Annotated in this window: 57 protein-coding genes and 1 pseudogene (1 of these 58 only partly in view); 34 read left to right on the top strand and 24 right to left on the bottom strand. The window is 75.2% G+C overall.

Going from position 1 to position 56,199, the window contains the following annotated elements; translation table 11 throughout:
• From ACFPK1_RS20775 to ACFPK1_RS20795, 5 genes and pseudogenes are all read left to right on the top strand, one after another.
• Positions 1-654: hypothetical protein (locus ACFPK1_RS20775; protein ID WP_378022851.1), on the top strand; the 654-nt coding region annotated here is incomplete at its 5' end.
• Between the two features lie 12 nt (positions 655-666).
• Entirely contained in the window at positions 667-1,062 is a 396-nt protein-coding gene (locus tag ACFPK1_RS20780) for an FHA domain-containing protein (RefSeq protein WP_378022852.1), read from the top strand.
• 2 nt (positions 1,063-1,064) lie between these two features.
• On the top strand, positions 1,065-1,481 hold the full coding sequence (locus ACFPK1_RS20785) for a hypothetical protein (protein ID WP_378022853.1): 417 nt from the start codon (positions 1,065-1,067) through the stop codon (positions 1,479-1,481).
• Positions 1,482-1,520: 39 nt separating this feature from the next.
• Positions 1,521-2,063: pseudogene (locus ACFPK1_RS20790) on the top strand (DUF222 domain-containing protein); the annotation flags it as partial.
• A gap of 146 nt (positions 2,064-2,209) precedes the next feature.
• On the top strand, positions 2,210-2,806 hold the full coding sequence (locus ACFPK1_RS20795) for a hypothetical protein (protein ID WP_378023052.1): 597 nt from the start codon (positions 2,210-2,212) through the stop codon (positions 2,804-2,806).
• A gap of 62 nt (positions 2,807-2,868) precedes the next feature.
• On the opposite strand, the gene ACFPK1_RS20800 is transcribed toward ACFPK1_RS20795, so the two are convergent.
• Together ACFPK1_RS20800 and ACFPK1_RS20805 are read right to left on the bottom strand one after the other, a co-directional pair.
• Positions 2,869-4,182, bottom strand: coding sequence for a hypothetical protein (locus ACFPK1_RS20800; RefSeq protein WP_378022854.1), 1,314 nt, complete (start codon positions 4,180-4,182; stop codon positions 2,869-2,871).
• Between the two features lie 133 nt (positions 4,183-4,315).
• Positions 4,316-4,711 (bottom strand): hypothetical protein, encoded by a 396-nt coding sequence (locus ACFPK1_RS20805; protein WP_378022855.1) that lies wholly within the window; start codon positions 4,709-4,711, stop codon positions 4,316-4,318.
• A 264-nt stretch (positions 4,712-4,975) separates the two neighbouring features.
• Here ACFPK1_RS20805 and ACFPK1_RS20810 point away from each other — a divergent pair, with 264 nt between their 5' ends.
• Both ACFPK1_RS20810 and ACFPK1_RS20815 read left to right on the top strand, forming a co-directional pair.
• Entirely contained in the window at positions 4,976-5,602 is a 627-nt protein-coding gene (locus ACFPK1_RS20810) for a hypothetical protein (protein ID WP_378022856.1), read from the top strand.
• Positions 5,599-7,809, top strand: coding sequence for a bifunctional polysaccharide deacetylase/glycosyltransferase family 2 protein (locus ACFPK1_RS20815; RefSeq protein ID WP_378022857.1), 2,211 nt, complete (start codon positions 5,599-5,601; stop codon positions 7,807-7,809). The genes ACFPK1_RS20810 and ACFPK1_RS20815 overlap by 4 nt, the downstream gene beginning before the upstream one ends.
• Positions 7,810-8,234: 425 nt before the next feature.
• On the opposite strand, the gene ACFPK1_RS20820 is transcribed toward ACFPK1_RS20815, so the two are convergent.
• Positions 8,235-9,059 (bottom strand): chitosanase, encoded by an 825-nt coding sequence (locus ACFPK1_RS20820; protein ID WP_378022858.1) that lies wholly within the window; start codon positions 9,057-9,059, stop codon positions 8,235-8,237.
• Positions 9,060-9,240: 181 nt separating this feature from the next.
• On the opposite strand from ACFPK1_RS20820, the gene ACFPK1_RS20825 reads away from it, so the two are divergent.
• Positions 9,241-10,302: a hypothetical protein gene (locus tag ACFPK1_RS20825; RefSeq protein ID WP_378022859.1), complete on the top strand. Its 1,062-nt coding sequence runs from the start codon at positions 9,241-9,243 to the stop codon at positions 10,300-10,302.
• Here the strand turns inward: ACFPK1_RS20825 and ACFPK1_RS20830 are convergent.
• The 3 genes from ACFPK1_RS20830 to ACFPK1_RS20840 form a co-directional block, all read right to left on the bottom strand.
• Positions 10,275-10,721 carry a hypothetical protein gene (locus ACFPK1_RS20830; protein WP_378022860.1) on the bottom strand — a complete coding sequence of 149 codons (447 nt, stop codon included), beginning with the start codon at positions 10,719-10,721 and terminating at the stop codon, positions 10,275-10,277. The two genes, ACFPK1_RS20825 and ACFPK1_RS20830, sit on opposite strands and share 28 nt — an antisense overlap.
• A gap of 212 nt (positions 10,722-10,933) precedes the next feature.
• Complete coding sequence (locus ACFPK1_RS20835) at positions 10,934-11,338, bottom strand: VOC family protein (RefSeq protein WP_378022861.1); 405 nt, start codon at positions 11,336-11,338, stop codon at positions 10,934-10,936.
• A 70-nt stretch (positions 11,339-11,408) separates the two neighbouring features.
• Positions 11,409-14,171 (bottom strand): LuxR C-terminal-related transcriptional regulator, encoded by a 2,763-nt coding sequence (locus ACFPK1_RS20840; RefSeq protein ID WP_378022862.1) that lies wholly within the window; start codon positions 14,169-14,171, stop codon positions 11,409-11,411.
• Between the two features lie 304 nt (positions 14,172-14,475).
• Between ACFPK1_RS20840 and ACFPK1_RS20845 the strand changes: the two genes are divergently transcribed.
• On the top strand, positions 14,476-14,736 hold the full coding sequence (locus tag ACFPK1_RS20845) for a hypothetical protein (protein ID WP_378022863.1): 261 nt from the start codon (positions 14,476-14,478) through the stop codon (positions 14,734-14,736).
• Between the two features lies 1 nt (position 14,737).
• Here ACFPK1_RS20845 and ACFPK1_RS20850 read toward each other — a convergent pair whose 3' ends face one another.
• Entirely contained in the window at positions 14,738-15,487 is a 750-nt protein-coding gene (locus ACFPK1_RS20850) for a sulfite exporter TauE/SafE family protein (protein ID WP_378022864.1), read from the bottom strand.
• Between the two features lie 100 nt (positions 15,488-15,587).
• On the opposite strand from ACFPK1_RS20850, the gene ACFPK1_RS20855 reads away from it, so the two are divergent.
• The 5 genes from ACFPK1_RS20855 (at position 15,588) to ACFPK1_RS20875 (ending at position 18,717) form a co-directional block, all read left to right on the top strand.
• Complete coding sequence (locus ACFPK1_RS20855; RefSeq protein WP_378022865.1) at positions 15,588-16,616, top strand: alpha/beta fold hydrolase; 1,029 nt, start codon at positions 15,588-15,590, stop codon at positions 16,614-16,616.
• Between the two features lie 58 nt (positions 16,617-16,674).
• Positions 16,675-17,184 (top strand): hypothetical protein, encoded by a 510-nt coding sequence (locus tag ACFPK1_RS20860; protein WP_378022866.1) that lies wholly within the window; start codon positions 16,675-16,677, stop codon positions 17,182-17,184.
• A 38-nt stretch (positions 17,185-17,222) separates the two neighbouring features.
• On the top strand, positions 17,223-17,564 hold the full coding sequence (locus ACFPK1_RS20865; protein ID WP_378022867.1) for a hypothetical protein: 342 nt from the start codon (positions 17,223-17,225) through the stop codon (positions 17,562-17,564).
• A gap of 41 nt (positions 17,565-17,605) precedes the next feature.
• Positions 17,606-18,415, top strand: a complete 810-nt coding sequence (locus ACFPK1_RS20870) for a class I SAM-dependent methyltransferase (RefSeq protein ID WP_378022868.1) — start codon at positions 17,606-17,608, stop codon at positions 18,413-18,415.
• Between the two features lie 170 nt (positions 18,416-18,585).
• Positions 18,586-18,717 carry a hypothetical protein gene (locus ACFPK1_RS20875; RefSeq protein ID WP_378022869.1) on the top strand — a complete coding sequence of 44 codons (132 nt, stop codon included), beginning with the start codon at positions 18,586-18,588 and terminating at the stop codon, positions 18,715-18,717.
• A 15-nt stretch (positions 18,718-18,732) separates the two neighbouring features.
• Here the strand turns inward: ACFPK1_RS20875 and ACFPK1_RS20880 are convergent, their stop codons facing one another.
• The gene (locus ACFPK1_RS20880) at positions 18,733-19,878 is read right to left on the bottom strand and encodes a hypothetical protein (protein WP_378022870.1); all 1,146 of its coding nucleotides are present in this window, start codon (positions 19,876-19,878) and stop codon (positions 18,733-18,735) included.
• Between the two features lie 134 nt (positions 19,879-20,012).
• A complete protein-coding gene (locus tag ACFPK1_RS20885; protein ID WP_378022871.1) occupies positions 20,013-20,834 on the bottom strand; it encodes a FadR/GntR family transcriptional regulator in 822 nt (273 codons plus the stop codon).
• 249 nt (positions 20,835-21,083) lie between these two features.
• Between ACFPK1_RS20885 and ACFPK1_RS20890 the strand changes: the two genes are divergently transcribed.
• Positions 21,084-21,440 carry a hypothetical protein gene (locus ACFPK1_RS20890; RefSeq protein WP_378022872.1) on the top strand — a complete coding sequence of 119 codons (357 nt, stop codon included), beginning with the start codon at positions 21,084-21,086 and terminating at the stop codon, positions 21,438-21,440.
• Positions 21,434-21,604, top strand: a complete 171-nt coding sequence (locus ACFPK1_RS20895) for a hypothetical protein (protein WP_378022873.1) — start codon at positions 21,434-21,436, stop codon at positions 21,602-21,604. Before ACFPK1_RS20890 ends, ACFPK1_RS20895 begins: the two co-directional genes overlap by 7 nt.
• 57 nt (positions 21,605-21,661) lie before the next feature.
• Here ACFPK1_RS20895 and ACFPK1_RS20900 read toward each other — a convergent pair whose 3' ends face one another.
• Complete coding sequence (locus ACFPK1_RS20900; protein WP_378022874.1) at positions 21,662-22,741, bottom strand: hypothetical protein; 1,080 nt, start codon at positions 22,739-22,741, stop codon at positions 21,662-21,664.
• Positions 22,742-23,046: 305 nt separating this feature from the next.
• Here ACFPK1_RS20900 and ACFPK1_RS20905 point away from each other — a divergent pair, with 305 nt between their 5' ends.
• The 4 genes from ACFPK1_RS20905 to ACFPK1_RS20920 all read left to right on the top strand — a co-directional run bounded on the left by ACFPK1_RS20905 (position 23,047) and on the right by ACFPK1_RS20920 (position 26,066).
• A complete protein-coding gene (locus ACFPK1_RS20905; RefSeq protein ID WP_378022875.1) occupies positions 23,047-23,811 on the top strand; it encodes a dihydrodipicolinate synthase family protein in 765 nt (254 codons plus the stop codon).
• Positions 23,812-23,886: 75 nt separating this feature from the next.
• Positions 23,887-24,741, top strand: a complete 855-nt coding sequence (locus ACFPK1_RS20910) for an oxidoreductase (RefSeq protein ID WP_378022876.1) — start codon at positions 23,887-23,889, stop codon at positions 24,739-24,741.
• A 252-nt stretch (positions 24,742-24,993) separates the two neighbouring features.
• Entirely contained in the window at positions 24,994-25,431 is a 438-nt protein-coding gene (locus ACFPK1_RS20915) for a hypothetical protein (protein WP_378022877.1), read from the top strand.
• A gap of 77 nt (positions 25,432-25,508) precedes the next feature.
• Entirely contained in the window at positions 25,509-26,066 is a 558-nt protein-coding gene (locus ACFPK1_RS20920) for a bifunctional nuclease family protein (protein WP_378022878.1), read from the top strand.
• A gap of 102 nt (positions 26,067-26,168) precedes the next feature.
• Here the strand turns inward: ACFPK1_RS20920 and ACFPK1_RS20925 are convergent, their stop codons facing one another.
• Positions 26,169-26,594, bottom strand: a complete 426-nt coding sequence (locus tag ACFPK1_RS20925; RefSeq protein WP_378022879.1) for a hypothetical protein — start codon at positions 26,592-26,594, stop codon at positions 26,169-26,171.
• Positions 26,595-26,913: 319 nt separating this feature from the next.
• Between ACFPK1_RS20925 and ACFPK1_RS20930 the strand changes: the two genes are divergently transcribed.
• Positions 26,914-28,164, top strand: coding sequence for a hypothetical protein (locus ACFPK1_RS20930; RefSeq protein WP_378022880.1), 1,251 nt, complete (start codon positions 26,914-26,916; stop codon positions 28,162-28,164).
• Positions 28,165-28,170: 6 nt separating this feature from the next.
• On the opposite strand, the gene ACFPK1_RS20935 is transcribed toward ACFPK1_RS20930, so the two are convergent.
• Entirely contained in the window at positions 28,171-29,592 is a 1,422-nt protein-coding gene (locus ACFPK1_RS20935; protein ID WP_378022881.1) for an MFS transporter, read from the bottom strand.
• Positions 29,589-30,035 carry a MarR family winged helix-turn-helix transcriptional regulator gene (locus ACFPK1_RS20940; protein WP_378022882.1) on the bottom strand — a complete coding sequence of 149 codons (447 nt, stop codon included), beginning with the start codon at positions 30,033-30,035 and terminating at the stop codon, positions 29,589-29,591. The genes ACFPK1_RS20935 and ACFPK1_RS20940 overlap by 4 nt, the downstream gene beginning before the upstream one ends.
• 58 nt (positions 30,036-30,093) lie before the next feature.
• Here ACFPK1_RS20940 and ACFPK1_RS20945 point away from each other — a divergent pair, with 58 nt between their 5' ends.
• The 10 genes from ACFPK1_RS20945 to ACFPK1_RS20990 all read left to right on the top strand — a co-directional run bounded on the left by ACFPK1_RS20945 (position 30,094) and on the right by ACFPK1_RS20990 (position 41,451).
• Complete coding sequence (locus ACFPK1_RS20945; RefSeq protein ID WP_378022883.1) at positions 30,094-31,284, top strand: CaiB/BaiF CoA transferase family protein; 1,191 nt, start codon at positions 30,094-30,096, stop codon at positions 31,282-31,284.
• A 71-nt stretch (positions 31,285-31,355) separates the two neighbouring features.
• Entirely contained in the window at positions 31,356-32,636 is a 1,281-nt protein-coding gene (locus tag ACFPK1_RS20950; RefSeq protein ID WP_378022884.1) for an acyl-CoA dehydrogenase family protein, read from the top strand.
• Between the two features lie 114 nt (positions 32,637-32,750).
• On the top strand, positions 32,751-33,782 hold the full coding sequence (locus ACFPK1_RS20955; RefSeq protein ID WP_378022885.1) for an LLM class flavin-dependent oxidoreductase: 1,032 nt from the start codon (positions 32,751-32,753) through the stop codon (positions 33,780-33,782).
• On the top strand, positions 33,779-35,383 hold the full coding sequence (locus ACFPK1_RS20960; protein WP_378022886.1) for a long-chain-fatty-acid--CoA ligase: 1,605 nt from the start codon (positions 33,779-33,781) through the stop codon (positions 35,381-35,383). The genes ACFPK1_RS20955 and ACFPK1_RS20960 overlap by 4 nt, the downstream gene beginning before the upstream one ends.
• A gap of 87 nt (positions 35,384-35,470) precedes the next feature.
• A complete protein-coding gene (locus ACFPK1_RS20965; RefSeq protein ID WP_378022887.1) occupies positions 35,471-36,280 on the top strand; it encodes an alpha/beta fold hydrolase in 810 nt (269 codons plus the stop codon).
• Positions 36,277-36,999, top strand: coding sequence for an SDR family NAD(P)-dependent oxidoreductase (locus ACFPK1_RS20970; RefSeq protein ID WP_378022888.1), 723 nt, complete (start codon positions 36,277-36,279; stop codon positions 36,997-36,999). The genes ACFPK1_RS20965 and ACFPK1_RS20970 overlap by 4 nt, the downstream gene beginning before the upstream one ends.
• Before the next feature lie 79 nt (positions 37,000-37,078).
• A complete protein-coding gene (locus tag ACFPK1_RS20975) occupies positions 37,079-37,504 on the top strand; it encodes a nuclear transport factor 2 family protein (protein ID WP_378022889.1) in 426 nt (141 codons plus the stop codon).
• A 36-nt stretch (positions 37,505-37,540) separates the two neighbouring features.
• A complete protein-coding gene (locus ACFPK1_RS20980) occupies positions 37,541-38,626 on the top strand; it encodes an LLM class flavin-dependent oxidoreductase (RefSeq protein WP_378022890.1) in 1,086 nt (361 codons plus the stop codon).
• Between the two features lie 93 nt (positions 38,627-38,719).
• Positions 38,720-40,570 carry a GAF domain-containing protein gene (locus ACFPK1_RS20985; protein WP_378022891.1) on the top strand — a complete coding sequence of 617 codons (1,851 nt, stop codon included), beginning with the start codon at positions 38,720-38,722 and terminating at the stop codon, positions 40,568-40,570.
• Positions 40,571-40,659: 89 nt separating this feature from the next.
• Positions 40,660-41,451, top strand: a complete 792-nt coding sequence (locus ACFPK1_RS20990) for an alpha/beta fold hydrolase (protein ID WP_378022892.1) — start codon at positions 40,660-40,662, stop codon at positions 41,449-41,451.
• 46 nt (positions 41,452-41,497) lie between these two features.
• On the opposite strand, the gene ACFPK1_RS20995 is transcribed toward ACFPK1_RS20990, so the two are convergent.
• The gene (locus ACFPK1_RS20995) at positions 41,498-42,745 is read right to left on the bottom strand and encodes a glycoside hydrolase family 88 protein (RefSeq protein WP_378022893.1); all 1,248 of its coding nucleotides are present in this window, start codon (positions 42,743-42,745) and stop codon (positions 41,498-41,500) included.
• An 82-nt stretch (positions 42,746-42,827) separates the two neighbouring features.
• Positions 42,828-43,085, bottom strand: coding sequence for a hypothetical protein (locus tag ACFPK1_RS21000; protein ID WP_378022894.1), 258 nt, complete (start codon positions 43,083-43,085; stop codon positions 42,828-42,830).
• A 165-nt stretch (positions 43,086-43,250) separates the two neighbouring features.
• Here ACFPK1_RS21000 and ACFPK1_RS21005 point away from each other — a divergent pair, with 165 nt between their 5' ends.
• Positions 43,251-44,399, top strand: a complete 1,149-nt coding sequence (locus ACFPK1_RS21005; RefSeq protein WP_378022895.1) for an erythromycin esterase family protein — start codon at positions 43,251-43,253, stop codon at positions 44,397-44,399.
• Positions 44,400-44,770: 371 nt separating this feature from the next.
• Positions 44,771-45,940 carry a hypothetical protein gene (locus tag ACFPK1_RS21010; RefSeq protein WP_378022896.1) on the top strand — a complete coding sequence of 390 codons (1,170 nt, stop codon included), beginning with the start codon at positions 44,771-44,773 and terminating at the stop codon, positions 45,938-45,940.
• A 7-nt stretch (positions 45,941-45,947) separates the two neighbouring features.
• Here the strand turns inward: ACFPK1_RS21010 and ACFPK1_RS21015 are convergent, their stop codons facing one another.
• From ACFPK1_RS21015 to ACFPK1_RS21030, 4 genes are all read right to left on the bottom strand, one after another.
• Complete coding sequence (locus ACFPK1_RS21015; RefSeq protein WP_378022897.1) at positions 45,948-48,155, bottom strand: FUSC family protein; 2,208 nt, start codon at positions 48,153-48,155, stop codon at positions 45,948-45,950.
• Positions 48,156-48,228: 73 nt separating this feature from the next.
• The gene (locus tag ACFPK1_RS21020; protein WP_378022898.1) at positions 48,229-49,254 is read right to left on the bottom strand and encodes an SEC-C metal-binding domain-containing protein; all 1,026 of its coding nucleotides are present in this window, start codon (positions 49,252-49,254) and stop codon (positions 48,229-48,231) included.
• A 33-nt stretch (positions 49,255-49,287) separates the two neighbouring features.
• On the bottom strand, positions 49,288-50,385 hold the full coding sequence (locus ACFPK1_RS21025) for an acyl-CoA dehydrogenase family protein (RefSeq protein ID WP_378022899.1): 1,098 nt from the start codon (positions 50,383-50,385) through the stop codon (positions 49,288-49,290).
• Positions 50,382-51,581, bottom strand: coding sequence for an acyl-CoA dehydrogenase family protein (locus ACFPK1_RS21030; protein WP_378022900.1), 1,200 nt, complete (start codon positions 51,579-51,581; stop codon positions 50,382-50,384). Before ACFPK1_RS21030 ends, ACFPK1_RS21025 begins: the two co-directional genes overlap by 4 nt.
• 94 nt (positions 51,582-51,675) lie before the next feature.
• On the opposite strand from ACFPK1_RS21030, the gene ACFPK1_RS21035 reads away from it, so the two are divergent.
• Positions 51,676-52,869 (top strand): erythromycin esterase family protein, encoded by a 1,194-nt coding sequence (locus ACFPK1_RS21035; protein WP_378022901.1) that lies wholly within the window; start codon positions 51,676-51,678, stop codon positions 52,867-52,869.
• Here the strand turns inward: ACFPK1_RS21035 and ACFPK1_RS21040 are convergent.
• The 5 genes from ACFPK1_RS21040 to ACFPK1_RS21060 all read right to left on the bottom strand — a co-directional run.
• Positions 52,866-53,450: an ASCH domain-containing protein gene (locus ACFPK1_RS21040; protein WP_378022902.1), complete on the bottom strand. Its 585-nt coding sequence runs from the start codon at positions 53,448-53,450 to the stop codon at positions 52,866-52,868. The genes ACFPK1_RS21035 and ACFPK1_RS21040 overlap by 4 nt on opposite strands.
• A gap of 13 nt (positions 53,451-53,463) precedes the next feature.
• Positions 53,464-54,075 (bottom strand): DUF4190 domain-containing protein, encoded by a 612-nt coding sequence (locus tag ACFPK1_RS21045; protein WP_378022903.1) that lies wholly within the window; start codon positions 54,073-54,075, stop codon positions 53,464-53,466.
• 147 nt (positions 54,076-54,222) lie between these two features.
• Entirely contained in the window at positions 54,223-54,615 is a 393-nt protein-coding gene (locus ACFPK1_RS21050) for a hypothetical protein (RefSeq protein ID WP_378022904.1), read from the bottom strand.
• A gap of 76 nt (positions 54,616-54,691) precedes the next feature.
• The gene (locus ACFPK1_RS21055; RefSeq protein WP_378022905.1) at positions 54,692-55,216 is read right to left on the bottom strand and encodes a hypothetical protein; all 525 of its coding nucleotides are present in this window, start codon (positions 55,214-55,216) and stop codon (positions 54,692-54,694) included.
• Between the two features lie 151 nt (positions 55,217-55,367).
• On the bottom strand, positions 55,368-56,199 hold the end of the coding sequence (locus ACFPK1_RS21060) for a hypothetical protein (RefSeq protein ID WP_378022906.1). Its footprint extends 983 nt past the window's final position; the window shows 832 of its 1,815 coding nt (coding positions 984-1,815); the start codon falls outside the window, past its right edge; it ends in the stop codon at positions 55,368-55,370.

Consider the following 56,199-nt stretch of genomic DNA (forward strand, 5'->3'; position numbering starts at 1 on the left):
CGAGCGCGCCCGCGCCGCCGGGCGCTCGGGACGGCCGCCGCGGCTCTCGGCGCCGCGGCGGCCATCACCGCCGCCGTCGTCGTGGTCGACTACGCCGCCTCGCCCGGGGAGAGTCGTGCCGACACGGTGACGGCACAGTCGGCACCGGCCCCGGCGTCGGTCCCCGCCGCGGCCCCCGCGGCGGCACCTCTGCCGCCGGCCGTCGACGGTGTGTTCGCCGGCCGGTCGAGCAACAACGAGATCACCGTCGCGGTCGCCACCAGGAACGGCCAGGTGGCCGCGTACCTCTGCGACGGCGAGTCCGTCGAGGCGTGGCTGGACGGCGAGATCCAGGACCGCGAGGTCCGGCTCACCAACCCCAAGGGCGCCGTGCTGACCGCGACGGTCACCGACGACGCCGCCTTCGGGACGATGACCGTCCGCGGTCGCACCCTGCCGTTCTCCGCCCAGCTCGCGCCGGCGCCGGCCGGGCTCTACGAGGCGCGGTCGGAGGGCACCCGCACCGGCTGGATCGTGCTGGCCGACGGCTCGCAGGTCGGGCTGAGCCAGACCGACGGGGTCTCGACGCCGGCACCGGCGCTCGACCCGGCGAGCGCGACCGCGCAGGGTCCGAACGGGCCGATCCGGGCGGTCGCGGTGACCGGCGCCGAGTGAGGCGGTCGACCCGTGACCGCTGAGCCCCTCGCCGGGGAGACGCTGGCACGTGTCGTCGGCGCCGACGGCCACAGCGCGGTACTCACTGCTCGTCGCCCCCTCACCGTCGGGCGCGACGCCGGCTGCGACATCAGCTTCCCGCACGAGGCACGGCTGTCGCGGCGGGCGGTGCACCTGTCCTGGAACGGGTTCGGGGTGGTCATCGCCAACGTCAGCCGTACCCACGGACTGACCGTGACGGCGGCCGCGACGACCGCCCGCCTGCCCAGCCGGTCGGCGTCGGGGCCCACCACCGGCTTCTTCCTCGCGAGCGGGACGGCCACCATCGCCGGGCCGTCCTGGCCCGGCTCGCCGTTCCTCGTGACCGTCGAGGTGGGCGGGGCGAGGTCGCCGCCGGCAGCGCGCTGAACGTGGCACTGTCCGCGACGCACCAACCTTTCCGGCTGCGGACCGACACCAAGGAGTTCCTCACCGCGCTGATGCTCTGTCGACCGCGGTTGGAGGACGCGGCGGCCGCGGTCACACCGCTCCCCGTCCCGCAGCTCACCCGGCAGATCCTCGAGGTCACGAACAGCTGGCACCTGCTGCGGGACTTCGACGTCGACGAGTCGGTGCGCAAGACGTTGACGGGGCGCGTGCACGAGCACGTCAAGGGGCTGCGGGCGAAGGTGCTGCGCCACGGCCTGGTCCCCGAGGGCACCGCGCTGTCGCCCGCCGCCCTCGTCGAGGTCCTCGTCGCGAGCGAGGCGCTCACACCCGTGCACCTCGAACTGCTGCGGGACGAGGCGTGGCTGGAATGGCAGGAGTCCCAGTGGTGGGAGCGGTGACCGGCGCCGATGTCGGGGGTGTCGGCTACCTTCGAACACATGAGCGAACGAGGGCTGGGGGCGGTGGAGCGCGAGGCGCTCGAGCGCGCCCGCCTCGGTGAGGCGGCGCGACGGCGGGCGGCGTTCGCGCGCCTCGAGCAGGTGGCCGAGCTGGAACGGCTGAGTGTGGCGGAGCGGTCGGGGGACCGTTCGACGGCGCGGCTGCTGCAGGAGACGTGGCGCGTGTCGGCCGGCGAGTCGACGCGCCTGGTCAAGGAGGCGGCGGACCCCTGCCGGCGCCGGTCCATCACCGGCGACGAGCTGCCCGCGCGGTTGCCGTGCACGTCCGCGGCCGCGGCCGCGGGCGAGATCGGCGGCGCCCACATCGCGATCATCCGCACGACCATGGCGCGGCTGGACCGGGTGGTGGGCCTGCCGGTCGAGGAGTGGGCGGAGGCCGAGCGGACGTTGGCGAGGGACGCGACGCTGTTGGGCCCGCGGGGGCTGCAGGCCGCCGCCGACCGCCTGCTCGCCCACCTCGATCCCGACGGTGAGGAGCCGGCGGAGGAGGACGGGCCGCGACGACGAGCTGCTGATCGTGCGCCGCAAGAACGGCACGGTCCTCTACCGGGGCCGGATCTCGGATCCGGTCGACGGGGAGGCGTTCGTCGAGGTGATCGACGGGTTGTCGACATCGACCGGCCCCGACGACGACAGGGCCCTCCCGCGCCGCCGCGCCGAAGGACCTCGTGGAGGACGCCCGCGGACCCCACGGCATCGCCACGGAGGCCATTGCCGATGAGGAGGACGCGCTGGTCCCCGCGCCCCGCACCGCCGGACCCGGCGAGCGTCCCGGTCGCGCGTTGCTGACGATCACGATAGACCACCGGTGGCTGCGCGAGGCCCTCGCGGGCCGCGGTGGCTACGGCCTCCTCGATTCCGGGATGCGCGTGCACCCGGGCACGCTGCGCCGCTGGGCCTGCGACGCGGAGATCGTGCCGGTCGTGCTCGGGTCGCGGTCCGAGCCGCTCGACGTCGGCCGCAAGCAGCGCACCGCACCGGAGGCCGTGCGCCGCGCGCTCGACCTCCGTGACGGCGGGTGCGCGTTCCCCGGCTGCTCACGCCGGCCCCGACGCTGTCAGGCGCACCATGTCGATCACTGGTTCGACGGCGGCGTCTCCGCGCTGGACAACATGTGCCTGCTGTGCCGGTTCCACCACCAGCTGATCCACCACGGCCACTGGTCCGTGCGGATCGTCGACGGCCGACCGTGGTTCACGCCGCCCGACTGGCTCGACCCGGAGCGACGGTCCCGGCTCGGCGGGCGGCCCCGGGTCCCGGTCTGAGTGCGATGTCCTGGCCTGATGTGCAGCAGGACAGAACCCGGCGGTCTCGAAGCGACCCTCCCTCAGCCGGCGGCCGGCTCGCCGAGAGCAGTGCGCGCCTTGAGGATCGCCGCACGCTGCTCCAGCTCGGCGAGCTCGAGAGACCGCCCTCGAAGGCGGGACAGTCGGGCGATCTCGTCGGTGGTCTCCAACGTGTCGAGCTCCAGCTTGCGGTCCGCCAACGCGCGCTCGGCATCCGAGGGTGCTGCCGCGTGCTTCTTCAGCGCAGCGTCGACGGGGTCGAGGATCGAACCGACGCCCGTCACGACGGACGACACCGTCGACGTGCTCGACACGCCGTAGGTCGAGATCGACATGTCGGGGTGGAACGCGAGGTCCACCTTGCGGCTCCGCAACCAGCGTCCGTCCAGGTCGACGCGATCGACCGTGCTGTGCGGGTCCACGACGTCGATCCGCAGTGTCAGATCGGGGCGCACGCGCCACGTGCCCTTGATCTTCTCGTAGACCCCGATCTCCACCGGTCGCGCCCGCCGGAAGAGGAGCTCGTCCTCCTGGTCGAGCGTGAGCTGCGGGTTCCGCGGGGGTCGGTCGGGGTCGGCGACGGCGACGAGCACGCCGAGCTGCTCGAGCTTCTCGGCGCCGCCCGTCATCGTCCCCCCGTCGAGCACGGAGGGCAGCGTCGCCGCGTCGACGCGGTGGATCGCCTCGAGAGGGACGTCGACGTCGACACGTTCGATCGTCCGAGCGCGGCTCGAGATCCACTCGCGGCGGGCCCGGTCGATCGTGGCCAGCTCCTGGTGGACGACGGCGAGGGCCTGCCCGACAGCAGCGATCTCCGACGGGTCCTCGGCCTTCGCCAGCTGGTCGAGCAGCGCGCCGATGCGGGCGGACAACGCGACCATCAGCTGACTGAGCTGCGGGTTCTTCGTGGACCACTGCGTCTCGAGGGGGAGCCGCTCCTCGTCGTCCTCGTCCTTCTTCGCCCGGCCCTCGCTGTCGCGAGGTGCGGTGTCGTCGGCGGCGAGGGAGCGGACGGAGGCGCCGGGGACGACGGCGCCGGCGATGGTCCCCAGCACGCGGCCGGCGAGGCTCAGGATCGGCGAAGGGTCGCGTCCCGACTCGGAGTTGAGGGACCGGATCATGCCGTCGTCGTCGAGAGTGACCTTCATCGACAGCTTCTCGAGCACACCCGCGTCGATCGATGTGAGGCAGCGTGCCGTGCGATCGGCCTGCACACGGGGTGTGACGGTGACATCCACGACCGGCTCGAGGCGACTCTCGGTGCCGCGGGTCCGGACAACCTTGTGGACGTGGGTGACGATGCGCAGGCGTGTCTCGGGCAGGAAGTAGCGCAGGGAGAAGAGCGGGGACGCCACGGGAACCTCCATCGGCCGGGCGGGTATGGGTGATAGCTACTCCGGGCGGTAGTAGCGGTACAACACACGGGCGATAGCGACACGCGTAAAGCCCATCGTTGCCACCTGAATGGCCACGTTGTGTCGCTCGATGTCAGTGCGTTTCCACGGCGAGATCGGGTCGGGCGGACCGAGCCATCGGTGCCTCGAGGCAGGCGAGGTAGAAGGCCTCGCGCTCCTCGGCCTCGCGGCGCACCGCGTCGACGGCCGCCTGGTCGGCGGCGGCGTCGTCGCGCAGCCCGTCCTCGTCGGTGGTCGCCGCCGCGACCGCGACCTCGGTCTCCTGCAGGCGCGCCCGGACACCGACGAGCCGGGCGAGGAGCTCGCGCACGCGATCGGCGCGACCCGGGGTGCGGCGGGCGGCGCGCACCTCGTCGGACAGCCGGCCCTCGAAGGACCGCAGGCTCGCGACCTGCTCCTCGAGCCGGCGACGCCGCGCGGAGACGGCGGCGAGGCGGGTGGCGGGACGGTCGGGGACGACGGCGGTCATGGGTCACCTCGGGCTCGGGGTGGGGACGGAGGGGCGCGACACGCCACCGATCGGGAGGCGATCACGCTGCGTGTCGCTCGTTCGGACGCCGTTGTTACGGGCCGTCCTCGATGGGCCTCTCGTACGTCCTCCGACGGCGCCGATTCACCTTCTCGGGTGAACGTCTGGCTGTAGCGCCATCGCACCGGAACAACGATCTGTAGTCAACGGGTCTCCGTCGGAGCCCCGACGAGCGATACGGGTCGGCAGACCGGGGGTGGGGCCATGAGCACGACGGAGCCGTCGCAGGAACCGGGCGATCGGACGCCGGTGTTCGTCGACGCCAGCGGGCGCCGGCGACGCGGTGTGTCCGTGCTGGGGTACCTCGGGGCCTCGGCGGCGACGGCGTACCTCGCCGCCTTCGGCCTGACCGTGGGCACGCAGACGGTGTCGCTGCAGCCGGTGGGCGCGACGCTCGTGCCGACGCCGACCACCCCGGACGAGGCGCTGGACGACGCCGAGCCCGACGAGCCCGAGGTCGTCCCGGCGTCCTCGGGGTCGGTGACGGCCGCGACGACGGTCGGCCGCCACGCCGCGCCGCACCGCGAGCGCAGCGCGGCCCGGCACGCCCGGCACGCCCGCACCGACCACGTGACGAAGCCGCGCGCCCGGCTCGTGCCGGTGCGCGTGCTCCGCGCGCCGGAGCGGGTCGTGCGCACCACCGTCACCACCGAAGTCACCACGACGACCACCACCCGCGAGACCCCGTGGCACGCCGCGCGCCACCGTCACGAGCACCGGACGTCGCACGGACACCCCTGCGCGTCCAGGTCGTCGGGCCGCACGCCGACCACCGCCGATCCCGCGACCGCCGACGTCCTCGGTCAGGCGTCCCCGGCGAGGCAGGCGTGACCGCACCCCGCCACCGGGCCGCCGTGCGCCGGCGCCGTCTGCTGCCTCGTCGCGCCGTGGTGTTCGTCGTGGTCGCGTTGACGATGTTCAGCTGTCTGCTGATCGTCGACGGGCTCGCGCGCTCGCAGGTCGGCGTCGACGCGGTCAGCGAGTCCACCGAGCCCGGTGCCACCGACGGGGTCCCGGCGTCGATCACCGACGGCGGCCCGGTGATCGACGCCCGCGGCGCCGTCCCGGCCAGCGCGCGGATGCCCGCGAGGACCGTCGCGCTGACCTTCGACGACGGCCCGGACCCGACCTGGACCCCGCGGGTGCTCGAGGTGCTGGCCCGCCACCGGGTGCCGGCGACGTTCTTCGTGGTCGGGTCCAACGCCGCCCGGCACCCCGAGCTGCTGCGCGACATCCGCGCGGCGGGCTCGGAGGTCGGGCTGCACACCTTCACCCACCCCGACCTCTCGCAGGCCTCGGACCTGCGCATCGACCGCGAGCTCACCGAGACCCAGCTGGTGATCGAGGGCGCGCTGGGGGAGTCGAGCTACCTGCTGCGCCCGCCCTACTCCTCGACCGCGGACGCGGTGACCGCCGACGCGCTGCGCTCGTTCACCGCGGCCGGGCGCGACGGGTACGTCACCGTCCTGTCCGACACCGACAGCCGCGACTGGGAGCGCCCCGGCGTCGACGCGATCGTCCGCAACTCCGTGCCCGCGAACGGCGCGGGCGGCATCGTGCTGATGCACGACGCCGGCGGCGACCGGTCGCAGACCGTGGCCGCGCTCGATCGCCTGATCCCGCAGATGCAGGCGCAGGGCTACCGGTTCACGACCCCGGAGGTCGCCGTCGGGCTGCCCGCCGACAACCGCCCGGTGCCCACCGCCGACCACCTCGCCGGCAGCGTCGCGATCGGTCTGGTCGCCGTGGCCGGCGTCGTCGTCGACGTCCTGACCTGGCTGCTCGTGGTGGTCGGCGTGCTCGTCGTGGCGCGCCTGGTGCTCATGCTCGTCGTCGCCGTCCGGCACCACCGACAGCGCCACCGTCCCGGCTTCTCGTGGGGACCGCCGGTCGCCGAGCCCGTGTCGGTGATCGTCCCGGCCTACGACGAGAAGGAGAACATCGCGGCCACCGTGCGCTCGCTGGTGGCCAGCGAGCATCCCGTTGAGGTGATCGTGGTCGACGACGGCAGCACCGACGGCACCGCCGAGATCGTCGAGTCGCTCCGGCTGCCGCGGGTGCGCGTGATGCGCCAGGCCAACGGCGGCAAGCCCGCGGCGCTGAACACCGGCATCGCGCACGCCCGCCACGAACTGATCGTCATGATCGACGGGGACACGGTGTTCGAACCGGGCACCGTCGGGCGGCTGGTGGCGCCGTTCGCGGACCCGGCGGTGGGCGCGGTCGCGGGCAACGCCAAGGTCGCGGGCCGCCGTGGGCTGCTCGCGCGCTGGCAGCACATCGAGTACGTGATGGGCTTCAACGTCGACCGCCGTGTGTACGACGTGCTGCGGTGCATGCCCACGGTGCCCGGCGCGATCGGGGCGTTCCGGCGCCGCGTGCTGCTGGCGGTCGGCGGGGTCAGCGACGACACGTTGGCCGAGGACACCGACCTCACGATGGCGGTGTGCCGCAGCGGCTGGCGGGTGGTGTACGAGGACTCGGCGCGGGCGTGGACCGAGGCGCCGGCGACGTTGGCGCAGCTGTGGCGCCAGCGCTACCGGTGGAGCTACGGGACGATGCAGTCGATGTGGAAGCACCGCCGCGCGGTGCTCGAGTCGGGGGCGTCGGGCCGGTTCGGGCGGGCGGGGCTCGCGCACCTGGCGGTGTTCCAGGTGCTGTTGCCGCTGCTGGCGCCGCTGGTCGACATCTTCCTGGTCTACGGGCTGCTGTTCCTCGACCCGGTGACCACGCTGGTGGCGTGGTCGGCGGTGCTGGGGGTGCAGCTCGCTGCAGGGGTGATCGCGTTCCGGCTGGAGCGCGAACCGATCGGGGTGCTGTGGCGGCTGCCGCTGCAGCAGATCGTCTACCGGCAGCTGATGTACGCGGTGCTGATCCGGTCGGTGGTCACCGCGGTCGGCGGTATCCGGCTGGGGTGGCAGAAGCTGCGCCGCGTCGGCGGGCTGGAGGTCCACCTCCAGGAGCCGGCGGTGTTCCCGACCCCGCCCGACGCACCGGACGCGCCGCCGAGCCGGCTCGTGGTGCTCAGCCGACGCTGAACGGCGCCGGCGGGAAGGACGGTAAGCCTGGCTGCGCATCACCCGATCGCGAGCGATGACGCCTTCGCATCAACGCGCTACCCTCCAGGCGGGGTACTGATCACACTTCGTGAGCGCGTGGGGGTCGAGGCTGCGCCGTTCGGCGGTTCTCGACAGGTGTGGGGGCGGCCGTGTCCGTGGGGCAGTGGGTGCTGGTCGGCGTCGCGACCTGGCTCGCCGTCGCCGTCGTCCTCGGACTCCTCATCGCTCGCTTTCTCCATCGCGTCGAGGAGCAGGACGAGACACCGCACCGTCCGCACCCCCTGCCGAGGCGGTCCGAGGACGGACGCGACGGCGCGGGGGCCGACGTTGCGTCGGACGACGGGGACGAGATCGCGAGGGCCCGGGAGCGGCGGCGTTCCGGCTAGCGTCCGCTCTCGGCGACCTCAGGCGACGCCGAACCGTGTGCCGGCGAAGGTCCAGCTCAGCGGCGTCGCGAGGTCGAAGCGCTGCTGGTCGATGAGGCTCTCGAGGGTGTCGACGCGGGGGAGCGACTCCCGCCAGACCTCGGTCGTCTCCTCGTAGGCGGGGTTCTCGAGGTGCCGGCGGCGGACCTCGAGGAAGCGCCGCAGCCAGGCGGGGTCGTCGCCGGCCGGCGGTCCGGTCTCGGTGATCAGCGCGGGGAGGTCGTCCGGGCCCGGGCCGATGCCGTGCTGGATGCCGGTGTCGAGGAGGGCGAGCTGGCCCAGGCCGGTGGTCACGCCGATCGCGCGGGCGCGGTCCATCGCGGGCCGGAAGTACAGGTCGTCGTAGACGGCGTCCTGGGCCTGGTCGAGCCGGGGATCGGTCTGCGACGTCCGGCGCCACGCGTCCTCGAACCCGTCGAGGCCGCGCGTGCTGTCGCCGTCCCCGCCGTCGGCCACCGCGGCGTCGATGCGGGTCAGGGGCCGCACATACCTCGTCAGGGGCGTCGACCCGCCGGCCGTCTGCTCGTAGCGGCGGACGACGAGCAGGAGGTCGTGGGTGCCGCTGGTGAACCCGGCGCGCCCCGCCGTGATCCCCCGGCCGTCGCCGAGCCGCTGCGCCTCGGCGTAGGGGAGCTCGGTGGTCGAGTTCTCGAAGGTGGAGATGATCGCTTCGGCGACGTGCTTGCGGGCCGGGTCGGCGAGGCCCGGTGCGCGAGGTGCCGCCGAGATCGGTGTGCTGCAGGCGCTGAGCGCGGTCCAGCCCGCCACGCCGGCGCTCAGGGCGAGGAAGGCGCGCCGATTCACCGGGCGACGATATGACCTCCGATGACGCGGTCCTCCGCCGGTACACCCGATCGGGGTGACGGAAGCGCGCGGCGCAACGTGATCGGGTGACGCTCGGCCAAGCGTCGTAACGACGCTTCGGAGATCCGCGACCCCGGGTAGGGCGGCGCGCCGCGTCGTCGACCGATGCGGGGGGACGGGCATGACCATCATCGACGTCGTCTGTCCGAGATGTGCGACGCCGTGGCAGCCGGGCGCGCGCTTCTGCACGGCCTGCGGGGTGTCGGCGCTGTCCGACCCCACGCCGACGATCCCCACGCCCCGGGTGTCCTGGTCGCCCCCGGTGGCCCCGCCGCCCGAGCAGCGTCCACGTTCGTCGCGGGCCCTCATCGTCCTGGTCTGCGTGCTCGCCGTGACGGCCGCGGGGCTCGCGGGCTTCCTCGTCGTGGGGCAGCCGTGGTCGGCCGCGGTGGGACCGGAGGTGGCGCCGGCCCCCGCCCCCGCCGCGGCGACCGCCGTCCCCACCGACCCGGCTTCTGCCCTCCGCGCCCAGCAGCGCAGCGACGCGGGTGCCGTCGAGGGTCTGGTCGGCAGCTGGGTGCCGCAGCTCTCGGCGAAGAAGGCCGGCATGACGGTGGACGGCCGGACCTACGACGACGCCGCCGTCCTCGCCGACCACCAGCAGCTCCGGAGCGCCCACCCCGAGGCCGTTCTGGTCTGGTCCGGGGACTGGTCGAGCTTCCGCGGCCAGGACTTCTGGATCACCGTGGTGAACCGGTCGTTCCCGAGCGGTGAGGCCGCGAACGCCTGGTGTGCCCAGGCCGGGATCGGCGCCGACGACTGCTACGCCAAGCGGCTCTCGCGGACCGGTGGCTACGCGGAGAACACGGCGCTGCGGACCGGCGGAGCCAGCACGTCCACGGGGACGACGCCGACGCTCGGGGCCGTCTGGGGGGCGAGCCAGACCGGGTTCGGCACCGCGCGGCCGGGCGAGATCTACGCCGGCGGCAGCCCGTCGGGGCTGGTCACCGACGTGACGTGGCAGTCCTGGGGTGGGGACCGCGCCACCGGCCGCGGCACGGCCCTGTGGATCCCGGACGGCGTCTCCACCGCCGACGGGGTCGAGAAGCCGGTCGTCGTCGTCGCGTCGGACCTGGGCGACTGCCACGGTCGGCTCGCCTACCGCAGCGTCGGCTGGTACTTCCCGAGCGAGGGCGAGACGGCACCGAACAGCGGTTACGACGACATCTGCGACGGCGGCTGAGCGGGCCGACGCCCCACGACCACCGCCAGCCCGCCCAGGGCCAGGGTCCCGAGGAGCGTCACGACGAGCACCGGGGTCCAGCCGCCGTGGGCCAGGGGCACGAGGACGACCCCGACGAGGGCGCTGATCACCGCGTAGACGGCGAGGAGCCGGGTCACGCGGCGCCCCTCGCCGGGCGCCCGGACCAGCGAGCGCACGCGCTGCCCGCCGGCGCCGACCAGCGCCGCGGTGACGAGCCCGCTGACGAGCACGAAGCCGCGGCCGACGTCGTCGGGGTCGAGGGTGGGGTACAGCGCGAGCACGGTGAGGCCGAGGACGACGCCGAGCACGACCGCGCCGCCCCCGAGGCCGAGGGCCCGGCGGCGGAGCGTCTCGTCACGGGCCCGGTCGGGGCGCCGCGACGTCGGGGTGGGCGTCATCGCGGGTCAGCTTGCCGACCCGCGCCGCCCCGGTCACCACCGGCCACCCGAAAGCGCAGGTGACCGGTGGGTCCCGGCCCCGGCGGCGCCCCCCACCGCCGGGACCGGGTCGCGGAGCACGGTGCACGACGCCCCCCGCGTCGTCCCCCCACACGTCGCCCCCGGCGTCCTCGCCCGACGTGTGTGCACCGCACCCCGCGGTCTCGCGGGACTCACTCCACGACGTGCACCAGCACGAGCGGGAGATCGTCCGGATCGCGGAACACGAGGTACGCGTACGGCTCCGGGCCGCCGACGTCGACGACGCCGCTGTGCAGCACGCCGAGCCCGTCGAACCAGCCCGCCCAGGTGTCGAGCTGGGCGCGGTTCGACACCGACAGCGCCGCGTGCCCGCGGGGCTCCCCGCCGCCCGCGCCGTGCAGGCGGATGGCGATCCCCGAATCCGGGTCGCTGAGCAGCACGCCGTCGGTGGTGCCGTCGTCCGGGCAGAGCGTCGACCCCGGGGTCAGGCCCAGCACCCGCTCGTACCAGGCGGCGCTGCGTGTGAGGTCGCTGACCGTCGACGCGAAGTGGTGGAACCCCGTGAAGCCGGGCCTCTCGACCGCTGTCGCCGTCATCCCACCTCCCAGACCGTGCGTACTCACCGTGTTCGGCGTTCAGCCTGTCGGGTGAAGGTCACGGGCGCTACTAGGGAGTTCCCTCGGGGAGGCGACGACGGCGCGTGAACTCGGTGGCGAGCTCGGTGCGCGAGCGGACGCCGAGCTTGCGGTAGATCCGGGTCAGGTGGGCCTCGACGGTCTTGCGCGAGACGAACAGCGCGGCCGCCACCTCGACGTTGCTCTGGCCGTCGGCGACGCCCCGCGCGATCTGGAACTCCTGCGGGGTGAGGGTCTCGAGCGAGGTGCTCTCGTCCGGCACCTCGCCCGACGCCCGGTGGCCGGTCGCCGCCAGCTCGAGACGGACCCGCTCGACCCACGGGCGCGCCCCGAGCCCGGAGAACGTCGCCTCGGCGTCGAGCAGCAGCGGGCGCGCGGCGCCCGGACGCCGCCACCGCCGCCGGACCTCGGCGTGGGCGAGGACGGTGCGGGCGTGCTCGTAGGGCGCGTCGAGCCGGGCGTGGGCGTCGTGGGCGGTCGCGAACCACCGCTCGGCGTCGTCGGCGTCGTCGGCGAGCAGGCCGCGCCCGCGCGCGGTGATCGCCGCCGCGTACGCGGATCCGGTGCGCTCGGCGTCCCGCGCCACCCAGGCCACCGCCGACTCGGCCCCCGCCCGGTCACCGGTGCGGACCATCGCGTCGACGAGGTCGCCGGCGAACGGGACCGAGGTCGCGCACGCGGTGCCCATCTCGTCGGACAGCCGCCGGGCCCGCGCGAGGTGGGCGGCGGCGGTCGCCGGCTCGCCGGCCGCGAGCGCGCCCGCCCCGAGCGCCGCGGCGGCATAGACCTTCATGCTCGCGATCCCCAGCGGCCCGGCGCCCTGCAGGGCCGCCTCGGCGTGCGCCCGGCACGCCGCGACGTCCCCGCGCGCGCCGGCGAGCCTCGCCAGCAACGTCGCCCCGAACGCGCGGCTGCCGGCCTGGCCGAGCTCGTCGGCCCACTCCACGGCCTCGGTGACGTCCGCGGAGGCCGCCGACCAGCGCCCGGCCCACCAGTCGATCTCCGCGTGGCAGGTCAGGGCGAACGCCAGGACCAGGGGCGCACCGACCTGGCGCGCCGTCGACGTCACCGCCCCGAACAGCCGCGCGGCGTCGTCGAACCGCTCGAGGAAGCAGGCGCCCTGCGCGCCGGCGATGAGCGCCTGCGCGTCCCACAACGGGTCGGCGTCGGCGGCGCGGGCCACGAGCTCGTCGAGCAGCGGCCCGGCGTCGGCCCAGCGCCCGACGAGCGCATAGGAGTGGCTGATCGTCGCCAGCCCGTTCAGGGTGTCGTCGCCCGCGGTCCGGGCGCGGTCGGCGACCGCCTCCATCTCGCGCAGGCGCCCGGTCATCGTCAGCGGGATCGCCGCCTCGACGAACAGTCGGGCGGCGCGGGCGCGGTCGTGGGGGAGCACGGCGTCCGCGGCCCGGATGGCGCCGTCGATGGCGCCGGCGGGGTCGAGCCAGCTCAGCGCGCGGGTGCGGACGAGCTCGACGTCGGCGGCGAAGCCGGGGTCGTGGCGCAGGGCCAGGGCCTGCTCGCACCACGACGCGGCGAGCGTGGAGCTGCCCGCGATCGCCGCATCGGTGGCGGCGGTGAGCAGGCGGTCGGCGCGGGCCACCGGGCCGGCGGTGAAGTCGGCCGCCCGGGCCCACGCGCGGGCCGCGGCCTGCAGCGCGGAGCGTCGTCGGGCGGAGGTCGCGGCCTCGACGAGGCGCTCGGCGACGTCGTCGTCGGGCGCCTCGGTGGACTCGGCGAGGTACCAGACGGCGACGTCGCGCGGGGCGTGGCGGGCGAGCCCGCGCAGGACCCGCCGGCGCAGGTCACGGGACGTGCGGGCGGCGACGAGCGGGCGCAGGAGGTCGTGGCGCAGGCACACCTGGTCCTCGTCGCGCGCCACGAGCCGGCGGCGTTCGGCGGGGAGCAGGTCGTCGGCGGCGAGCCCGAGGTCGCCGAGCACGGGCTCGAGCTCGTCGCGGCGCGTGGAGTGGCTCAGGGCCAGGACGGCCAGCGCCGAGCGGGTGGTCGCGGGGAGCCCGTCGATCGCCGCGGACCAGGCGCGCTCCAGGGCCGAGCCCGGGGGCAGGGTCGCGGCGGCGTCGAGGAGGTCGGGGCCGGCGGTCCGGGCGGTCTCGACCACGGCGAGCGGGTTGCCGCCGCAGCGCTCGACGATCGTCTCGAGGACCGCCGGTGACGTGCGCACGGGCAGGGTGCGGACGAGCTCGCGGCTCTCGTCGGCCGACAGCGGGCCGAGCGCGATGGTGGGCAGCCGCCAGATCGCGGGATCCACCGGCACCTCGTCGCGCACGCCCAGCAGCAGCGCGATCCGTTCCGGGGCGAGGCGCCGGGCGACGAACAGCAGCACCTGCTGCGACGGTGGATCGATCCAGGGGAAGTCGTCGACGACGAGGAGCAGGGGGCGGGCGTCGGCGGCCGCGGCGAGCACCCCGAGGGCGGCGGCGGACACGGCCAGCGGGCTCCCGACGTCACCGGCGCGCAGGGCGAGCGCGATCTCGAGCGCCTCGCGCTGGACGCCGGGCAGCTCGTCGGCGTGGGCGAGGACCGGCAGGAGCAGGTCGGCGAGGCCCGCGAACGGCAGCACCGCCTCGCCCTCGACGCCGGCGGTGCGCAGGACGGTCCGCGACGTCGCGTCGGCGATCTCGTCGAGCAGCGTCGTCTTGCCGCTGCCCGGCTCGCCGAGCAGGACGGTGACGGTGCCGTCGGGCCGGTGCGCGCCGGTGGCCGCGGCGAGCTGCGCCCGCTCGCGGGCACGGCCGACGACCTGGGGCGGCGCGGACGGCGGGCGCTCGGACACGCGGCGGGCACCTCCTTCCTGTGCACCCATTGTCCGGACGGGACAGCTCATCGTGAGCATCCGAGTGGAGCAGTGTCTCCGACGATGATGCGCCGTCCGGACCAGTGGTCGCGACCTTCTCGCCCTGGGTGACGAGTTGACTGCGGAGAGGCTCCGACAGGCCGCGACTGTCGCCCGATCGTGATGGTGGCGGGTGATACCCGGCGTGCCGCCGCCCTACTCTGGGCGCGTCGGTCACCGGGGGTGATCAGGGGGGGTGGGCGCCGCGACGGCGCCCGGTGGGCGTGGGGGCGCCGTGTCGTGGATGTCGTGGGTGCTGATCGGCCTGGGGGTCTGGCTGGTCGTGGCGGTGGCGGGCGCGCTCGCCGTCGCCCTGCTCGTGCGCGCCAACCGCCCGACCACCCTCGACGTGCTGCGGGCCCGGGGCGTGGTGCAGGAGCCGTCCGTGGCGCCGTCGGACCCCCGCACGGACGCGCGCGACGGCACGGGTGGTGCCGACCTGCCCGCGCCGCGCGACGGCGGCCACGACCGGGCCGCGGCCCCCACCGAGCGCCGTCGCGACTAGCTCACTCGAGGGCCAGGCGCACGATCGCCACGAGCCCGACGACGACGATCACCGCGCGCAGGACGGTCGGCGAGAGGCGGCGTCCGATGCGCGCGCCCAGCAGGCCGCCGATCGTCGAGCTCACCGCCAGGATCGCGACGACGGGCCAGCTGACGGGGGCGACGACGGCGTAGACGGCGCCGGCGACGACGTTGACCACCGCCGCGAGCACGTTCTTGTAGCCGTTGAGGCGCTGCAGCGGCTCGGTGAGCATGAGGCCCATGACGCCGACCAGCAGGATCCCCTGCGCGGCGGTGAAGTACCCGCCGTAGACGCCGACCAGGAAGATCAGCGGGTAGAGCGGCCAGGTGCGCCTGGTCGCCGCGGGCTTGGCCTTGAGCCGCTTCGTCAGCAGCGGCTGGAGCACGACGAGCACCAGGGCGATCCCGACCAGGAACGGCACGATCGTCTCGAACGCGTCCTCGGGCAGCGACAGCAGCAGCGCGGTGCCCCCGATCGCCCCGAGCGCCGAGCACACCGACCAGGACACGAGCTGTCGCCGCGCGCCGGTGATCTCGTGCCGGTAGCCCCAGGCGCCGGTGATCGAGCCCGGCACGAGGCCGATCGCGTTCGACGTCGTCGCCGTCACCGGCGGGTAGCCCAGCGCGACGAGCACGGGGAACGTGACCAGCGTGCCCGACCCGACCACCGTGTTGATGGTCCCGGCCCACACGCCGGCGACGGCGATCAGCACCGCGTGCCAGAGCGTCACGCCGGGACCCTAGGACCGTCCGCGGTGCGGGGCTTGACGAGCGGCACCGTCGTACTAGTTTCCGGGGAAAGCTTCTCGACCGCTCGACGGGAGACTGCTCATGCCCATCCCCACCGACCACGAGCTCTTCGAGCTCGGCGACGTCGTCCTCCAGCACGGAGCGACGCTGCGGAACGCGAAGCTCGCGTACAAGACGTACGGCACGCTGAACGCGGACAGGAGCAACGCCGTCGTCTACCCGACGTGGTACTCGGGGCGGCACACCGACAACGAGTGGCTCATCGGCACCGACAAGGCGCTGAACCCCGACGAGCTGTTCATCATCGTGCCGAACATGCTCGGCAACGGGCTCTCGTCCTCACCCAGCAACACCCCGCCGCCCTACGACCGGGCGCGCTTCCCGCGCGTCACCTTCTACGACCAGGTCGAGTGCCAGCACAAGCTGGTCACCGAGCACTTCGGCATCTCCTCGCTGGCCCTGGTGACCGGCTGGTCGATGGGCGCGGGCCAGACCTACCAGTGGGCCGTCAGCCACCCGGAGATGGTGCGGCGCGCGGTGCCGTTCTGCGGGTCGGCCGTGACCAGCCCGCACAACCGCGTGTTCCTCGAGTCGATCACCGCGGCGCTGCGTGCCGACGCGGCGTTCGAGGAGGGCTGGTACCGCCGCCTCCCGGAGAAGGGCATCCGGGCCTTCGCGCGCGTCTACGCGGGGTGGGGGTTCTCGCAGGCCTTCTACTGGCAGGAGGAGTGGCGGCGTCTCGGCGCCTCGTCGCTGGAGGACTTCCTCGTCGACTTCTGGGAGGGCTTCTGGCTCGACGAGCGCGACCCGAACAACCTGCTCGCGATGGCCTGGACGTGGTTCCACGGCGACGTCGGCCGGACGCCCGGCTTCGACGGCGACACCGTCGCCGCGCTGAACTCGATCCGCTGCCCGCTGCTGTCGATGCCGGCGGAGAAGGACCTCTACTTCCCGCCCGAGGACGAGCAGTGGTCGTCGCAGCACATCGGGCGCGGGGAGGTGCGCGTCATCCCGGGCGTGTGGGGCCACTTCGCCGGGGGCGGCGACAACCCCGAGGACACCGCGTTCATCGACCGGGGCATCCGCGACGTGCTCGCCATGGACCCGTGATCACCCGACCGGTGACCTGACCGCGTCGCGGCGGCCCTCGCGGGGAGGATGGCGCCCCGTGGGCGACATGCCGGTGGTGCGGTGGGGGCCGCTGCGCCTCGACGTCGAGATCGGCGTCGAGGGGACGGTCGTGCTGATGACCGTGCTGGTGATCGCGCTCGACGACGGGATCGAGGACTTCGTCGTGGCCGGGCAGGTCGTCGCCGGCCCGCTGATCGCGGCGTTCGCGGCGCACGCGTTCTCCCGCCGCCTGGCGCGCCGGGCCCGCCAGGACGAGCCGCCGCCGACGCGGGCGGAGCTGCGGCGCCTCACGCGCCACTCCTCGCAGTTCCTCCTGCTCGGCGTCGTGCCGCTGCTCGTCGTCATCGTCGGCGGCACGAGCGGGCTCTACACCGCCGAGACCGCCGTCGACGCCGTCATCTGGCTCGGGCTCGCGTTCCTCGTCCTGATCGGCGGCATCGGCGGGTGGCGCGCGCAGCACCGCGTCACGGGCGCGCTGCGGGGTGCGATCGGGGCGGGCGTGCTCGGGCTGGTCGTCCTGTTGCTGCGGTTGGTGCTCGAGCACTGAGTGACGGGTGTCGTCCCCGGGAACGATGGGTGGCCCGCATGCGTCTTCAGAGCATGGTGTTCTCGACGCGGCGTCTCCTGCTGGCGGCCCTGCTCGTGGTCGCCGCGGTGCTCTGGACGCGCATCAACAAGCCCGTCGAGGGCGAGGTGCTGCTCGAACTGACCCGACGCCACGGCGTGACCACCGCGGACCTGCTGTCCGTGCTCATGCTCGCGATGGCGGTGGTGATCGCCTGGCCGTCGCGGCGCCGGCCGGAGCCCCGTCGCGAGCCCGATGCGCCGCGCGTGGCGGCCCCGCCCCCGTCGGCGCCGCGGAACGCCCCCGCGCCCGGACCGACGCGCCCGGTCCCGGGCACGCCCCCGCCTCCGCCCCGCCGCTGAGCGACGGCCCCGGGCGTCCCCGTCCGGCACGATGCCGGGCCGTGGGACACGAGGTCGTCGTGACGACGAGCAAGTCACCGTCCGACGCCGTGCGCGCCGACGCCCGGGACCTCGCCGACCGCTGGGGCCTGCGCCTCGTCGAGCGTCACCGGGGCTCGGTCGCCACGGCCCGCGGGGACGCCGGGACCGCGCTGGTCTGCACCGCCGAGGGGCTGGTCGCCGAGTCGGGGCGCGGACGCCTGACGTTCCACCAGGGCACGGCGGCCAAGCGTCTGCGCGCCCTGCGCCACGGGGGGACCGACCCCCTGGTGCGCGCCGCCGAGCTCCGCCGCGGCGACCGGGTGCTCGACGCCACCCTCGGCCTGGGCCGCGACACGCTCGTGGCGGCCTGGGTGCTCGGCCCCGAGGGGGAGGTGGAGGGCGTCGAGGCGGACCTCGTGCTCGCGATCCTCGCCGCCGAGGGCTTCGCCGGCGACGTGCCGCGAGCCGGGTCGGCGCCGGTGCGCGTCCGGCACGGCGACTCCCGGCAGGTGCTCGCCGAGCGCGCCGCGGCCGGCGACACCGTCGACGTCGTCCTGCTGGACCCCATGTTCACCGACCCCCGGGCCTCCGACCACGGCTTCGCGCTCGCCCGCGACCACACCGTGCCGACCCCGCTGACCCCGGAGTGGGTCGCGCTCGCCCGCGCCGTCGCCCGGCGGTGGGTCGTGGTCACCGCCGAGCGGGCCCGGCCGTGGTTCGCCGACGCGGGGCTGGAACGGCTCGGGGGGACGCGCTCGGGGCGGTGGTTCCGGGTGCGGGGTGGGGCGGACGAGGCCTCCGGGACGCGGTTCCCCACGCGGGAAAGATAGGAGGTCCGACATTCTCCAGCCGGTCAGGTGGAGAATCCCGGCCAACACGGTGATCCGGTGCGGTGTGGGTCACAGGGGTGCGCTACGTTGCCGCGAACGTCGACGCCCGCTCGTCCCAGGAGGAACCGCTCGTGCGCGAAATCAGGCCGGTCCCGCAGCGCACCATTCCGGTGACCAGCGCCCCCTCCGGGATCGCGCGGCCGTCCGCCCCCGGCGTGCGGGCCCTGCCCGGCGGTTCCTTCCAGCGCCCGGTGGTCCTCCCGCCCGGGCTCGGACTGCGGCGGATGCCCGGCGGTAGCTGACCCTCCCGCGCCTGGTCAGGGGCGGTCGTCGGTGGGGATCGCGCGGCGGTCCTCGTCCCGCCACATGAAGTGGACCCCGTTCCCGGGCAGGCACCAGGCCTCGAGCGGGAGGTTCTCGACCTCCTCGGACGACGCCCAGCGCTGCGGGCCGGCCTGGGGGCGGCTCGTGAAGGGCTGGACCCGGAACAGCTCGTCCTGGGCGGTGCCGATGTCGAGTCCGCGCGTGTCGAATCCGATCGTGCGCACGAAACAGGGATACGGCGCCTGCCAATAGCAGGAGCGGTTGCCGAGCAGCTGCAGCGTCGTCGATCGGACCCGGATTCCCAGAATCTGGTACGACGTCGTACCGGCGCCGACCAGTGACGACAGATCCACCTCGAACATGCGCAGCTTCGCGAGGTACTGCCGGTGGTCGAGCTGGGCGCCCCCACCGCCGCCGCCGCGGAAGAACGACAGGTACTTCGGCCAGTCGGGGCTGTGGATCTCGCGGAGGGCGGGTGCGGCGTCGCGCACCTCGTGCCGTCCGTTGTCGCCGTCGACGTAGGTCATCCCGAGGCGTACCGAGGCCCGCATGCTCTCGACGGAGTCGTCGAACACCGGGGTCTTCGCGTCGTCCGAGACGAACCAGAGCTCGAAGAGCGACTGCGTGCTGCCGACCACGATCGAATCGCGGAGCACGGGGTCCGAGGTCGCGAAGAAGACGAACGTCGACGCCGGGACGCGGCGCCGGAACGCGTAGTCGACCTCCATGACGAGCTGGAAGTACACGTCGTCCACGCGGTTCAGCCGGCAGACGACGTCGGTGTGCTCGCTGATCGTGAGGTCCGAGCCGTCGGTGGCGAGACCGGCGCCGCCGAGTACCGAGGTCAGCACGGCCAGGTTGTGCTCGGACGGCCCGTACACGCGATCGAGGAGCGGTCCCAGGATCTCGGCGGGCGGGAGAACCTCCAGGATGCCCTGGGCGACCGTGTCCACGAGGCGGGTGGCCTCGTGGCGCAGTTCCCGCCGCACGATGCCGACCAGCGTCGCCGCGACGAGTCCGACGGTCCCGAACGCGACGAGCGCCCAGGCCAGGGACGTCACCTGCGGGGTCGCGGCAACCACCAGCAGCAGCATCCCGACCACGGCGACCAGGCCCGCGCCGACGGCGAGGAGGCGCAACTGCCGCAGCGAGACGCGTCGACCGCGACGTGAGGACCGACCGGACACCGTCGAGAGCCTCCCCCAGGTGGCTGACGTCCATCCTGAGCGGGAGAGCCTCCAGGTTCAACCGTCGAACGCCACGACCTGGTGCGTCAGCTCTTCTGCTGCCAGTCCGGCGAGTCCGTCGCGTCGACGAAGGCGGGGAAGCTCGCCGGCTCCACGTCCCGCTCACGCTCGCGCGACAGCGCCCGGTAGTGCCCGAGCAGGTGCCCGGTCATGGTCATGCGCGCCCCGACCTCGTCGCCCCGTCGGATCTGGAAGGCGATCTGGTCGTGTTCAGTGGCCGAACGGTCGTGCACCTCGGGCGTCGTGAAGCTCTCGCGGCGCCACCCGTCGACGCGGGGCACCAGGGAGCCGTAGACCGCGGTGAGGAAGTCGTTGCCGGCGGCCTCGACCACGGCGAGGTGGAAGGCCTTGTCCGTGCGGAGGAGGGCGTCCGGGTCGTCGTGGGCGGCTTCGCGGTGCTCCCGGCTGCGTTTGGCGATCTCGTCGACCTTGCCCGGCACGCCCGCGGCGCGGGCGGCGGCGAGCGCCGCCGCGATGCCCTCCAGCGCGATGCGCACCTCCATCACCTCGAGATCGTCGAACTCCCGCTCGGAGGCCGGGTCGTCGATCGGCGGCACCTGCGGGTGCGGGTCCTCGGCGACGTACCAGCCGCGTCCCCGGTTGACCTCGACGACACCGCGGGCCTGGAGGCGCTGGAGACCGCTGCGCACGGAGCTGCGCGCGACCCCGAAGCGGCGGGCCAGGAGCGGCTCGGTCGGCAGGCGCTCGCCGGGGAGCAGCTCGCCGGTCTGCACGAGTTCCGCGACGCGGTCGCTGACGAGCTCGGGGACCGGCTTGCGCTCGTTCGGCAGCTCCCAGCGGGGGTCGTCCTCGTCCTCGCCGCGCCCGGAGGGCATCTCGTCGGTCACGACAACTCCTGACGGCAGAGCAGCGGCTGGGAGGCGTCGTCGGTGGTCCGCCGCGGCGACTCACGGCTGAAGGATGTCGGACAACGTACCCCTTCTGGGTCGTTTCGGGAAGCTCTGGTCTGCTGTCCGACCCAGACGTCCGCGACCTGATGTCGGACATCAGTTGCAGCTTGACAGACAAGTGATGTCGTCCACACCATGACCTCGAGTCGTTCTCGCGGCTCAGGCACTCCCGGAAGGGGGTCGGGGATGAAGGTGATCGGGGTGCAGGTGGCCCGCTGGGCGTCGGTGGTCCTCGGGATCGCGGCGCTCGGCGTGCTTGGGGCGGCGACGCCGGCGCGTGCCGCGGAGGTCGACCAGACGGTGCGCCAGGCGCCGTCCGGCGGATCGAGCGGGGCGATCGTGGCCGTGTTCCTGGCGGCGGCCGTCGTGGTCGCGCTGTGGCGGCTGGTGCTGTGGCTGGTGGCGGTGGCGTTCGTCGGGGTGCTGCTGCTGGGGGTGCTCGTGCTGGTGACGGGCGGTCCGCCGGGTGACGAGCGTCCGGCCGGGGCCGCTCCGTTCGCGACGCACGGGGTCGTGCTCGAGGCGAGGGGGCCGTCGTGGTGACCATCGTCGTGCTGGTCGCGGCCGGCACCGTCTTCGCGCTCGGGATGCTGCTCGGGCAGCAGTTGAACCGGCGTTCCCTCCACGCCTACGACCGTCAGATCGCCGCGCTGCGTCGGGAGCGTGACGAGCTGGCCCGCCATCGGGGGCCTCGCCGCCGGGGCTGAACGCCGGCGAGCCCCGGCCGCATCGGGTGACCGGGGCTCGCTGACGGTGCTGTCGGACTAGAAGATGCTCAGGATCGGGTCGAGCAGGCCGGGCGCGGGAGCGGGCGCCGGCTCGGTCGGCGCCGGGACCGGCGGGATGATCGTGTTGACGATGTCGTTCACCGGCGTGGTGACCGGGGTGGTGGCCCCGTCGGTGACGTCGCTGACGACCTCGCTGGTGGGCTCGAGGATGCCGGTGCCCGACTGGACCGGGGCGATGACCTCGTTGACGAGGTCGTCGACGGGGTCGGTGATCGGGGTGGTGGCCCCGCCGAGGGCCTCGTCCACCACGTCGGTGAGGGGGTCGGTGATGCCGACCGGGGCGGTGCCCTCGGCCGGGGTGTCCGGGGTGCCCGGCGGGATGATCGTGTCGACGACCTCGTTCACCGGCGCGGTGACCGGGGTGGTGGCGTCGCCCGTGACGTCGTCGACGATGTCGGTGACCGGCTGGATGATGCCGATCGGGTCCTCACCGGTGCCGTCGGCGTCGGTGCCGTCGCCATCGGTGCCGTCGGTGCCGTCGGTGCCGCCGTCGGTCGGCTCGTCGCCGTCGACGGCGTCGAGGGTCGGGTCGAGCAGGCCGCCGCCGTCGGTGTCCGTGCCACCGTCGGTGCCGCCCTCGGTCGCGTCGCCACCGTCGGCGTCGTCACCATCGGTGCCACCGGCGTCCGCGTCGGCGCCGTCCGTGTCGCCGCCGCCGACGATCGGGTCGAGCAGGCCGCCGCCGTCGCCGTCGGTGCCGCCGTCGCCGTCGCCGTCGGTCGCGTCGCCGTCAGTCGCGTCGCCGTCGGTCGCGTCGCCGTCGGTCGCGTCGCCGTCGGTCGCGTCGCCGTCGGTCGCGTCGCCGTCGGTCGCGTCGCCGTCGGTCGCGTCGCCGTCGGTGTCGTCGCCCCCGTCGGCGGACGACTCGTCGCCGCCGTCGGAGCCGCCGTTGTCACCGGCGCCGCGGCCGTCGTCGCCGTGGTGCTCGGTGTCGTCGCAATGCTCCTGGGAGTGCGACTCCGTGGCGTTGGCGATGCTGGCGCCGCCGCCGAGCAGGGCCAGCGCCGCGGCGGCCGTGAGTGCGCCACGACCCGCGAAGCGGGCGACGATGGTCATCGGGAGGGTGCGGGGAGCGGTGTGAGCGCCCATGGGGTGTCCCCCTTCTGCGTGCCCGGATCTGTGGGGAGCGATGAGGGAAACCGGGCGTCCCCCTTACGCCAAATGGCCCAACGCCTCGCCCCATGAGCAGGTAACGAGGGCGTCACGATGGTGTGAGATCTCCACGAGGAGGTTCGCCCGCCACCCACAGGCGGGAACGTCGCGCGATCCGCTCACCGGGATGCCTCTCGCGTCCTGGCGTTCCGTGAGCGAACTTGGTGGTCACAGCCCTGCACGTCCGTTCCCGCAGAGGAGGACCGGCCATGGCCGAGCCCGTGTTCCGCGGCGTCGGCGTCGCCCTGGTGACGTTGTTCGACGACACCCGACAGGTCGACCACGACGGCACCGGCAAGCTCGCCGCCCAGCTTGTCGAGCTCGGCGCCACCGCGATCGTGGTCGCCGGCACCACCGGCGAGGCCGACGCCCTCGACGACGACGAACGCCTCGCGCTGTTCAGCTCGGTACGGGCCGCGGTGCCCGACACCGTGGTCGTCGGCGGGACCGGCGCGTCCTCGACCCACCAGGCCGCCCGGCTGACCGCGGCGGCCCGGGAGACGGGCGTCGACGCCGTCATCGCCCGGACTCCGCGAGGCCTGGCCGACCCGACCGGCTACTACCGCGCGGTCGCCGACGCGGCGGGCGACCTGCCCGCGCTCGCGTACCACTTCCCGGCCGTCGCCCCGCCCGGCATCCCGCTCGAGACCCTGCCGGCGCTGCCCGTCGCGGGCTGCAAGGACTCGACCGGCGACCCGACCCGGCTGCTGGCCACCCTCGAGGTCTACGACGGCCCGCTCTACACCGGGTCGTCGGCGATGCTGCTGCTCACGGGCCTGCTGGGCGGCGCCGGGGCGATCCTCGCGCTCGCCAACGCCGAGCCGGAGCGCTGCGTCGAGGCCTTCGCCGGCGACGCGGCGGCCCAGCGGGCGCTCGCCGCCGCGCACGTCACCTCCGAGCAGGACTTCCCGCGCGGGGTGAAGCACCTCGTCGCACGCCGCTTCGGAACCTCGGAGGTCGTCCGCATGGGGTGAGCGCCGTCTCCGGAGCAGCCGGGCCGGTGGCGGGCAGACTCGACGGCGACGGTCCAGGAGCGGGAGGAGACGGCGATGGCGCCGCAGGACGGAGCCGGGCGGGTCTGGCTCATCACCGGCACGAGCACCGGGTTCGGGCGCGCGATCGCGCGGGCCGCGCTGGAGCGCGGGGACCGGGTCGTCGCGACCGCACGGCGGGTGGACGACATCGCCGACCTCGCGAAGGAGGCGCCGGACCGGGCACGCCTCGCGACCCTCGACGTCACCGACGACGGGCAGGTGGCCGCGGCGGTCGAGTTCGCGGTCGCCGAGTTCGGGCGGATCGACGTGGTGGTCAACAACGCCGGGTACGGCAGCCGCGGCGCGTTCGAGGAGTTCACCGAGGAGCAGATCCGCGACCAGTTCGCGGTCAACGTCTTCGGGCCGTTCGCCCTCACGCGGGCGGTGCTGCCGGTGATGCGGGCGCAGGGGTCGGGGCACCTGATCCAGATGTCGTCGCTCGCGGGCGTGCGCTCGGCGCTCGGGGGCTCGATCTACTCGGCGACCAAGTTCGCCCTCGAGGGCATGTCGGAAGGGCTCGCGGCCGAGGTCAAGGGCTTCGGCATCAAGGTGACGATGATCGAGCCGGGGCCCTTCCGCACCGACTTCGCCGGCCGCTCGCCGGCACGCCCGGAGGGGATGCCGGAGTACTCAGCGGTGCTCGACGAGTCCCGCGAGAAGTTCCTCGCGCTGCACGGCACGCAGCCCGGCGACCCCGAGCGGGCCGCGCAGGTCGTGCTCGAGGTCGCCGACCTCGCCGACCCGCCCCTGCGCCTCCCGCTCGGACCGAACGCGTTCGAGAACGTGCGTCAGACCTACAAGGCGCGTCTCGCGGAGGTCGACGCCGTCGAGGCGCTGGGCAGCGACACGGACTTCCCGGCGGCGGGCTGACGAGTCATTGATCACGAGCACCTCGTCCACCGACGAGCGTCTGGCCGGGTGCACCAGTTGCCCGTGATCTCCTCGCCGGCCTGCGCTCGGCGTGTCGCGCGAGCGAGCGTGTGGCGATCCTGGCGTTGAGTGCCAGCAAGGCCGCATCGCTGGCACACCCCGCGTGCCGCCGCCCCGTGTCCCGCGCCGCCGTGCTCCCGCGCCCGGGTGCCCGCGGTGGCGATGCCACTGCGCCCCTGCCACCGTGAGTCGGTGATCGCAACGGGGCGGGTCGTCGCCGGGCTGCTCCTCGCCGTGCTCGCGCTCGCCGGGTGCTCGACCGAGTACACCGAGGGCACGTCGGCACCCGCCGCGCGGCCCGACGGGTTGTTGGACGCGGCGCGCACCAAGCTCCGGCTCGTCCAGCAGGACCCCTGCTACACGGTCGCGGACCTGACCCGGCAGTGGCCGGCCTGCGGGCGGTGGGAGGAAGAGGTCCTCAACGTCGGGAACGCCGCGGCCGGCGCGCGACCCGACGACCGCGAGATCACCGACCCCGTCGCCGCCGTGCGCACCGGGCACGAGCACTACGTGCGCGCCGGCTGCGCCGCGGGTGTCGCCCCGGCCGACACCCCGACCTGCATCGCCGCCATCGGCGAGACCCGCACCGCCGTGACCCGGCTGGGCGAGGGGATCGCCTCGGTGCGGTGACGCCGAGGATCTCGCTGTTCGCTCACAGGGCAAGCCGCGGTCGACGTCGGGTGGCGGGCGAGCGGATAGTGGGGGACATGGCTGTGGTCGAGGTCGCCGGTGTGGGGCAGGAGCAGGGGAGCGAGGACCCGGTGCTCCTGCTGCGTGAGCAGAGCGGGGGACGTCGGTACCTCGCGATCTGGATCGGGGCGCCCGAGGCGACCGCGCTCGCGGCGGCGGAGGTCGCGGCCACGCTGCCGCGCCCGCTGACCCACCGCCTGCTGCTGGACGCCGTCGAGGCGTTCGGGGCGCAGCTGACCGGGGTGCGCCTGACGGCGCTGGTCGAGGGCCAGTTCCACGCCGAGCTGGACCTGGTCACCGCGGACGGCGGGACGCGGTCGGTGTCCGCCCGCGCGAGCGACGCGGTCACGCTGGCCGTGCACCAGGGCTGCCCGATCGAGGCGTCCGAGGACGTGCTCGCCGAGGCCGCGCTGCCCGCGAACGCGGTGGCGACGGTCGGGGGCACCGAGGACGAGCCCGACGAGGCCGACCCGTCGTCCACGCCGCCCGCCGACGTCGAGGACGAGGTCGAGGCCCTGCGCCGCGCGCTGTCCGACGCGACGCCGGACGACTTCCGCACCGACAAGGACCAGTAGCGCCGGCGGACGGCGGTTACTGGCTGGTATCGCTCGCTCAGCGAGAGATACCAGCCAGTAACCCTGGCAGCGCGCCCTGGTCCGGGCGGCGCGCGCTCCGGATCACCCGAGCTGCGCGCTCCAGGGTGGACGCGCCGCCGCGATGGCGTCGATCGAGAGCGGTCCGCTGATCGACGACGGGTCCGCGGACCGGGGCGCGGGAACGCCCGATGCGGCCACCTGGCGATTCCGTCGGCGCGCGCGGTCGATCCGCGCGGCGAGCGCGGCCCGGTCGGCCTCCTCCTGGCGGGCCGCTCGCCGGTCGCGGCGGCTCAGTCGGGCCGGCGGCCCGGCGGGCGGGACCGCGGTGTCCACGCGCAGCGCAGGCGTGGGTCCGAGGGGGCGGATCGTCAGGGTGGTGACGTCGGCACCCGGCGGCGTGGCGGGCGCCGGGATCGTGTGCCGGACGGCGAGGGCGATCCGCCGTGGGCGGACCGGCTCGCTCGCGGCGTCGCCGGCGGTCCGGTCGGGGCGGGTGTGACGTCCCATGGGGCACCTCCGTGCGCCCAGCGCTCTCTCACGCTGGGCTGATCGGCGTAGGGCACAGGGTTGCCACGGTGAACGGATTCACACCTGTCGGAGAGGTCCGGGAACGGACGGGGACCCGTCCGGCGCCCGGGTCGCGGTCACGGTGTGGCTCGGACGCGGGGCCCGATCGTGGCCCGGCGACCACTCCGTCGGGTGGCGCTGGCAGGGACGCGGATCCAAGACCCGTCCGACGCCCCGTCCGGACCTGACGCGCCGAGCAAACGGGTGACAACCACACCGGTGACTGGTCCTTCGGTGTTTCTCTGCCGACACTTCGGTGGTGAGAGCACGCGAGGGGTCCCGGGCGCCGACGCCGATGGCGGAGGCCGGCCCGGAGCTCCTCGGGGTGCACGACGCCCAGGCGTCCGTGCCGTACCGCCCGCGCGCGGTCGACGACGCGCTGGAGGACGCGCTCGGGGCCGACCGGCCGCTCGTCGTCGTGGTCGGCGACCGCCTCGCCGGCTCCTCCCGCGCGCTGCACCGGGCGCTGCGCCGGATGCTCGGCGACCGCCTGCTCCTGCCCGTCACCGACCCGCACGCCGTCGACCTCGCGGCCGTCGTCCGGACCGCGCGCACGATCGCGACGCGCGCGCGGCCGGTCGTGATCGCCGCCGACGACGCGCCGCCGGCCCTGCTCGACCAGGTCGACGACGCCCTCCTCGGCGCCCTCGGCGGGGGCGTCCGGCTCGCCCTGACCACCCGCCGCACGTTCCTCGACGCCCACCTCGCCGCCCCGACGCGCGCCCGGCTCGAGGCCGCGACGATCGCGATGCCGCCCGGCCCGATCGGCGAGGAGATCCGGCCTGTGGCCCGGGCGCGCGCGGTGCTCGACCCCGTCGGCTGGTCGTCCCGCGTCCCGCTCGCGCTGCTGCGCACCGCCGTCGACTGGGAGCGCCTCGGCGTCCCGCTCCCGCTCACGCCCGCGCTGCTCGCCGAGGTCGCCCCGCTGTCCCTGACGGCCCTCGGCGCGCCGCCCGCCGACCGGGGCGAGCTGCGGCGCACGGCGCGCGACCTGCTGCGCGCCGACCACGGCGGCCTGCGGGTGCTGCGTGCCGTCCCCGGTGCGCGGGGCCGGTCGAGGCTGGCCGCCGACCGCCTCTTCTCCCACCTCGCCGACGGCGACGCCGGGGCCTGGCCGGTCTCCGAGGACCTCGCCCGCGACCTGTGGCACCGGCTCGGTCCCGAGGAGCGGGCCCGCGTCGCGCGGGTCGCCCTGGCGCGCGGCGAGGGGCAGGTGGCGCTGTGGCTCGCGACCCAGGTGCCGCCCGACGACTTCGAGCCCGAGGCGCTCTACCGGCTCGGCGTCGTGCTCGCGGCGCGTTCCGCGGCCCACACCCCGGAGCCCGGACGCTGGGACGGCGGCGCGCTGCGGTGGCTCACCGCCGCCCTCGACCGCGCCGACGCCGACCTGGTCCCGCGGGCCCAGCGCGCGATCCTGGCCGTCGAGTCGCGCCGCGAGGAGCGGGCCTCGCTGCCCACGGTCCGCCTGCCGGTCGAGGACGCCTGGCGCGCCGAGGTCACGCGGGTCTGAGCCCGCTCACGCGGGGTCGGGGGCGTCCGCGTCCCGGGCCACGCGGGCGAGCGAGCGGTCCACGAGCGTCAGCACGAGGAAGAGCGCCGCCGCGGCGAGCATGACGACCGCCAACTCGTGCATGCCGGGGGTGGTGGCGCCGTCGCGGAACACGACGCCGGTGGTGGCCGACGCGACGATCGCGCCGAGGTAGAAGAACGTGCGCATCAGCCCGGCCGACGAGCCGATCCGGGCGGGGTCGGCCTGGTGGTAGACGGCGTTCTGGTTGGCGAGGTTGTTCAGCCCCTGGGGCAGCCCGGCGACGAGCGAGAGGGCGAGGATCAGCCAGAGCGCGCTCCCCGCGTCGAGCACGAGCAGCAGCGCGGCGACCACGACCTGGCCGACCGCGCCCGCGACGAGCTTGCCGCGGATCTCGCGCCGCCGCCCCGTCACCGTCGAGACGACGATCGCCGCGCCGAACACGGGCAGCAGGACCAGGCCGGTGAGCTGCGGCGACAGCCCGCGGCCCTCCTCGAGCCACTGGGTGTAGCCGTAGAGGAACGCGTACGACGAGATCGCGGCGAGCAGGGAGCGGGCGTACGTCGCGAGCAGCGGGAGGTTGCCGCCGAGCAGGCGCAGGTCGAGGAACGGCAGCGGCGTGCGCAGCTCCCACCACGCGAGCGCCGCGCCGGCGGCGACCGACAGGACCGGCAGCCACCACAGGTCCGCGCGCAGGTGGGTGAGGAACAGCAGCAGCGCGACGAGCGTCGCCACGAACAGGGCGATCCCGACGGGGTCGACCGCGCGGGCGACGGCCCGGACGCCCTGGCGCGCGGACGCGGACCGTGGCAGGTACAGCGCGCCGAGCACGAGGCAGGCGAGCGCGAGCGGGATGTTGACGGTGAACGTCACCCGCCACCCGCCGACACCGATGAGGAAGCCGCCGAGCGTCGGGCCGATCACCGCCACCGTCTGCGTCGCCACCGCGAGGACGGTGAGGACGCCGGCCGGGCTGTCGCGCCCGGTGCGGTCGGCCTCGCCGCGGATCAGCGTCATCGCCGCCGGGTAGCCGGCGCACGTCCCGAGCCCGAGCAGCACCCGGGCGACGACGAGCACCTGGATCGAGGGCGCGAGCGCCCCGAGCAGCCCGCCGATCCCGATCAGCGCCGCGCCGGCGAGGAACAGGCGGCGCGCCCCGAACAGGTCGACCAGCCGCCCGACGACCGGCTGGCCGATCGCCGTGGCGAGGTAGAGCCCGGAGACCAGCCAGGCGGTCTGCGACGGCGGGGCGCCCAGCGCGATCCCGATGGGGATCAGGGCCACCGCGATCATCGTCGAGTTGATCGGGTTGAGGATCGCGCCGAGGACCATCGGCGTGATGAGGCGGCGGTCGAAGTGGTCCTTCGACGGCTGACGATGCGGACTGAGCCGCTGCAGCGCCGTCGTCACCGGCCGGTCACCCGGTCCAGCAGCGCCATCGCCGCGACGACGGTGCCGCGCTCGTCCTCGGTGAGGCGTTCCTGCAGCGCCACCGCCAGCCACTCCTCGCGGGCGGCGCGCGTGCTGTCGATCAGCTCCCGCCCGGACGGCGAGATCGTCAGCAGCTGGCGGCGGCCGTCGCCGGGGTCGGGGCGGCGCGTCACCAGCCCGCGCTCCTCCAGCGCGCCCGTCGACGTGGCCACCGACTGCGGGCGGATCCCCTCGGCGGCCGCGAGCTCGCTGGCGGTGCGCGGGCCCTCGCGCTCGAGCCGGCTGAGCAGCGAGGTCTGCGTGAGCGTCAGCTCCCCGGCCTGGTGCGACTCGCGCAGCCGGCGCCGCAACCGTCCGACGACGACGCGCACCTCGTGCGCCGCCCGCACCGCCGACGCGCTCAGCTCCCGGGTCTCCGTCACGTTCATCAGTCTAGACTGTTCAGTCTGACCTGACGAATGCCGCGGATACCGTGATCCGGTGACGCTCCCTCTCGCCGGCCTGCGCGTGCTCGACATGGCCTCGCTCGCCGCCGGTCCGCTCACCGCGACCTACCTGGGCGAGTTCGGTGCCGACGTCGTCAAGCTCGAGCCGCCCGGGGTCGGCGACGCGATCCGCGGCTGGGGCGTGCAGCGCGACGGCGTCGGCGTGATGTGGAAGAGCGTGGCCCGCAACAAGCGGTCGGTGACCGTCGACCTGCGCACCCCCGACGGCCAGGACCTCGCCCGCCGCCTCGCCGCGAGCTGCGACGTCGTCGTCGCCAACACCCGCCCGGCGACCCTGCGCCGCTGGGGCCTCGACCACGAGCGGCTGCGCGCCGGCAACCCGCGCCTGGTGATGCTGCACGTCACCGGGTTCGGGCTCGCGGGGCCGAAGGCGGAGCACCCGGGCTTCGGCACGGTCGGCGAGGCGATGAGCGGGTTCGCGCACCTCACGGGCGAGCCCGGCGGTCCGCCGACCCTGCCGGCGTTCATGCTCGCCGACGGGGTGGCCTCGCTGACCGCGGCGTACGCGGTGATGACCGCCCTCTACGAGCGCGACACCCGCGGCGGAGAGGGCCGGTTGATCGACGTCAACCTCGTCGACCCGCTGGCCCGGCTGATCGAGCAGTCGCTGCTCACCTGGGACACGACCGGCACCGTGCCGGGGCGGATGGGCAACCGCTGGGACATCTCCGCGCCGCGCAACACCTACCGCACCGCCGACGACCGCTGGATCGCGATGTCGGGCAGCGCGCCGACGGTGGCGCTGCGCGTCTTCCGGGCGATCGGGCGCCCCGACCTCGCCGAGGACCCGGACTTCGCCGACCCGCAGCGCCGTCTCGCCCGCGCCGGCGAGGTCGACGCGGTCGTCGCGGAGTGGGTCGCGCGGCACACCCAGGAGGAGGCGATGGCGGTGTTCGCGGCCGCCGAGATCGCCGCGGGGCCGGTGTACACCGTCGCCGACCTCGTCGCCGACGAGCAGATGGTCGCCCGCGAGGTGTTCCGGCGCGTCGACGACGAGGAGCTGGGGAGCCTGCTCGTGCAGATGCCGGTGCCGCGCCTGTCCGGGGTGGAGGCGCGCGTCGACCACCTCGGCCCGCCGCTCGGGGCGCACACCGACGAGGTGCTCGCCGAGATCGGGATCGACGACGCCGCGCGCGCCGACCTGCGGGCGCGCGGGGTGATCTAGTTGGAGGGACCTCCAACGTCCGGCGTGCGTCACATCGCCGCGGCCGGGGTGCGTGCCTAGCGTCGCCGACCATGGCGTGGGACTTCTCGACCGAACCGGGATTCGCGGCGGAGCTCGACTGGGCGCGGTCGTTCCTGGAGGAGGAGATCTACCCGCTCGAGGTGCTCGACCTCGACCACGCGTCGTTCCGCCGCCTCGCGCGGCCCCTGCAGGAGCGGGTCAAGGAGCGGGGCCTGTGGGCGGCGCACCTCGATCCCGAGCTCGGCGGCCAGGGGTTCGGCCAGCTCAAGCTCGGTCTGCTGCACGAGGTGCTCGGGCGCAGCGAGCTCGCGCCGTTCGTCTTCGGCTGCCAGGCGCCCGACTCGGGCAACGCCGAGCTGATCGCGCTGGCCGGCACCGAGGAGCAGAAGCGCCGCTGGCTCGACCCGCTGCTCGACGGGCGCATCCTCTCGGCGTTCGCGATGACCGAGCAGGGCACCGGTTCCGACCCGCGCCAGTTCACCACCCGCGCCGAGCGCGACGGGGACGAGTGGGTGATCACCGGGCGGAAGTGGATGGTCGGCAACGCCTCGCGCGGCGACCTGCACATCGTCCTCGCCGTCACCGAGCCCGACGCCGACCCGCACCGCCGCATGTCGATGCTGCTCGTGCCCGGGGACGCGCCGGGCATCCGCGTCCGCGACCTCGGGCTGATGAACGACCCGGGCGGCGAGAACCCGGTGTGGGCGCACGGCGAGGTCGTCTACGACGGCGTGCGCATCCCCGCCGACAACCTGCTCGGCGCACGCGGCGAGGCGTTCACGCTCGCGCAGCGCCGGCTCGGCCCCGGGCGCATCCACCACTGCATGCGCTGGATCGGGGTCTGCCGGCGCGCCTTCGACATGCTCGCCGAGCGGGCGGTGTCGATCTCCGTGCACGGCGGGCCGCTCGCCGACAAGCAGACCGTGCAGAACTGGGTGGCCGACAGCGCGGCGTCGATCGAGTCGGCGCGCCTGCTGACCCTGCACACGGCGTGGCGCATCGACCAGGTCGGCGCCCCGGCCGCGCGCACCGAGATCGCGATGATCAAGTACCACGGCGCGCAGGTGCTCCACGACGTGCTCGACCGCGCCGTGCAGATCCACGGCTCGCTGGGCTTCAGCACCGACATGCCGCTCGAGCAGATGTACCGGTGGTCCCGGGCCGCGCGGATCTACGACGGCCCCGACGAGGTGCACCGGGTCAGCGTCGCCCGGCGCCTGCTGCGCGACTACGCGCCGACCGACGTGCCCACCGAGCACGTCCCCACCCGCCGCGCCGCCGCCCTCGCCCGCTTCGCCGACGAGCTCGAGCACCCGCTGATGGCTACGTGAGCACTTTCCGGCCCTCGAGGGCCGGAAAGTGCTCACATGGGGTTGGGGAGGTCCACAACGGCGCCGGACGTCGCAGGTCCCGCCAGCGCGTCGAGCACGGACAGCATCGCCCGCATGGACAACCGCGAGGTGGCGTTCGGGCTCTGGTACGACTTCCGTAACCCGGCTGGAGACCGGCCGTTCAGCACGTTCTACCGCCAGACCCTCGACCAGATCGCGTGGGCCGAGGAGCTCGGCCTCGACTCGGTCTGGCTCACCGAGCACCACTTCTGCGACGACGGGTACACGCCGTCGCCGTTCACGCTCGCCGCCGCGATCGGCGAGCGGACCCGGCGGATGCGCATCGGCACGAACCTCATCGTCTCGCCGCTGCACGACCCCGTCCGCCTCGCCGAGGACGCCGCGACCCTCTCGCTGCTCACCGGCGGGCGCTTCGACCTCGGGGTCGGCCAGGGCTACTGGGAGCGCGAGTTCGCGGCCTTCGGGAAGACCATCAAGAACCGCCCCAGCCTGCTCACCGAGGGCGTCGAGCTGATCCGCCGCGCCTGGTCGGGCTCGCGCGAGCCCTACGAGGGCAAGCGCTACCGCTTCCCGGGCCTGCCCGTGACCCCGGTGCCCGAGCAGCCCCCGCAGCTGCTGGTCGGCGCCATGGCCGACCCGGCGATCGAGCGCGTCGCGCGCATCGGCGACGGCTTCCTGTCCACGCAGAACCACCACCACGAGGTCTACCTCGACGCCCTCGAGCGCCAGGGCACGCCCCGCGAGCAGGGCCGCATCTACGCCGGCCAGTGGGCGCTGATCGCCGAGGACCCCGAGCGCGAGTGGGCCGAGGTCGGGCCGCTGGTGCTCGACCAGCTCAACACCTACATCTCCTGGGGCGCCTTCGGGCCGCCGGACACGACGCCGCGCTTCGCCGACCCGGACCAGATCGTCGCCGCCGGCGCCTTCACGCTCTGGGACCCCGCGACGGCGGTCGAGGAGCTGACCGCGATGCTCACCGCGCGCCCGCAGATCCGCGACGTGCACTTCTGGGCGCAGCTGCCCGGCGAGTCGGTCGACCACGGGTCGCGGCGCGTCGAGCTGCTGGCGGCGCAGGTGGCGCCGGCCGTCAAGGAGCGCCTGGCGAAGCCCGGAGCCATGGCGTGACCCTGCTCGTCACCACGTTCCTCGACCGCGCCCGCGACCACGCGCCGGACCGGGAGATCGTCGACTACGTCGACGGCACCTGCGTGCGCCGCAGCACCTACCGCGAGTACGACGCGCGGGTGCGCCGGCTCGCGGGCGCGCTGCGGGAGCTGGGCGTCCGGCCGGGCGACCGGGTGGCGACGCTGGCGGGCAACCACCACCGCCACCTCGAGCTCTACCTCGCCGTGCCGCTGGCCGGGGCCGTGCTGCACACGGTGAACCTGCGCCTGGAGCCCGACGAGATCGCCTACGTGGTCGGGCACGCCGACGACGAGCTGCTGTTCCTCGACGTCGCCCTGCGCCCCGCCGCCGCGCCCGCCCGGGCGGCACGGCCCGGGATGCGCGTCGTCGTCCTCGACGGCGACCCGGAGCCGGGGGAGATGCGCTACGAGGACCTCGTGGCCGGCGGCGACCCGGTGCACGACCCGCCGCCGCGCGGCGAGGACGACCTCGCCGCCCTCTGCTACACGACCGGCACCACCGGCGCGCCCAAGGGCGTGGGCTACACCCACCGGGCGCTCTGTCTGCACACCATGGCCGCGGGGCTCGCCGACGGGCACGCGATCAGCCGCCGCGACCGGGTCGTGCACCTCGTCGCCATGTTCCACGCCAACGCGTGGGGCGTCCCGTTCGCGGCGCTCATGGTGGGCGCCGACCAGATCCTGCCGGGCCCGTCGCCGCGGGTCGCCGACGTCGCCACGATCATCGAGCGGGAGCGCGCCACCTACCTCGGCATGGTCCCGACCCTCGCCGTCGACCTCGTCGCGCACGCCCGGCGCACCGGCGCCGACCTGCGCAGCCTGCGCGCCCTGGTGCTCGGCGGGTCCACCCCGAGCCGCGAGCTGATCCGGGCGATCGAGGAGGACCTCGGCGTCTCGGCGTTCCAGGGCTGGGGGATGACCGAGACCTCGCCGATGGCGACGTTCTCGCGCCCCGAGCCCGACGCGGCGCCCGCCAAGCGGTACGCGCAGATCCAGACGCAGGGCCGCCTGCTGCCCGGCCTGCAGTGGCGGCTGGTCGACGAGGACGGCGCGACCGTCCCGCACGACGGCGTCGCGCGCGGCGAGCTGCTGCTGCGCGGGCCGTGGGTGGCGACCGGCTACTACCGCGGCGAGCGACCCGAGGCGTTCGTCGACGGCTGGCTGCGCACGGGCGACGTCGCGACGATCGACCCCGAGGGGCGCCTGCGCGTGGTCGACCGCACCAAGGACCTGATCAAGAGCGGTGGCGAGTGGATCAGCTCGCTGGCCCTGGAGGCGGCCCTGCTCGAGGCGCCGGGCGTCGCCGACGTCGCCGTGGTCGCGGTGCCGCACGAGCGCTGGCAGGAGCGCCCGGTGGCCGTCGTCGTGCCGGACGCGGGCGGGGTCGACCCGGACGCGGTGCTGGCGGCGCTCGAGGGCCGCGTGCCGCGGTGGTGGCGCCCCGACCGCGTCGAGGTCGTGGACGCCCTGCCGCGCACGAGCGTCGGGAAGGTCGACAAGCGGCGGCTGCGCGACACCGTTGGAGGAACCCACAACGCGGCGGAGGCCGACGCCTCCCGGGTCCCGGCGACCCCTTCCTAGGTTCCAGCGAGCACGAGCCCATGTGAGCGAAGTTCGGGGCTATAGCCCCGAACTTCGCTCACATACGACCAGCAGCGGGAGGACGACGTGGGACACCTCGAGGTCGAGGACGGGCGGCGGATCTACTTCGAGCACCACGCCGGCACCCGGCAGCCGGTGGTGCTGGTGCACGGCTGGGGGGTCACGGCGCACTCGTGGGACACGGTGGCGCCGGCCCTGCACGCCGACGGGCACGAGGTCGTCCTGCTCGACTCGCGTGCGCACGGCCGGTCGGACAAGGACTTCGCCGACGTGTCGATCGCGGCGATGGGCGCTGACGTCGCGCGGCTGTGCGAGCACCTCGGCCTGCAGCGTCCCGTGGTCGACGGGTGGTCGCTCGGCGGCGCGGTCGCCGTCGACGCCGTCGCCCGGCTGGGCTCGGCGGCCGGCGGGCTCGTCCTCACCGGCGGCGCCACGCCGCGCTACACCTCGGCGCCGGACTGGCCCCACGGCGGCACCGTCGACGACGTGGAGGCCGTGCTCGCGGGTGCGGCCGCCGACCGGGCCACGACGTTCCGGGGCGTCGCCCAGGCGGTGTGCGCGGTGCCGGTGAGCAGCGACGTCGTCGACTGGATGTGGGGCATGTTCATGGCGATGGGGCCGCGCGGCGACCACGCCATCCGCGACCTCGCCACCCTCGACCAGCGCAAGACGATCGGCACGCTCGAGGTGCCCGTCCTGAGCCTGCACGGCCGCAACGACGGCTTCGTCGCCTTCTCCGGCGCCGAGGCCGCGATCGACCTCTATCCCGACGCGCGCCTCGTCCCGTTCGACGGCGTCGGCCACGCCCCGCACCTCGAGGACCGCGAGACCTACCTCGCCGAGCTGCGGACGTTCCTGGACCGCACGGGCCGGTGACCGTGACCGGGGGGTGGCTGGTCACCGGGGGCACCCGGGGCATCGGGCGGGCGGTCGTCGACCACGTCACCAAGTCCGGCGGTGCCGTCGCCGTCCTCGCCCGCACGCCGGCCGCCGAGCCGTACGCCTCCGACGACGTCCTGGAGATCCCGACCGACGTCACCGACGGCGCGTCGGTCGAGCACGCCCTCGCCCGGGCCCGCGAGCACCTCGGCGGCGTCGACGTCGTCGTCAACTGCGCGGGCGTGCACCGCGGCGGGCGCATCGCCGACCTGCGACGCCACCGGTGGGACGAGGTGCTCGCGACCAACCTCACCGGCGCCTACGAGGTCTGCCACGCCGCGGTGCCCCACCTCGTGGAGGGCGCCGCGATCGTCAACGTGGGCGCGGTCGTCGGCTTCCGCGGCTTCCCCGGCGACAGCGCCTACGCCTCGGCCAAGGCGGGCCTCGCGGGCCTGACCCGGTCGCTGGCCGTGGAGCTGGCGCCGGCGGGGGTGCGCGTCAACCTCGTCGTCCCGGGCTTCGTGGACACCGCGATGACCGCGGGGCTCTCGACGTCGGCGCGCCACCGCATCGTCGCCGCGATCCCCGCCGGGCGGACCGGCAGCGCCGAGGAGATCGCCGACGTCGTCGTGGCGGTGGCCGGCGCGTCCTACATGACCGGCGCCGTCGTGCCCGTCGACGGCGGGCTGATGGCGACGTTCGGGGGGACCGGGTGAGGGCGGGCTTGTCGGGACCTCCAACGGTGACGGGGTCGCTCCGTTCCGTCATCGGTCCGCCGTTCCTAGCGTCCGCCGCATGAGCACCGACACCGCGACCCGCAGCAAGGAAGACGCGAACAAGGCCGTCGTCACCGAGTTCATGGAGGTGTTCTCCCGCGGCGACGTCGACGCGATCCTCGGCTTCCTCACCGATGACGCCACCTGGTGGGTCGCGGGCACGATCGAGGGCATCTCGGGGGAGAAGGACAAGGCGGCCTTCGGGGAGATGCTCGCGGGCCTGTCGACCCTGTCGACCACGGGCGCGATCGCGCTGACGCCGAAGGCGCTGACCGCCGAGGGCGACCGGGTCGCGGCGGAGACCGAGTCGTACGCCGAGCTGTCCAACGGCCGCGTCTACAACAACCTCTACCACTTCGTCTTCGAGCTCTTCGGCGGGCGCATCCGCCGCGTCAAGGAGTACCTCGACACCGAGCACACCCGCGCGGTGTTCCTGGGCGCCTGAGCGCCCCGTCAACCCCAGAGACCGGGAGGTCAACCCATGGACGTCGGCGTCCTGCTCGTCATCCAGAACTGGTTCTCCGACAAGACCGACGAGGAGGTGTTCCGCTCCGACGCCGAGCTGGGGGTGCTCGCCGAGCAGTACGGGTTCGACTCGGTCTGGGCGGCCGAGCACCACTTCGACGACTACTCGATGTGTCCCGACAACCTGCAGCTCATGAGCTACCTGGCCGGGCGCACCGAGCGGATCAAGCTCGGGACCGGCGCGGTGATCCTCCCGTGGAACGACCCGCTGCGCGTGGTCGAGAAGGTGATCATGCTCGACCACCTCTCGGGCGGGCGGACGCTGTTCGGCATGGGCCGCGGGCTGGCCAAGATGGAGTACGAGGCCTTCCGCACCGACATGGGCGAGGCCCGCGGGCGCTTCGACGAGGCCGCGCCGATGATCATCAAGGGGCTGGCCGAGGGCATCGTCGAGCACGACGGGACCCACTACCACCAGCCGCGCGCGGCCGTCCGGCCCGGACCGAGCCGCTCGCTGGACGGGCGCCTGTTCGGTGTCGCGATGTCGCCGGACTCGATCCCCGCGATCGCGACGCTGCCCGTGCAGATGATGACGTTCATGCAGTACGACATCGGGACGCACGCCGAGGCGATCAACCGCTGGCGCGGGCTGCACCGCGAGCACCACGGCACCGAGCCCGGCCCGCCGCTGCTGCAGGACTTCACCTACTGCCACGAGGACCCCGACGAGGCGAAGGCGATCGCCCACGAGTACATCTCGCGGTACTTCCTGTCGGTGATCAAGCACTACGACTTCGCCGGCTCGCACTGGCGCGAGACCCCGGGCTACGAGGCCTACCAGGTCGGCGCGGACATGATCCGCGAGGCGGGCATGGAGACCGCGGCGAGCGCGTACGTCGACGCCAACGTCTACGGCACGCCGGAGCAGATCATCGGCAGGTACGAGGAGCGGCGCGACGCGGTCGGCGACTTCATGGCCAACCTCGCCTTCTCCTACGCGGGCCTGCCCTACGACAAGGTGCACGCGAGCCTGAAGCTCTTCGGCGAGAAGGTCGTGCCGGAGCTGCACAAGATGAGGACGAAGACCCCGGCCGCGGTCTGAGCGCAGCCGCACCGGACCGTGACCCCTCCCGTTCGGCGCGTCCCGCAGGGCACACTCGGCCTGCGGGCGCGTCGACGGGGAGGCGGTACCGGGATGGGTGGTCTCGCCGTCGCGCGCCCGGACGACCACACCGGCCCGCGCGAGCGCGAGGTCATCGCGGCGTTCGCCGACATCACCACCGAGGCCATCACGGCCACCCGGCTCGAGGACCTGCTCGCGCTGGTCGGGCAGAAGCTGTGCCTGCTGCTCGGCGTCGGGCGCTGCTCGGTCTACCTGCGCCAGGACGACGGCCGCTTCCGCGGCGCCGCGGGCTGGTGCGGCGACGACGGCAACATCAGCGCGGCGGTGCAGGCCCAGGAGGCCGGCATCCCGGGCGACGCGTTCAGCCGCGAGGTGATCCGCAGCGCCGCCCCGGTGCTGATCGACGACGTCCGCAACGACCCCCGCCCGCACCGGCGCACGATGGAGCACTGGGGCGTGCGGGCCATGCTCGGCGTGCCGCTGGTGTTCGACGGCGACGTCATCGGGCTGATCTTCGTCGACAACGTCGCGCGCGAGCACGAGTACACCGACGACGAGATCTCGCTGGGCGAGCTGTTCGGCGGGCTCGCGGCGCTGGTGATCCGCCAGGCGCTGCAGGGCGCCCGGCTGGCCGCGCAGGCCGAGGAGCTCGACCGCCAGAAGCGGATGCTCGAGTTCCTCGCCGACGTGCACGCCAAGCTCACCGGCGCGGTGCTCGAGGGCGCCGACATCCGCGCCGTCGTCGAGCTGCTCTCCGACCTCGCCGGCGCCCCGGTCGCGCTGCTCGACGAGGACTTCGCCGTGCTGACCTGGACCGCGCCGACCGCCCTGCGCGCGGAGGCGCCGGTCGTGGGCGATCGGGCCCGCGACCGGCCCGCGCTGCGGACGGCGCTCGCCGAGCTGTCCGCGGCGCGCCCGTCCACGGTGCTCGAGCCGTCGTCACGGACCGGGCTGGGCCGCCGGCACGTCGTCTGCCGCCTGATCGTGGAGGGCCGGCCCAGCGGCTACCTCGCCGTGGTCGAGGCGGGGCGCGCGCTCGGCGACCTCGACACCAAGCTCGCCGAGCGCGGCGCCACCGTCCTCGCGCTGCAGGTGCTCTCCGAGCGGCGGCAGATCGAGGCCGAGGGCCAGGCCCGCGACGACTTCCTCTCCGACCTGCTCAACAACCACCGCGACGTCACCCAGCTCGCGCGCCGGGGCCTGCCGTTCGGTGTGGACCTCAGCCGGCCGCACGTGCTCGTGCGCCTGACGGTGGAGAGCGGGGAGGGGCACCCGCACGCGTCGGTCGCGCGGCGGCTCGTGGTCAATGACCTCGCGCTGCGCCTGGGCGCCGACGAGCCGCCGGCGACGACGCTGCCCGGCGCGGTCGTGCTGCTCGTGCGCCTCGGGAGCGGGAGCGGGGTGTCGACGCCCGACGAGGTCCGCGCGCACGTCGCGGCGGTCGCCGACGCCCTGGTGCTGCGCGTGCGCATCCGCGGCGGCGTCGTCTCGGCGGTCTGCCGCGAGCCCGAGGAGTTCCCGCGCGCGCACCGCGAGCTGCGCGAGATCGAGGAGCTGGCGCGCTCGTTCGGCTGGTCGCGCCGCGTCGTCACCGTCGACGAGCTCGGCCTGTTCCGCGTGGTGGTGTCCAGCGGGCGGGTCAGGGAGGCCGTGCGGTTCGCGGACGAGCTGGTGCGGCCCGTGCGCGACCACGACGGCGCCGACGGCGCCCTGCTCCCCACCTGGCGGGCGTTCCTGGCCGCCGAGGCGCGGGTGCAGCGCGCGGCCGCCGACCTCGGCGTCCACGAGAACACCGTGCGCTACCGCCTCGGGCGCATCCGGGAGATCACCGGCAAGGACCCCGCGGCCCTGGACACGCTGCTCGTCGCCCGCGTGGCCTTCCAGATCCTCGAGCTCGCCGGGTGGTTCCGCGAGGGCGCCTGAGGTCGTGGCGGGCCGATCACCGCGGTTCGGGGCGTCCGCGTGCTACGATACTTGCGAACCAACTAGCAAGTTAGAGAGAGGCGGCTCCCGTGCCCCGCACTCCCCTCGTCCTCGTCCACGGCAACCCCGAGTCAGCGGTCGTCTGGGGCCCGGTCATCGGGGAGCTCGACCGGGCCGACGCGGTCGTCCTGTCCCCGCCCGGGTTCGGCGTCCCCGCGCCTCGCGGCTTCGACGCGTCGGCCACGGCCTACCGCGACTGGCTGGCGTCCCAGCTCGAGCTGTTCCGCGCCCCGGTGGACCTGGTCGGTCACGACTGGGGCGGGATCCACGTCGCGGCGCTGGCGATGAGCCGCCCGGACCTGGTCCGCAGTTGGGCCTCCGACGCGCTCGGGGTGTTCGCACCCGACTACGACTGGCATCCGCGAGCGCAGGTGTGGCAGCAGGAGGGCGCCGGGGAGGCCTCGGTGGAGGAGATCTGGGGAGGCGACCTGCAGCAGCGACTCGCGGTGACCTCGGCCCTCGGCATGACCGGACGCATGGCGGAGCGGGTCGCGGCAGGCATGGACCCCGAGATGGGCCGCGCCGTCCTGAAGCTGTTGCGGTCGGCGCGGCAGCCGGCGATGTCCGACGCGGGACAGCTCCTCCCGAACGCCGCACGACGACCGGGGCTCGCCATCATCGCCGTCGACGATGTCGGGCGAGCCAGCGGAACGGTGGAGCAGCACGAATGGGCCGCGCGCAAGGCGGGCGCGAGGACGGTGCACCTCGAGGGTGTGGGTCACTGGTGGCCGGAGGAGACGCCGGCGCCGGTCGCCGACGCCCTGACGGCCTTCTGGGCCGAGCTGCCGTCTCCGGACAGGGCTCCGGCGGCCCGCTCCTGAGGGGCGGTGCCCCTCGGCGGGCCTCGTGCTCCCCGCTGTCGTGCCCCTACCCCGTGGCGAGCTGGGACGACGGCCCGACCTGGCGCTCCCAGCGGTTCAGGGCCTCGACGAAGTAGTAGTCGCCGAACATGATCCCGGAGTCGGCCTGGCCCTCGGGCAGGTTCTGCGTGCCGTGCAGCAGGATCGAGCGGAACGGGGTGCCGCGCGCGAGGTAGGCGGGCGTCGACAGCGAGGCGAGCATGCCGCGGGCGCCGTCGACGTCGGCGTTCTTCGTCGCCGGGTCGGCGTCCAGCTCGTTCATCGCGAGCAGGGCGCTCGCGGTGATGGCGGCGGCCGAGGTGTCGCGCGGCTCGGGCGGCGCCTGCGGCACGTCGAAGTCCCAGTACGGGACGCGGTCGGGCGGCAGGTGGCCGAGGAACCAGTCCGCGGTGCGGTGCGCGGTGTCGAGGTAGGCCGGGTTCTGCGTGTACCGGTAGGCCATGGCGAACCCGTAGGCCGCCCACGCCTGCCCGCGCGCCCACGTCGAGTCGTCGCGGAACCCCTGCATCGTGTACGTGCGCTGCAGCGCGCCGGTGCGCTGGTCGTACCCGCCGAACATCGACGTGCTGCCGTCGGGGCGCACGAGGTCGCGCATCGTGCGGTCCGCGTGCCGGTTCGCGATGTCGGCGTACTGCGGGCGGCCGTGCTGCGCGGCCCAGTACAGGAGCTCCAGGTTCATCATCGCGTCGATGTTGACCTGGTACTTCTCCTGGTCGTCACGGTCGTCCCAGACGCGGATCATGCCGACGGCCGGGTTGAACCGGGCGGCGAGCGTGTCCGCCGCGGCGAGCGCGGTCTGCTTCGCGCCCTCGTCGCCGGTCAGCTGGTGGTCGACGGCGAACGTCATGAACATCTTGAAGCCGAGGTCGGTGTCGTCGTGGGACGTCTCGGACGTCAGCGGCGCCTGCCAGCGCTCGGCGCGCTCGCGCCACACCGGGTCCTGCGTGCGCTCGTAGACCCGCCACAGGGCCGCGGGCAGGAAGCCGGCGGTCCAGTCGTCGGCCTCCTTGGTCAGCCACGTCCCGTCCGGGTTGGTGCGCACCGGGTAGGCGGGCGGCGCGAGCGTGTCGGCCGTGGCGGCGAGCTGCGCGTCGGCGAACGCGAGGACGGAGCCGTCCTGCGGCGCGGCGGCGCGGGCGTCCCGGGCCTGGGCGGCCGGCTCCGGTCGTGCTGCCTGTGGAGCCGGCGGCGAGCTGCAGGCGACGGCCGTGGCCGCGATCAGGGCCAGGACGATCCAGGTCCTTCGTGACGCCATGTGCGCTAACCCCCCGGTCGCTGCGACCGCCGACCTCGTCGTGGGCCGGTCGGGCGCCGGACGCTACCGGGGGTCCCGGTGCTCAGCTCGCGAGGGGCGACCGGCGCTGCTGCGGCGCCACCGGGGCCTCGCTGCTGTCGCGGCGCTGGGTGGGGATGCTGGCGACGATCGCGGCGCGGCGGCGGGCGCGCTGCACGGCGGCGGCGCGGTCGGCCTCGTCGCGCCAGGCGTCGACGGTCTGCTCGTCGCGCGTGCCCCGGCGGGCCATGCTCGCCAGCGGCGTCGCGGCCCACGCGCCGACACCGACACCCAGCGCACCCACGGCGGCCAGAACGCTCATGTCATCCCCCGATGATCCCCCGACGTTCCCCCGATGGAACGTGATGCCTGGTCGTCGCGGCGCAGGGCCCTGACGTTATCGGTGGTGCGCCACGCCACCCGAACGGTTGAAACCTGGACCTCCGAGTGGCCGGAAACCCGTCGACGTGCGGGTGATGCTGGAGCCGTGACGCTGCCCGGGCCGCTGTCCCTCTCGGCGATCGACGACGTGGTCGGCGACGCGCACGTCGTCGCGATCGGCGAGAACAACCACGGCATCCGCGAGTTCGGGGAGCTCCGCGCGCGGCTGGCGCTCCACCTCGTCCGCGAGCGGGGCTTCCGGATCGTGGCGCTGGAGTCCGGGTTCGCCGAGGGCGCGCTCGTCGACGCGTGGGTGCAGGGCGGTCCCGCGGCGTGGGACGACGTCGCGCGCGACGGCTTCACCTTCCGCGCCGGCGACCACCCCGAGATGCGCTCCCTGGTGGAGGAGCTGCGCGGGTACGCGTCGTCCGGCGGGTCGGTGCGGTTCGCGGGTCTGGACGTGCCGGGGTCGGGCGGGTCGCCGCAGCCGGCGCCGGCGAGGCTGCGGGGGATGGTGCCGGCCGACGTCGTCGAGCGGGCGGCGGCGGCCACCGCGGCCTACTCCTCGGCGAACAACGGGGTCGCGCCCGGGCGGTGGTCGGCGCTCCCGGTCGCCGACCAGGACGCCGCGACGACCGCGCTCGCCCGCCTGCTCCTGCGGACCTCCGGCGACGACCTCGCGTGGCATCTCGCGCTGGGCGCGCTGCGGCTGGACGAGCAGCTGCGCGAGTTCGCGGTGCTGTTCGCGCCGGACCCGCCGGCGCGCGTGGTGTCGTCGCGCGACCTGTACATGGCCGAGACCGCCCGCTACCTGCGCGCCTCCGGCGAGAAGGTCGTGCTGCTCCTGCACAACGGGCACGCCCAGCGCGTCCCGTTCGCGTTCCTGCCCGGGGTGAGCGCGCCGTCGGCCGGGACCGTGCTCGCCGAGGCGTACGGCGACGACTACGTGGTCGTCGGGCTCACGGCGCTCGCCGGCTCGACGACCGGGCTCGCCCTCGACGACGGCGCGCGGCACGGGATCGCGCTGTCGTCCGAGCCGCTGGGGGAGCGCGCCCCCGACGGCATCGAGCAGGCCGTCGCGGACGCCGGGATGGGCGCGGAGCCGGTGCTGCTGGACATGCGCTCCCTCCGGGGTGGTCGCGGCCCGAGCAGCATCCGGCACGCGACGACCCACATCCCGGTCGACGTCGCCGCGGGGTACGACGCGGTGATCTGCCTGCCGACGCAATCGGTCAGTGCGGCCGTGGGGGGCTGAGCGGCTCCCGAGTTCGAGCGAGGGGCACCTTCGCTCGGATAGACCGTCGAGGGGCGCCCCTCGCCGGAACGTCGAGGGCGACGCCGCTCTGGGCGCTACGCGGATCGGGGCGTCCTCGTCGGGGAGAACACACCCTCCGCGGTCGGCGGCACACCGGTCCGCGAGATTGAACGCGCCGCGCGACGGGCACGCCCCGGGGGAGACAGGACAGCGCGATCACCGCGCTCCCCTCGGCCCGTCGAGATGGTGGCGGGACGTCATCACACCCCGAGATCGCGACGATGGCCGAGGCCTCCCCACCGCGCCCGTGTGCGCGGCCGCCCCGCCTGTTCGACGAGCGATCTCCCTCGTTCGTGCCAGGAGAACTCCCCATGACTTCGACGCTGCCTCCACCCCAGGGGGCCCCGGTCAACGACACCCCCGACACCGACACCCCCGACCCCCCGATCCGCACCGTCGGCCTGCTCGCCGACCCCGGCCTGCCGACGAAGCTCGCCGAGCAGGTCGCCCCCGACCTCCCCGACCTCCTCGCCCTCCACCTGCCGGGACGCACCTGGCGGGTCGAGACGGCCGAGGGCCCGGTCGGCCTGGACTCCGAGGGCCTCGTGCCCATGTTCCGCACCGGTTGCGAGCGCCAGCGTCGGCACGGCTGGGACGTGGTCGTCATCGTCACCGATCTGCCGCGGCGGGCGGGCACCGAGCCGCTGGTGTCCGACTTCGGGTCCGACGACGGGGTCGGCCTCGTCTCGGTCCCGGCCCTCGGGGCCCTCTCGCTGCGCCGCCGGTTGCGCGCCGCCGTCGTCGACCTGCTCGAGCACGGCCTCGCCGAGCCGTCGGACACTCCCGGCCGGGCCCGCCGGGGCCTGTTCAGCCCGCCGATCTGCCGGATCGCCTCCGAGCACGAGGGCATCGACAGCCACCTCGCCCTCCGTGGCATGCGGGGACGCCTGCGCCTGCTCGCCGGCATGGTGCGCAGCAACCGCCCGTGGCGCCTCGTCCCGAGCCTGTCCACGGCGCTGGCCGCGGCGGCCGCCGGTGCGGCGTTCGGCATCTTCTACTCGAACATCTGGGAGCTCGCGGACGCCGCCGGGCCGTGGCGCCTCGCGCTCATCGCGGTGCTGGCCGTTGCGGCCATGAGCACCTGGCTGATCGCCGACAACGAGCTCTGGGAGCACCCGCGCTCGCGGCGGCTGCGCGCCGAGGTGCACCTCTACAACGCGGCGACGACCTCGACGATCGTGCTCGGCGTCGTCTGCTGCTACGCGTTGCTGCTGGTGCTGGCGGGGTCGGCGGCCGCCGTGGTCATCCCGCCGACGTCGCTGGCCGAGGCCCTCGGGCACCCCGTGGGCCCGGCGGCCTACCTCGCGGTCACGTCGATGGCGACGTCGATGGGCATCGTGGCCGGCGCGGTCGGTTCGGGGCTGACGGCCCCCGAGGACGTGCGCGCCGCGGCCTACAGCACCCGCGAGCAGCAGCGTCGCGCGCGCCTCGACCACGAGGACGAGCACGCCGCCCAGGGCGAGAGCGGGCAGCCGGGCTGAGCTCCCGTCACGCCGGGATCCGGCGCCGGTTCCGCGCGGCCGGGACTGCGGGGGCGAGCACGACGCCCAGGGCGGCGAGGTCGTCGGCGAGCCAGCCCAGCCGACCCCACGCGTCGGCGAGCCGCAACGTCTCCCGCGGATGCTCGCGGCGGCCCGGTGCCGTGGCGAGCGCCCGCAGGGCGCTGTCGAGGAAGTCCTCGGGGACGGCGAGCACGGCGGACGGGGTGCGCCCGTCGGCGAGGGCGCGGGCGACGGTCGCGTAGCCCTGGGCGAGGGCGTGGGCGTCGTCGCGGAGGCGCTCGACGAGGTCCGGCCAGCAGTCGGGGAGCCACGAGGACGCGGGGTCGAGCTCGTCGAGCGAGGTGCGCGCGGCCCGCAGGGCGCGGTGCACGACGCCGAGCACGACGAACCAGTCGACGTCGCCCTCGTGGCGGGCGCGGCGCTCGGAGCGGTACTGCAGGAACGTGGCCTCGAACAGCAGGAGCCAGTGCTCGGCCGGTTTCAGGCGGGCCGCCACGTCCTCGCGGGTGCCGGTGCCCGCCAGCCAGGACGACGACGCGCCGATGAGCGCCGCGGTCTCGCGGAGGCAGCGGGCGGCGTCGCGGCGGACCTCGCCGTGCCCGCCCGCCGGCCACACCGCCGCGCCCACCCCGATCCCGACCGCCGCGCCCACGGCGACGTCGAGGAGCCGCACCCCCGCCAGCGACGGCCCGGCCGGGGAGAGCTGGGCGAACAGCACGGCGACCAGGACGGTGAAGCCCGCCTGGCCGGCGATCATCCCGAACAGCTGGCCCGCCGCCACCGCCACCACGCACAGGAGGGGGAAGAGCGCGGCGTAGACGATCGTCTGCGGGCCCGCGACCGCCAGCAGCCCGGCCGCGACGACCGCACCCAGCGCCGTGCCGACGATCGCGGGCAGGAGCGTGGCGCGCGTCGACGTCACCGACGTCCGCATCAGCGTCAGCGTCGCCAGCAGCACCCACAGCCCGTGGGACAGATCGAGCCCGCCGGCGACCAGGCGCGCCAGGGCGAGCCCGACCCCCAGGCGCAGCGCGTTCTGCAGGTACACCGAGCGCAGCGAGAGGTGGGCGTGGATCCGGCGCCACCACAGCAGCGGGGTCGAGGCGGTGGCCCACCACGAGAGCTCCGCGGCGGCGGGGGAGCGGGGTCCGCGCGGGGTCACGACGATCTCCGCCGCCTGCACGGCCACCCGCGCCGCCGAGAGCGCCTGCCCGATCGCCACGGCGGCCCGCGCGTGCGCCACCGTCGCCTCGTCGTCGGCGAGGTGGGTGATCGAGTCGAGGCGACGCTCGGTGTAGGCGAGGCGCTCGGCGTCGAGGTCGGCGACGTCGGGCACCCCGCCGCGCCCGAGCAGCGCGTCCGCCGTGCGGTGCATCGTCGCCCCGAGCGTGGCGAGGACCGGGGCGGCGTCCACGGGGATCGCGCGGGCGTCGGGGGCGAGGAGGGCGTCGACGCGGCCCTGCATCCCGCGCAGGGCGGCGCCGAGGTGGGCGAGTCCCCGGTCCTCCATGCCCGGGCCGGTGGGGCGGATCTCCCACGGCGTCGCCAGCAGCTTCAACCGCCCGGCGGCGTGCGCGGCCGCGGCCCGGCGGGCGGGCACGGCGTCGGTGTCCCGCGCCCCGACGGCCTCGAGCAGCGCGGCGAGCGCCCGGGCCGCCGAGGCCGCGCGGCAGGCGTAGGTCTGCACCGGGCGGGGTGGCCAGAGCACGCGGTCGGCCACCAGGAGGAGCCCCACGCCGAACACGAACCCGAGCACGCGCGCGGGCAGCGTCTCGGGGGCGAAGGGCGGGAACGACGGCAGGATGTAGACCAGCTGCAGCCCGTTGGCGACGCCCGCGAGCCGCGGACCGCCGACCGCGATGAACGCGACGGACACCCCGGCGACGAGCATGCCGACCGACGCCATGATCGTGCTGCCGGCGAGCAGCGCACCGATCGTCAGCAGCACCGTGCCCGCGACGAGGCAGCCGATGAGCGTCCGGGTGCGCTCCCGCGGCGTCCCGACGACCTGCGAGAGCACCCCGAAGCCGATCGTCCCGAACACCGCGTACGTCGCCGCGGCCGGGCTGCCGAACCCGTAGCGGCACACCATGAACACGACGGTGGCGACGACGGCGACGCGCAGCGCCCTGCGGCACGCGCCCAGCCCCGGGTCGCGGCGCAGGAGCCAGCGCACGGCGCGGTGATCGGCCACGGGCCCGAGTCTGCCGCTCCGGCGGCCGGACTCCCAGCGTCGCCACCGGCCGTGGAGCCGCGGGCACGCTGCGTCAGCGCGCGCGTGTCCGCGGGCCCGGACGGCGGGTGATGACGCGCTCCGACGACGACGCCGGAGCGGGACCAGGCGCCGGGGCGGGAGCCGGTGCCGGAGGCGGGGAGGGTTCGAGACGCCCGCGGGGCAGGCAGCACTTCTTGTACTTGGCCCGCGACCCGCACCAGCACGGGTCGTTGCGGCCCGGCGGCCACACGAGGTGGGGGCCGGGGGCGGGGTCGGCGGCCTCGGGATCGAGCATCGCGGCCACCAGCTCCGGCGTCGCGACCTCCACCTCGAGGAGCTCGCCCTCGGCGTCGGCGGCCTGCAGCGCGCCCTCGAGGAGCGCGCGGTGGGCGTCCCAGTCGTGCCCCAGCTCGCCGGCCAGGGCGGGCTGCGCGGCGAGCAGCCGGGTGAGCGCGACCTCCGGCCAGAACACGAGGTCCGGGGCGGCGTCGAGCTCGTCGGCCAGCGCGTCGTACTCGTCGGGAGGGAGGCCGAGGTCCGCGCGCACGTGGCGCCGGCGCACGATCAGCTCGTCGACCAGGTCCGCCGCGTCCAGCTGGTCGTCGGAGCCCTCGGTGAGGCGCTCCTCGCGCTCGATCGTGGTGACCATGGCCGCGGTCAGCCACTGCTCGGCGATCTCGCCGCGTCCGTTCTCCCTGAGCGCGTCGGCGATCGGCAGCACCGCGGTGACCTCGCGGAGCAGCAGGGGCCGGAGCTTCGTGAGCTCGGCCAGGCCCTCGTCGTCACGCCCGAGCCGCAGCAGGCGCTCGGCGTGCGCGGCGTGCAGCCAGGTCGCGTCGTCGGTGCCCGCCCCGGCGGTGACCGCGCGGCCCGAGAGGGCGATGGCCTCCTCGTGGTCCCCGGCCTGCTCGCGGGCCTCGGCGGCGAGGCTCAGCGCGTAGCCGGCGTCGTCGGGGTCGGCCAGCCGCTGCCCGTCGACCGCGGCGACCAGCTCCTCGGCGTAGGGCCGCGGGTCCCGCGCGCGGACCGCGTCGCTGCCGAGGCCGTCGAGGTCGTCGGACGTCAGGAGCGAGGCCACCGGGTCACGGTAGGCCTCGCCCCCGACGCCGGGTCAGGCCGGCAGGTCGACGAGGTCGGCCAGCACCGTGCGGTGGTGGTCGGCCGAGCCCAGGACGAGGGCGTCGGCGCGGGCGCGCTTGAGGAACAGGTGCGCCGGGTGCTCCCAGGTGAACCCGATGCCGCCGTGGAGCTGCAGGCCGTCCTCGGCGGCGAGCAGCGCCACCTCGGAGCAGTGCGCCTGGGCGACCGCGGCGGCCACCGGGAGGTCCGGCGAGCCGTCGGCCGCGCACCGCGCCGCGTACCGGGCGACCGCGCGGGCCTGGGTGATCGCCACCCAGAGGTCGGCCAGCCGGTGCTTGAGCGCCTGGTACGACGCGAGCTGGCGGCCGAACTGGTGGCGGTCGCGCAGGTAGGCGACGGTGTCGGCGAGGCAGCGCTCGGCGAGCCCGAGCTGCTCGGAGGCGAGGATCGCGGCGCCGACCCGCAGGGCGTGCTCGACGTCGGCGGTGACGACCCGCGCCGGCGCCCCGTCGAAGGTCACGTCGGTGAGGCGCCGGGTCATGTCGAGCGACTCGCCGGTCGTGCGGGTGACACCGTCGCCGTCGGCGTCGACGACCGCGATCTCGGTGGCGGAGACCGGCACCAGCAGCACGTCGGCGGTCACGGCGTCGACGACGGCGGTGACGGTGCCGGCGAGGAGGTCCCCGGCGCCCTGCCGCTCGACGACCGGCACCGGGCGCCCCGCGCCGCGGGTGGCGCCGACGACGAGCACGGCGGTGCGCTCGCCCGCGGCGACGGACGCGAGCAGCTCGTCCTCACCGGTGCCCAGCAGCAGCGCGGTGGCGACGGCGGTGCCGAGGAACGGGACGGGCGCGACGGCGCGGCCCAGCTCCTCGGCGACGACCGCGACCTCGCGCCACGACGCCCCCGCGCCGCCGCGCTCCTCGGGGACGGCGAGGCCCGCGACCCCGATCTCCTGGGTGAGCCGCTTCCAGAGGTCGGTGTCGACGGGTTCCCCGGTGTCGGTGCGCCGCAGCACGGCGTCCCACGGGGCCTGCTTGTCGACGAGCGCGCGGACGCTGGCGCGCAGGTCCTCCTCGACGTCGGAGTAGAGGAGGTCGCCGGTCTCGGGGGTCGTCACGGAGCTCATCGGGGCAGGTCCTTCCAGGGCACGTCCTTGTCGGCGCGGGCCTCGGCGGGCAGGCCGAGCACGCGCTCGGCGACGACGTTGCGGAGGATCTCGGACGTGCCGCCCTCGATCGAGTTGGCGCGGAAGCGCAGGTAGCGCCAGCCGGCGTCGCGGCTGCCGTAGTCCTCCACCTCGGGGCGGCGCTCGCTGTAGTCGGGGTAGCGCAGGCCGTCCTCGCCGCGCAGCTCGAGCTCGAGGGACGAGCACTCCTGGTTGAGGCGCGCGTAGGTGATCTTCACCCCGGAGCCCTCGGGGCCGGGCTGGCCGGCGGCCTGCTGCTGGCCGAGGCGCTCGGCGGTCAGGCGCGCCGCCTCGGTCTCGACCCACAGGCGCAGCACGCGCTCGTGCAGCCCGGGCGTGTGCGTCTCGGGGTGCTCGCGCCACCGCGCGGCCAGGGCGCCGACGGCCCCGCTCTCCCGGGGCAGCGTGCCGCCGCCGATGGCGACCCGCTCGTTCATCAGCGTGTACTGCGCGACGGCCCAGCCCTGGCCGACCTCGCCGAGGCGCTGGTCGTCGGGGACGCGGACGTCGGTCAGGAAGACCTCGTTGAACTCCGCCTCGCCGGTGATCTGCCGCAGCCCGCGCACCTCGACGCCCGGCGCGGTCATGTCGACGACGAAGTACGACAGGCCCCGGTGCTTGACCGCCTCGGGGTCGGTGCGGGCGAGGATGATGCCCCAGCGGGCGTGGTGGGCCATCGAGGTCCACACCTTCTGCCCGTTGAGCACCCAGGCGTCGCCGTCCCACACGGCGCTCGTGCCGACGCCCGCGAGGTCCGACCCGGCGCCGGGCTCGCTGAACAGCTGGCACCAGATGTCCTCGCCGGTCCACAGCGACGGCAGCCAGCGTCGGTGCTGCTCCTCGGTGCCGAAGCGCAGGATCGTCGGCGCGGCCATGCCGAGCCCGATGACGTTGAGCCGCGGCCGGTTCTCCGGCGCGCCGGCCTGCTCGAACGCCGCGTCGACGGCGGTCTGCAGGCCGTTCGCGGCGCCGAGCCCGCCCAGGCCGGCCGGGTAGTGCACCCACGCCAGGCCGGCGGCGAAGCGCTCGCGCAGGAACTCGGCGGGCTCGGTGGTCGAGGGATCGTGCTCGGCGAGGAACTCCTCGACGCGCTGCGCCAGGGCGGCCGCGTCCGGAGGGCTGTCCGTGGTCGTCACCCCTGCACCCTGCGTCGCCGGCGGGCACCTGTCGAGTCCCGGTGGCGCGGACCCCGGTCGGGCGCGGTCCCGGGGTCCTGCCAGGGTGATCGCCGTGTCCGACAGCGAGGTGCCCCGCTGGCTCGCCGACCACGCCCGCCCGCTCGCGGTGGCGGACGACGACGTGCCCGCCGACGGGCTCGACGCCGTCGAGGCCTGGGTGCGGGCGGCGGCCGGCGCGCGGGTGATCGCGGTCGGCCCGGCCGTCGGCGGCACGCGCGAGCTCGCGCTGCTCGCCTGCCGGGTGATCGAGACCGCCGTCCGCGACGGTGTGGCCGGCACGGTCGCGCTGCAGGCCGGCGAGTCGGCGGCCACGGTGCTCGACGACCACGTGCGCCGCGGGACGGGCGCGGCGGGCGACGCGCTCGAGCGCCTCGGCTCGTGGAGCTGGAACACCCGCGAGGTGCTCGACCTCGTCCGCGTGCTGGCCGAGGTCCGCTCGGTACCGGTCGTCGGGATCGACCCGCGCCGGCCCGCGACCGCCGTCCGCGTCGTCGGCGCCTTCCTGCGCGCCGCCGCCCCGGACGCGCTGCCACCGGTGGCCGACGCGCTCGCCGACCTCGCGCTCGGGCACGGTGACGCGGCCTCCCGCGCGGCCGTGGAGCAGGTCCGCGAACGGCTGGACCGCGACGTCCCCGCGCTGGTCGCGGCGACCTCGCCCACGCAGCACGCCGAGGCGCTCCGCCACGCCGGGTTCCTGGTGCGCGCCGCCGAGCTCGCGGCCTGCCCGCCCGAGCGCGCCGACGCCGTCGCCTCTCGGCTGATGGCCGACGCGGTGATCGACGCCGTGGGGGGTGACGGTCGCCTGGTGCTGTGGGCGCACGCCGACCACCTCGTCGCGCGCGACGGCTCGCTCGGCGCGCACCTGCGCGAGCACCTCGGCGAGGGGTACCGCGCGCTGGTGCTGTCCGCGGGGTCGGGGTCGACCCGCGCGGTCCGGACCCGGCGCGTGCTCGGACGCGCGCGCACCCCGTCGGTGCACCGCCTCCCGCCCGCGCCGGCGTCGTCGCTGGAGGGCACGGTGCTCGCGGCGTGCCCGCGCGACCCGCTGGTCGACCTGCGCGCCCTGGGCGGACCCGACGTCCCGGCGGTCGTCGCCACCTGGGCGGGCGCGACCACCTCGCGGCGCTCGGTCGGCGACGAGGTCACGCCCGCCGCGCCCGCCGACGCCCTCGTGCCGTGCGTCCCGGCGACCGAGCTCGACGGGGTCGCCGTGGTGTCGACGGTGCGCCCGGGCTGGGTGCGCTAACCCCGGCTCCCGAGCACCGCCCGGCCGCGCGGCGAGAGCTCGTAGCCCACGGGCAGCGAGTGCGTCAGCCCCAGCGCCTTGAGCCGGCGGACGTCGGCCTTGAACGGCGCGGTCTCGCGGCCGAACGACGCGGCGAGGTCCGGGGCCCGCACGCCGGGCCGCTCGGCGATCGCCGCGAGCGTCGCCCACGCCCAGGGACCGTGCCCGCTGCGCGCGTCCATCGCGTCGAGGCGGTGGGCGACGGCGGCGAGGTCGTCGGCGTCGGGGACCGACGCGGCGAGCTCGGAGCGCGGGTCGGGCTCGTCGAGCAGGTGGAAGCGCACGCGGTAGAGCTCGGCGTCCTCGCCAGCGTGCCGGTCCGCCTCGGCGAGCATCGCCGCCACCGACGCGAACCCGGCGCGCCGCGCGTCGTCCGGCCCGAGGTCCTCGCGGTGGACGACGTCGACCTCGTCGACCTGCAGCCGTCCCACCGGTGTGCGGTACGGGCGGCCGGGCCGGACCTGCGCCCGCTTCCAGCGCCGGAACGTCAGGTCGACCTCGCCGCGCGCGATCGGCTCGGCGAACCGGAGGGCGAAGAGCACGGGTTCCCCGACCTCAGACCGAGCTGACGCCGACGACGATGAAGAAGAGCCAGAAGAGGATCCAGCCGACGATCGGGATGTAGCCGAGCACCAGGCCCGCGATCGTCATGCCGTGGCCGGTGTTCTGGCCGCTGCTCGTCTCGCGCCAGGCGAGGTGGCCGCAGATCACCGCGGCGATCGACGCGACGCCCGCGGTGAAGAACCCGAGGATCCCGCAGACCAGCGCGGCCACCGCCAGCCCGGACACCGCGGGGCCGGAGGGATACGCGCCGTAGGAGGCCGGCGTGTACGGGCCCTGCGGGTACGGCGAGTACGCCCCCGACGGGTAGCCGCTGTACGGGTCCTGCGGGTACGGCTGGCCGTAGGGGTCCTGGGCGTAGGGGTTCGGCTGGCCGTAGGGGTTCTGCTGCGCACGGTCGGCGGCGTACGGGTCGGAATAGGGCTCGAGCGCGTACGGACTCGGGCCGTAGGGGTCCGAGGCGTAGGGCGGGGAGGTCGACGGCGAGTCCGGCGACGGGGTGGGCGGCGGGGTCGGTGACGCCGAGGGACCTCCGGGCGAAGCGAAGGGCGCCGGGGTGTCCTGCCCGTCCCGGCCGTCGCGCTGCGGTTCCCACGGCGAGCTCACGCCGGGATCGTAGGACGGCGTCCCGATCTCCGGGGTGAAGACGACACACGGGACGAGCACGGGCTCCCGGCGCGAGCGGTGGGCGCGAGCGGCACGTCCGGCAGGGCGCGCGGCCCGTCGATCACGCGGAACGTGCCGCTCGCGGCGTCAGAGCGCCGGGACGACGACGTCGGCGTAGAGGTCGCCGTCGGTGTCGGCGACCGCCACCGGGCCGTCCTCGCCGTAGGGCGCGCCGTCGGTGATCGCGGCGTCACCGTAGCCGTCGGCGTCGGTGTCGAGGACGACCTCGTCGACGCGGCCGTCGCGGTCGTGGTCGGACACCGCGTACTCGTCGTAGCCGTCCTGGTCGCGGTCGGCGGAGGCGGTCTCGGCGTAGCCGTCGCCGTCGGCGTCGGTGGCCGTCGACTCGTAGTAGCCGTCGTGGTCGCCGTCGAACGAGGTCGCGCTGGGCGTGCCGGCCGGGAAGGCCAGGAGCCCGCCGTCGGCGCCGTAGGTCGCGCCGTCGTCGGTGGTGTAGGTGTCGGTGCCGGGGTCGCTCATCGTGTGCTCCCTTGCCGAGGGGATGACCTGATCGACCCTCTGACGGCGCGAGCGACCCGGGATGTTCCTGAGAGGGCTATGGCAGCCGGACGAAGGCCATCCGGCCCTGCGTGTCGACCCCGACGACGGCGCCGCCGGCCGCGTAGCGGTACACGCCGGTCCGGCGCTGCGGCGGCTCGCGCAGGGCGGCGAGGAGCGCCTCCCGGTTCTGCGGCTGGGCGAGCAGGGGCGCGACCTGCGCCCACGGCGCGGCGCCGACGGCCGCCGACGGCTGGTAGCGCTGCTCGACCGCCGGGAGGTCGCCGGTGCCGACCGCCGTGTAGAGGCCCTGGACCCCGGTGGCCACGGCCGCGGGGAGGGCGCGGCCGGCGGTGTCGGTGACGGCGGGGGTGCCGGCCGGCGCGGGCGCGGCTGCCGGGGCGGGTGCGGCGCTCGGGGCGGGCGGGGCCGGGGCGGGCGCCGGCGAGCTCGCCGGGCTCACGGGCGCGGTGACGAGGGTGAGCACGGCCAGGGCCGCGGCCACGAGGATCGCGACACCCAGGGCGGCGCTCGCGATCCAGGGTCCGCGACCGGCGCCGGCGCTCGCGGCCGGCGCGCTCACCGCCGCGACGCCGTGACGGGCTCGGCGTTCCCGGTGCTGCTCATGTCGCCTCCTCGATCGGCCCCGGCCGCAGTATCGGGACGGTCACCGACACGTGTTACCGCTGGCCGGGCAGTCTGCGTCACCCGGTCGTGGTTCGTACACCCCGTGCTCACGGTCGTGGCAGACGGGGCACGGCCGCGGCCGCCGAACGGGTGGCGTCGGCGCAGAGCTCCTCGACCGGTCGCGCGCCGAGCACCGACACCTCGAGCAGCTCGACGCGCTGGCCGCCGCCCGGGACGGTGTAGGAGCGCTGCGCGACGGCCGCGTCGCACGAGTCCCCGCGGGGCGTGACGGTGGCCGGGCGCCCGGCGATCTCCGTGGTCGGCGCGAACGCCGCGCGCCGCTCGACCCCCACGTCGACGACGGTGCCGCCGGGACCGCCGCCGCGGCGACACGACCAGCCGCCGACGCCGGGAGCGACGCGGTCCGCGTCGAGCCCGGGCACGGCGCGCAGGTCGTCGGGGGAGAGCACGGCGCAGGTGTCGACGGTGGTGAGCGCGGTGGGCGGGTCGGCGACCGGGCGCCGGGGCAGCGGGGTGCCGCGTTGCAGCGCGCGCACGGTCGTGTCGGTCGCCGCGTCGGCGGTGGCGCACGCGTCGGCACCCGATCCCGGCGGGAGGAGGGCGTCGACCGCGACCTGCACGCCCTCGGTGGTCACGACGGTGCGGGTGCACGACCCGGGCTGCGGGGCGGGGCGGCGCACGAGCAGCGGGCCGACCCGCTCCTCCGGTGCCGCGCTGACCGCGGTGGCGACGGGCTCGAAGGTCGCGACCACCGCGACGTCACCGCCCGGCGCGCGGACGTCGAGGGTGCAGGAGGCCGGGCTGCCGAGGTCCGGGACGATCCGCGCCGACCGCTCCGGCGCGATCGCCGCGGGGTCGAGCAGGGCGCACGGCTCGACGGTCGCCGGGTCGCCGACCGTCCCGGGGACGACCCGGTCG

The organism is Actinomycetospora rhizophila (assembly GCF_042657905.1).
In the GTDB taxonomy this organism is placed as follows: Bacteria; Actinomycetota; Actinomycetes; order Mycobacteriales; family Pseudonocardiaceae; genus Actinomycetospora; species Actinomycetospora rhizophila.

Excerpts from the sequence above, each read along its gene's own strand:
- ACFPK1_RS20980 (WP_378022890.1), top strand. The coding sequence starts at position 37,541 with ATGGACGTCGGCGTCCTGCTCGTCATCCAGAACTGGTTCTCCGACAAG.
- ACFPK1_RS21050 (WP_378022904.1), bottom strand. The coding sequence starts at position 54,615 with ATGAGCGACCCCGGCACCGACACCTACACCACCGACGACGGCGCGACC.
- ACFPK1_RS20805 (WP_378022855.1), bottom strand. The coding sequence starts at position 4,711 with ATGACCGCCGTCGTCCCCGACCGTCCCGCCACCCGCCTCGCCGCCGTC.
- ACFPK1_RS21000 (WP_378022894.1), bottom strand. The coding sequence starts at position 43,085 with ATGAGCGTTCTGGCCGCCGTGGGTGCGCTGGGTGTCGGTGTCGGCGCG.
- ACFPK1_RS20925 (WP_378022879.1), bottom strand. The coding sequence starts at position 26,594 with ATGGGACGTCACACCCGCCCCGACCGGACCGCCGGCGACGCCGCGAGC.
- ACFPK1_RS20890 (WP_378022872.1), top strand. The coding sequence starts at position 21,084 with ATGAAGGTGATCGGGGTGCAGGTGGCCCGCTGGGCGTCGGTGGTCCTC.
- ACFPK1_RS20975 (WP_378022889.1), top strand. The coding sequence starts at position 37,079 with ATGAGCACCGACACCGCGACCCGCAGCAAGGAAGACGCGAACAAGGCC.
- ACFPK1_RS20910 (WP_378022876.1), top strand. The coding sequence starts at position 23,887 with ATGGCGCCGCAGGACGGAGCCGGGCGGGTCTGGCTCATCACCGGCACG.
- ACFPK1_RS21025 (WP_378022899.1), bottom strand. The coding sequence starts at position 50,385 with ATGAGCTCCGTGACGACCCCCGAGACCGGCGACCTCCTCTACTCCGAC.
- ACFPK1_RS20985 (WP_378022891.1), top strand. The coding sequence starts at position 38,720 with ATGGGTGGTCTCGCCGTCGCGCGCCCGGACGACCACACCGGCCCGCGC.
- ACFPK1_RS20900 (WP_378022874.1), bottom strand. The coding sequence starts at position 22,741 with ATGACCATCGTCGCCCGCTTCGCGGGTCGTGGCGCACTCACGGCCGCC.
- ACFPK1_RS20810 (WP_378022856.1), top strand. The coding sequence starts at position 4,976 with ATGAGCACGACGGAGCCGTCGCAGGAACCGGGCGATCGGACGCCGGTG.
- ACFPK1_RS21010 (WP_378022896.1), top strand. The coding sequence starts at position 44,771 with ATGACTTCGACGCTGCCTCCACCCCAGGGGGCCCCGGTCAACGACACC.
- ACFPK1_RS20920 (WP_378022878.1), top strand. The coding sequence starts at position 25,509 with ATGGCTGTGGTCGAGGTCGCCGGTGTGGGGCAGGAGCAGGGGAGCGAG.
- ACFPK1_RS20950 (WP_378022884.1), top strand. The coding sequence starts at position 31,356 with ATGGCGTGGGACTTCTCGACCGAACCGGGATTCGCGGCGGAGCTCGAC.
- ACFPK1_RS20835 (WP_378022861.1), bottom strand. The coding sequence starts at position 11,338 with ATGACGGCGACAGCGGTCGAGAGGCCCGGCTTCACGGGGTTCCACCAC.
- ACFPK1_RS20825 (WP_378022859.1), top strand. The coding sequence starts at position 9,241 with ATGACCATCATCGACGTCGTCTGTCCGAGATGTGCGACGCCGTGGCAG.
- ACFPK1_RS20995 (WP_378022893.1), bottom strand. The coding sequence starts at position 42,745 with ATGGCGTCACGAAGGACCTGGATCGTCCTGGCCCTGATCGCGGCCACG.
- ACFPK1_RS20955 (WP_378022885.1), top strand. The coding sequence starts at position 32,751 with ATGGACAACCGCGAGGTGGCGTTCGGGCTCTGGTACGACTTCCGTAAC.
- ACFPK1_RS20830 (WP_378022860.1), bottom strand. The coding sequence starts at position 10,721 with ATGACGCCCACCCCGACGTCGCGGCGCCCCGACCGGGCCCGTGACGAG.
- ACFPK1_RS20865 (WP_378022867.1), top strand. The coding sequence starts at position 17,223 with ATGCGTCTTCAGAGCATGGTGTTCTCGACGCGGCGTCTCCTGCTGGCG.
- ACFPK1_RS20905 (WP_378022875.1), top strand. The coding sequence starts at position 23,047 with ATGGCCGAGCCCGTGTTCCGCGGCGTCGGCGTCGCCCTGGTGACGTTG.
- ACFPK1_RS20845 (WP_378022863.1), top strand. The coding sequence starts at position 14,476 with ATGTCGTGGGTGCTGATCGGCCTGGGGGTCTGGCTGGTCGTGGCGGTG.
- ACFPK1_RS20855 (WP_378022865.1), top strand. The coding sequence starts at position 15,588 with ATGCCCATCCCCACCGACCACGAGCTCTTCGAGCTCGGCGACGTCGTC.